Genomic DNA, 48,903 nt, shown 5'->3' with positions numbered 1-48,903 from the left:
GCCGCTTAACCGAAATGTCCAACTTTATGGGGTCACTTCAATCACGTCGGCTTTTTCGTTTTATTGGCTACAGTAACTATTAATCATCAGCAATTTCATGGGTCCAGAATAAAACTCCTGTTGCAATTAAGCTTAAAATAATCGGGACAAGTAACGCATATCTGAAGGAGTAATCCATCACTTGCGTTCCTGCAATTGCGCCAAGAAAGATGGATAACCATAAGCTGAAATGACGTAAAAAGGTGCTGCGATCGCCTTCACCCATAAGGAGCATCGCAATAGAACGTCCAGTATTAACTAAGAAACCAGTCACGTAAGTCAGCGCAGTTGATTTTTCAATGGTTAATCGCAGTGCGATATTTTGAATACCCATAGCAAAGCTTAAGAAGAAATTGGTCACAATGGGCTTAGCGATAGGCTCAACAAACAATGTTGCTGATAGCACTAATGTGACTAGCGCCATGATCATGCTGCGATAAAAAGGTTTGTTAGCAATTGCAATGGCTTCACCAACGGCAGCACCTAAAACAAATAATACGATAACCCCTATGTAGTGCCACGCTTGTGGTGCATTGCCTGATGTTAGCAATATTCCGACGTGGGTTGTGTTACCACTCATAAAAGAGATAAATAGGCCATTTTTCAGATGGATAAAGCCAATTGCATCAACAATACCTGCAATAAAAAGGAGGTAGAAAGGCATGGTTGAATGAAGGTGTTTTTTCTTAATCATTTGTCATATTCATAAAGTTGGGTGGTAAATATCCATCTGCGAAACTCAATTATAAAACAGTTCCTTCTTGTTCGTCGTTTTGTGTCGACACTACTGTCGAAATAAGGTGTCGACAGTAGTGTCGATGAGCGATCATCCTATGCTTATTTACTTTTGTTAGTGATAAAAAGTGAAGAGTAGGAGAGCGCGCTAAGTATAAGTGAATGATCTTTAGCTAATAAAATACAATAATACCTTATTGGTATGATTATTGCTTTTTGTGATGCTTTTTGCAATTAACTGGAAAGATCATGAAAAGCTTTGTTGTTGCAGATCCCGACAAATGTATCGGTTGTGGTACCTGCATGGCAGCGTGCTCCGAAGAACATAAAAAAGTCGGACTGCAAAGTCATCCTCGTCTTACCGTGGTTAAGCATGACAATGCTACGGCACCTGTGATGTGTCGTCACTGTGAAGACGCGCCTTGTGCGGCTGTATGTCCGGTACAAGCTATTTCTAAACAAGCAGATCGTGTTGTTCTTAACGAGTCGCTTTGTGTTGGTTGTACATTATGTGCAGTCGCGTGTCCGTTTGGTGCTATCGCTTTTGATGGTAGTCGACCAATCGCGATGGCAAACAGTTACGATACCTATATCCCTTCTACTCCTCGTTCTAGTAACCCATCAACGTCAATCCCTAGCACTTTTGGTCAAGATATTTTGGCATGGGAACCGGGCGTTAAAAGTATCGCTGTGAAATGTGATTTATGTGGTTTCCGTGAACAAGGGCCTGCCTGTGCGCAAGTATGTCCAACTCAAGCAATTGTGCTGATTGATGAGAGTAAAGTGATGAAAGCACGCCACAGTAAACGTGAAAGCGCGGCTGACAGTGCCGTTTCTGTGAAGTCTGGAGCTATGAACAAATGAATCCGTTAGTTTTAGTTTTATTTGCTGTGATCAGCTACGGTGTAGCGGCCCTTATTTCTTGGCTTGGCCGTAAGGATGAACGCGATAGTTTACGTTTGGCAGGTGTAATTAGTGCATTTGGTGGTGTGTTTGGTGTTTTAGCTGGCGTGTCTACCATTGTGGGTCATTATGATTCAGCAGATTTTGCACAGGCGACGCGCTGCGTGGTGAATATGGATATGCTTTCAGCCTTAATGGTGGTGGTAATATCCATAGTGACCATGGCGGCGTCTATTTATTCGATTAATTATTTAAAAGAATATCTAGGTAAATCTGGCTGGAAAATCAATATTCTATTTAACATCTTTGCTGCGGCAATGACGGTATTAGTGATTTCAGCCAATGTGATCACTTTTATGGTGTTTATGGAAGTGGTCTCAATCGCATCATGGTTGATTGTGATCAGCGATGGTAGTTTGGCAAGTCGTAAGGCAGGTCTGAATTACTTTATTGTCGATCATATTGCTAGCTTTTTGATCATGGCTGCATTTTTGATTCTATCGATAAATGCCCATAGCTATGACTTTAGTGCGTTCACGACTACACCATTAAGTGCTGGCTTTGCATCATTAACCTTCCTATTAGCGTTAGTTGGTTTCGGTATTAAATCAGCGGGTGTTGGTTTACACGGTTGGTTAATTAAAGCTTACCCTATTTCGCCTTCGTACTGTTCTACCTTGATCTCATGTGTGATGGTGAAAATTGGTATCTACGGCATCCTAAAATTCAGCATTATTTTCCTTGGCGCAACCCAGTTATGGTGGGGCTTCCTTGTTCTTATCTTCGGTGCGGTATCGTCTGTTTTAGGCGTAATGTATGCGTTAGCAGAACATGATATTAAGCGTCTATTGGCTTACCACACGATTGAAAATATTGGCATCATCTTAATTGGTGTCGGTGTCAGTATGATTGGTATTGCAAGTCATCATCCAGTTCTTGCGCTATTGGGCTTACTGGGTGGTTTATACCACTTGTTAAACCATGCGATCTTCAAAGGCTTATTGTGCTTAGGCTCCGGCTCTATTGTGTATCGTATGCATACCAAAGACATGGATAAAATGGGCGGTTTGGGTAAGACCATGCCAAAAACAGCCATTGCGTTCTTAATTGGTACCTTAGCAATTTGTGCATTGCCACCATTTAATGGTTTTGTGTCTGAGTGGTTTATTTATCAATCACTATTTAGCATGGGTAAAGTAGGAACCGCTGCAAATATGTTGTTTGGCCCGTTCGGTATGGTAATGCTGGCACTAACAGGTGCATTAGCTTGTATGTGTTTTGTGAAGGTTTACGGTATCTGCTTTACTGGCGCACCAAAAACAGAGCAAGCGGCGAATACTCGTGAAGTGGGCGCTGGTATGACAACAGCAACAACGATGTTAGCGATATTATGTATCGTATTAGGTGTGGGCTCGCCTTGGATTGCACCTTATTTCTCTGATATTGCATCTTCAATTCTTCATCTTGGCCCTGTTTCTGTTGCAACAGGTAGTGCGGTTTATCCTGCTGTTGCTGATCAAGCGATCCTCTCTACGCCTGTTATTGCAATTATGCTAGCGCTATTAGCACTTGTTCCTGCGGTATTGCTTTATGTGTTCCGTCAACGTCGTTTGGTACGTCGTCAACAAGGTGATCCTTGGGCGTGTGGTTACCAATATGAGCAGCGTATGACAGTTTCTGCCGAAGGTATTACGCGTCCAATGCGTCATATGTTTAGCCTTATTTATGACAACCGTCCAAAGCAATCTTTGATTGATCGTCATGTTTTACCTCATTTATTTGCGGTAGCTGACGGTAGTCAACTTGATGGTCGAAAAGTCTGCATTATGTGCTGCGCGGCTGCTCTATTTGTGGTGTTGTTCTTTCCTTTCATTTCAGGAGTGAGTTGCTAATGTCCCCACTTGAAATGCCTTCTGCTAGTTGGATCACGCTAGCTGTTGTTCAGGCTTTATTGATGCTTCTGCTTGCCCCTTTAGCAACCGGATTTTCCCGTGTTATTCGCGCTAAAATTCATTCTCGTAAAGGGCCGGGAGTACTACAAGACTACCGCGATATTTATAAGTTATTGCAGCGCCAGTCAGTATCACCGTCAAATGCAGGCTTTATTTTCTGGATCACGCCTTGGGTAATGGTGATCACTATGTTGTTGATCGGTATGGCATTGCCAACCGTGACGCAAGTGTCACCTTTCCCTATTTCGGGCGATATTATTACCGATATTTACTTATTGGCTATTTTCCGTTTCTTCTTTGCGTTATCAGGTATTGATTCAAACAGTATGTTTGGTGGCTTAGGTAGTAGCCGAGAATTGACTCTTGGTATCTTGGTTGAGCCAATGTTGATCCTGTCAATTGTGGTTGTTGCATTAGCAATGGGTACCACCGATCTTGGTTATATTAGCCATGCGATGGCAAATGACAGCTGGCATTCACCACTAGCGATTATCTTGGCCGGCCTTGTGTGTGCATTTGCACTGTTTATTGAGATGGGTAAATTACCATTCGATAGTGCAGAAGCGGAGCAAGAGCTACAAGAGGGCCCTGTAACTGAATACTCAGGTGCTGGTTTAGCTATGGTGAAATTAGGTCTAGGTCTAAAACAGCTTGTTGTCGCTCAGTTCTTCCTTGCGATTTTCATTCCTTGGGGTAAAGCCCAATCATTAGGTTTCGGCAGCTTATTTTCAGCAACCGTGATCTTATTTATCAAGCTTTTTGTGGTTTTCTTAATTGCAGGGATTGCGGAAAACACCATGGCGCGTTTCCGTTTTATGAAAATCCACCGCGCTATTTTCCCTGTATTTTTAGTGGCCGTGTTGGCACTTATTTTTTTAATTTTTGGTTGGTAAGAAACAATAATGACAAACAATACATTTGAACAATATGCCACTAAACCGCAATCAAATCGGATTGGCAAACAGTATGTCGATGGTGTGAATCATTTCTTTCCATCAGCCATTATTGATGAAGAGTGGCAAACGGATAATCAAGTTACTATTACGGTAAAAATGACCTCTTTGGTCGAAGTGATGAAGTGGCTTTATTACGATCAAGGCGGTTGGCTGACAGTTACATTCGGTAATGACGAGCGTACCTTAAATGGTCACTTTGCGGTTTATCACGCGCTTTCTATGGAAGGGGAAGTTAAAAGTTGGGTAACGGTAAAAGTACTGGTTGATGCCAATAGCCAAGAGTTTATTTCTATTACGCCAACCATTCCTGCTGCTGTGTGGGGCGAGCGTGAAGTGCGTGATATGTACGGCTTACGTCCAGTAGGTTTACCTGATGAACGTCGTTTAGTCCTTCCTGATGATTGGCCTGAAGATCTCCACCCACTACGTAAAGATGCGATGGATTACCGTCAGCGTCCACAGCCAACAACCGAAACAGAAACCTATAACTTTGATAACCAGTTAGGTGACGACAGCAACCGTATTGTACCTGTTGGTCCATTACACATTACTTCTGATGAACCGGGTCACTTCCGTTTATTCGTTGATGGTGAAGACATTGTTGATGCGGACTACCGTATGTTCTACGTGCACCGTGGCATGGAAAAACTGGCAGAAACACGTATGGGTTACCACGAGGTAGCGCAGTTAACTGACCGTGTTTGTGGTATTTGTGGCTTTACTCATAGTGTGGGTTACAGCAATACGATTGAAAACGCATTATCGGTTGATGTGCCATTCCGCGCCAAGATGATCCGTACTGTTTTACTTGAAGTTGAACGTCTACACAGTCACTTATTAAACATTGGCTTATCTAGCCACTTTGTTGGTTTTGACTCAGGTTTCATGCAGTTCTTCCGTGTCCGTGAAAAGACCATGGAATTGGCTGAATTACTAACAGGTGCCCGTAAAACTTACGGTATGAACTTAATTGGTGGTGTACGCCGAGATTTCCTTAAAGATCAACGCTTAAAAGGTATTGCGATGGTCAAAGAAGTACGCAAAACCTTTTCTGAGCTGGTGGAAGTGCTTCTAGCAACACCTAATATCGAAAGCCGCATTGCAGGTGTTGGTATTTTGTCTAAGCAAGTTGCTCGTGATTACAGCCCTGTTGGTCCACTTATTCGTGCCAGCGGCTTTAAGCGTGATGTGCGTATTATTCATGGACAATCTTTAGAGTCTTACGGTGATGTTCCGATGGAATTACAAACCATGGACGGCGGTGATGTGCAATCACGTGTGATGGTTCGTATTCGTGAAGTATTTGATTCACTAAATATTGTTGAATACGGCCTTGATCACCTACCACCGGGTGCAATTCTCACGGAAGGTTTTAACTACGTACCGAATAAGTTTGCCTTGGGGTTTACTGAAGCGCCGCGTGGTGAAAACGTGCACTGGAGTATGACAGGGGATAACCAAAAACTATTCCGCTGGCGTTGTCGTGCAGCAACGTATGCGAATTGGCCTACGTTACGCTACATGTTACGAGGTAACACCGTTGCTGATGCGCCGTTAATTATCGGTAGTTTGGATCCATGTTACTCATGTACTGACCGTGTCACCATTGTTGATACCAAGAAGAAGCGTAGCAAAACTATTCCATATAAAGCGATTGAGCAGTACAGCATCGACCGTAAAAACTCACCGTTTAAGCTGTAGGAGGCGTTGTGTTTAAGTTATTAAAGACCGTCTTAAAAACCGGTGAAGTAACAACCAAATACCCATTCGCACCATTGGAAGTGAATGAAGACTTCCGTGGTAAGCCAGAGTTAGACGCAGATCAGTGTCTGTCTTGTGCTGCGTGTATGCGTGCTTGTCCTGCCAATGCGTTGGTGATGGAAACTGACGAAAAAGCAGGGACTCGCCGTTGGGAATTGTCGATGGCACGTTGTATTTACTGTGGTCGCTGTGAAGAAGTCTGCCCAACGAAAGCGATTAAGCTGTCTCAGAACTTTGAGCTAGCGGTAACCCGCAAAGAAGATCTGTATGAACATGCAGTGTTCCAACTGGCGAATTGTCGCCAATGTGAACGTCCGTTTGTAGCGAAAAAGCTATTGGATTATGTGCTAGATACCTTGGCACAAACTGGCGTTTCAGCGGATCAATTAGAGTTACGTCGCCAACAATTAGAAACCTGTCCTGAGTGTCGTCGCAGTAACAATATGCTTGATAGCGAAAACGTCAGCCATCTACGTTACCTTGAGGAGGAAATGTGAAAGGTATTAAACAGCTAAATGGTACAGCTCATACCCAAACTGTTCCTGTTCCATTACCGCCTAATAGCCAGAAATTAAAAGACGCGCTCATTAAGCAGATTCGTCGCTCTGCGTATGTTTACCGTGTTGACTGTGGTGGTTGTAACGCCTGTGAAATCGAAATTTTCGCAGCCACAACCCCTGTATTTGATACTGAGCGTTTTGGTATTAAGGTTGTCGCATCGCCTCGCCATGCGGATATTCTTCTCTTTACGGGGGCTGTGACTCGCGCTATGCGTGCACCCGCGCTTCGTGCTTATGAAGCGGCACCTGATCCTAAAATTGTGATTTCTTATGGTGCATGTGGTTGTGATGGCGGTATCTTCCATGACTTATATTGTGTCTGGGGCGGTACTGACAAGATTGTACCTGTTGATGTCTACATTCCGGGCTGTCCTCCAACACCTGCGGCAACGATTTATGGTTTTGCGGTAGCTTTAGGTCTGCTTGATCAGAAACTGAAAGCGAAAACACACAACCCTGATGAGCAAAAAGCGAGCCTTAAACATACTGAAATTCCATTGGATATTAAGGTGATGATTGAGCGTCAAGCCCGCTTACTTGCAGGTTATGTTCAAGGCCAACGTATTGCAGATGAAGTGATGGATGTATTGGCAACCTGTAGTGCAGATAACGTTGATAGCAAAATTGCAGATTACTTAGCGGAAAAAGACGATCCACGTTTAACCGAAATCGTGAATATTCTGCTGAGCAAAACCATGGCTGCATTAACCGGACAACCTGCGTGTGCGGCAGAGCAAAAAGCATGCTGTGGAGGCGATCATGCCTAATAGCAAGACTGCCGATTTATCTGAAGAATTAACGCAATCTCGCCACCTTGAGCAGAATGTGTATTTCTACAGTTTGGGTCGCAAGTTTGTTGATGAAAGCTACGATGTGCCAGAAGAAGCCAAGCAAATTATGTACTACAGCTTGGCGATTGGTCACCATCTTGGTGTGGTTGATTGCTTAGATGCGGTATTGAAATGCTCTGGTTATGAGTACCTTGAATGGATTAGTGGATTAGACCAAAGCGGTGAAGCTTTTCGTAAAATGAAAGGCTTTCTGGTGTTTGGTGAAATCACGATTTATCCAGAGCATTTAAACATGTTGGCACTGGCGTTTGATGGTATTGATAGCGCGACTCAAAGCGAAAAGTCAAAGCAGTTAACCCATGGATTTATTGAAGCCTTAGGGGATATTCATCGCGAACCAACCATGTACATGATGATCCGAGGAGGACAGTAATTGTGCTAGAGGAAATTAACCTCTCTTCTGTCATGGGCGTAACGGTGTCGAATGACGATGTCGATTTGTCGGTCAGCAATATTGTATTGACGGTTGGTAACAGCATGATGGCAGATGACGGTGCAGGTCCTTTGCTTGCTAAGATGATGAAGGATAATCCGATTGCCGATTGGAGCGTGCTTGAAGGCGGCTCGATGCCTGAGGATTGCTTACACCTTATTCGTAAAGCGATGCCGAAACGGGTGCTGGTGGTTGATGCTGCAGATATTGGTGAAGAAGCAGGGGAAGTACGAATTATTGATCCTGAGACTATCGTTGATATGTATGTGGTGTCGACCCACAGTTTGCCGTTGAATTTCTTAATTGATGAATTGAAGACCTTTATACCAGAAGTGATCTTCATTGGGATACAGCCTGCGATTGTTGCTTTTTCATTCCCGTTAACGGAAATGGTGCAGCAAGGTGTTGAGCAAATTTATCAACAATTACCAATATGGCAAGGCTCTAGCTGTTTTGAACATTGTTAGCATTATATGGCATGGGTGACGATGCCCAATCGTTTGCCTGTCGATAAAGTGTCGATGAGATGTGACGAAGCGTGTCGATGATGGTTATCGATACGTATCGCACATGTTCGTTGCTGTAAATAAAGCCTGATCTCGATCAGGCTTTATTTTTTTGTCTTAAATATTAAGAGGTTGAGTTTTTACTGTTCAAGGTGTAAAAACTGGCATAACTCATGCTTATAAGGTATCGCAATGCGAAAGTGTATTGCGATGTATCGACATCAACAAGGGATACACCATGAACCGATTTGTATTTGCAGATCCCAACTTGTGTATTGGATGCCGAACTTGTGAAATCGCTTGTGCGTTATCGCATCAAGCTGAAAATACGGCTGCTGGAATGGAACCATCGGATTTTTCACCACGTTTAACTGTCGTGAAAAATGCCCATGTAACTACGCCTGTAATGTGTCGTCAATGTGATGATGCGCCGTGTGCTCAGGTTTGTCCCAATAACGCCATCGTTTTAGAAGATGGTTTTGTCAAAGTGATTCAATCACGTTGTATTGGTTGTAAAACCTGCGTTATTGCATGTCCTTACGGTGCAATGAATGTAGTAACAACGATGGTTGAAGAGACAAAAGGTGCTGCGTTGTTTACGCGTAAAGTACCGCAAACCCAAGCATTAAAATGTGATTTATGTCATCACCAAGAGTCTGGTCCTTCTTGTGTTCAAGTTTGTCCGACTGGTGCGATTCGAATCATTGAGCCTGAAACGTTGACTGAAACTAGCCAACAAAAACGTGAAGCAGCGGCAATGAGCGCTGTGGTAGCAACAGGTTGCTAAGGTGATTGTTTAATCACAACGATATTGACGTTTATTATTACAACCCAAGGTTAGTATGAAGAAATCAATTGTTGTTTGTCCCTACTGTGGTACTGGGTGCAAACTAAAATTGGTTGTCGAAAATAACAAAGTAATTGCAGCAGAGCCTGCAGATGGCCGTACCAACGAAGGTCAACTGTGTTTAAAAGGTTACTATGGCTGGGATTTCCTTAACGACACCAATTTATTAACTCCACGCTTGAAGCAACCGATGATCCGCCGTACACGCGATGCCGCGTTAGAAGCGGTTTCATGGGAAGAAGCTATTGATTTTGCCGGCGAAAAGCTAATGGCAATCAAGAAGCAATATGGCCCTGACGCGATCATGACAACTGGCTCAGCGCGCGGTCCAGGTAACGAAGCTAACTATGTGATGCAGAAGCTCGCACGTGCGGTGATAGGGACGAATAACGTCGATCACTGCGCCAGGGTGTGACACGCTCCATCAGTCTCCGGTCTGGAGACAACAGTAGGTAATGGCGCAATGAGTAACGCCATTCCCGAAATTCAAAAAACAAAATGTTTACTCATATTCGGTTACAACGCGGCTGATTCTCACCCAGTTGTAGCAAGGCACATTCTTAAGGCTCGCGCTAATGGTGCGAAGATCATTGTTTGCGATCCACGTAAGATTGAATCTGCACGTATCGCTGATCAATGGTTAGCGTTGAAGAACGGTTCAAACATGGCACTGGTTAATGCGTTAGCGAATGTCATTATTGAAGAAAACTTATACGACAAAGAGTACGTTGCAAATAACACTGAAGGCTTTGATGCGTTCCGTGAGCTTGTTTCTCGTTATACGCCTGAAAGTGTTGAACAAACCACAGGTCTTAAAGCGGAAGACATTCGTATAGCAGCACGTACTTATGCAGCAGCACCAGAAGCGATGATCCTTTGGGGTATGGGTGTTACCCAATACGGACAAGCTGTTGATGTTGTGCGTGGTTTAGCGGGACTTGCATTACTTACCGGTAACTTTGGTCGTGAAGGTGTAGGTTGTGGTCCTGTACGTGGACAAAACAACGTGCAAGGTACCTGTGATATGGGTATGTTGCCACACCAATTCCCAGGTTATCAGTCAGTAGAAGATGCTGATATTCGAGCGAAATTCGAAGCTGCTTGGGGTGTTCCATTATCTGATAAGCCGGGTTACCGTTTAACAGAAATTGGTCACAAAGTAGAAGAAGGGATCTGTAAAGCTTTCTATGTGTTTGGTGAAGATCCAGCACAAACTGAAGCCGATCTTGCTGCAATGCGTGAAACCATGCGCAAGATGGAATTAGTGATTGTGCAAGATATCTTCATGACACAAACAGCAGAATTTGCTGATGTGATCTTCCCTGCGACAAGTTGGGGTGAACATGAAGGTGTATACAGTAGCGCTGACCGTGGTTTCCAACGCTTCTATAAAGCGATTACGCCACCGGGAGACGTGAAACCTGACTGGGAAATTTTCAGTTTATTAGCAACCCGTATGGGTTACCCAATGTCTTATCAAAATACCCAAGAAATTTGGGATGAGATGCGTCACCTTGCACCACTATATACAGGTGCAACGTACGAGAAGATGGAAGGGTTAAAATCTGTACAGTGGCCATGTCCAACTGAGGATCACCCGGGTACACCTTTCTTGTTTGAAGGTAATAAATTCAGTACACCATCAGGTAAAGGTCAGTTTATTGCTGCGGAATGGCGTGCGCCATTAGAGCAACCTGATGCTGAATACCCGTTAGTATTATCTACTGTGCGTGAAGTAGGCCATTACTCTTGTCGTTCAATGACGGGTAACTGTTCTGCATTACAGACATTGGAAGATGAACCGGGTTATGTGCAGATGCACCCTGATGATGCGCGTCAGTTAGGTATTGACGATCAACAATTGGTTTGGGTTTCATCACGTCGCGGTAAAGTTATTTCACGTGCAAATTATAATGAGCGTGTAAATAAGGGCGTGGTGTACATGACTTACCAATGGTGGATTGGTGCCTGTAATGAATTGACCATTGAACATGTGGATCCAATTTCAAGTACGCCTGAATTTAAATATTGTGCCGTTAAGGTAGAAAATATTGATGATCAGGCATGGGCAGAAAATTACGTACAAACTGAGTACAGTAATTTAAAAGCACGTTTGAAAAGCCATGTTGTTAATGCTTAATAACAAAGAATGAGTTTATTTGTTTATTTTATTGTTCAAATAAACCATTAATGAAAATAAGGTTTCCAAGATAGAATGTTGTATATTTTAAATTTGGAAACCTTATATTTCATTGCTTTGCTGTATATTGCTACTAGTCATTCATATCGCTCAAATAATTAGCACTCGCTCTATTTTTCATCATTAGTTTGCATTTATATTTATTGTTTATTGATTGATATCAATACTTGGTTATTGAAATGGTTGAGAATTGTATAACAAATGCTTGAATTATTACTCTCTATTCGAGCGACATTATCAGCAAGAGTTAATGCCAACATGGAACGCTTTGAAAGTGATTTGATGACTTTTTCTAAAGCCTTATTATCAATCAATGATATTTCAGGCGTGATGGATTTTCTTAACAATGAAGATCTATTATTTATCAATGTTGAACGTGTGAATCTACTTTTAAAAAATGATCTTGATAGTCAACCTAGCCTTTACTATCTTGATCAAGATAAACAATGTCAGCAATTTGATTATACAGGCTCAAGTACTGGGTTAAATGGCGTTACCATGCGCGAATATTGCCATCAGATGGATGGTGAAACGCTATATCAAACTTTTCCTCAACTAGAAAATCATCCAGCGTATGACTCGGTTTTTAATTATTGCAAAATACCGCTATCTATTTGTAATCAACCTTTAGGTGCGATTGAATATATTAATTTAACTATGCCTGATGATAGTGAGAGCGAGAAGCAATTCAAATTATTTAATAATATGATTTCAGCAATGATTGAACATATTATAGAGCACCAAACTGCATCAACGTTTACTGAAAAACTAACAACTGAAAAAAACAATTTTCAGGTACTGGTTGATGTGACGAATACTGTTATAAGTCAAAGTACAAAAAAAGAATTGATAGGATCATTGTTGCGATTTTTATATCAGCATTTTGATATGACCGATCTATCGATAATTCAATTACAAGATGGGCATTATAATCAGCATTCTGCTTGTTTTATTAATAATGAAATTGATTATCAATGTCATTTCTTTACCAATGATAAACTAATTAAAAATGCAATTAAGAATAATCAGCCTGTATTTTTAAATGCGATAGATATTAAGAAAATGCAGGCTGATAATAATAGCCCGTACTTTCCAAGTCGTGTTAAAACCGCTTGTGTTATGCCACTTGTATTTAGAGGCATTGCGGTGGGTTATATCAGTTTTATGAAGCCTATTGAAGCTCCATATCAAAACACGGATCTTGAGCTATTTAAACAGATAGCTGCGCGTGTTGCGTTAGCTATGCATAGTATAAAAACACATCAAGCAAGCACTCCAAATCAACCTATTACTAAGTTTGTAAACATCGATGAAGGGATGGGTGAACACGTTATTTTTGACGATATTATTAGTCAAAGTGAAGTGATGAATAAAGTCCTTGAACAAGTCGCCCTTGTTGCTAGCTGTGACAGTACGGTGTTGATTTTAGGCGAGTCGGGGACGGGAAAAGAATTAATTGCTCGTGCTATCCATAAGTTAAGCCTACGCAGCAAAACGGATATGGTGAAGATGAATTGTGCCGCCATTCCTGCTGGTTTATTTGAAAGTGAATTGTTTGGTCATGAACGTGGCGCATTTACAGGCGCGATTAGCCAGCGTGTTGGTCGTTTTGAGCAAGCGCATAAAGGTACGTTATTTTTAGATGAAATTGGTGATATGCCGTTAGAGCTTCAGCCTAAATTATTACGTGCATTACAAGAAAATGAAATTGAACGTGTGGGTAAAAACGCATTAATCAGTGTTGATGTGCGAATTGTTGTCGCCACGAATGTTGATTTATTACGCCGAGTAGAAGAAAAGAAATTTCGTAATGATCTTTATTATCGTTTGAATGTTTTCCCTATCCAAATTCCGCCATTACGCGAACGTGCTGAAGATATCCCGTTATTGGTTAAACATTTTACCCGAGAACTTGCTAAGAAAATGGGGAAAACCATTACTGCAATTGCAGCTGAAGATTTAGCGGTTATGAGCGCATTTCCATGGCCGGGTAACGTTCGTGAATTGCGTAACTTTGTTGAACGCTCTGTGATTTTAACGCGTGGTAATGTGCTTAATGTCCCTGTTCATGAGTTAAAAACAGCGTCTCACTCTGCCCGTGTACCGACCGAAAAAGTGCCCCCTGTAGGACTGATTAACCCTGAAGCTACAGGTGTTATCAATACGCCAGAATCAGCAGTGAAAGGTGACGTAGTTAAACCCATTATTGATAAAGCAGACGTGATTAAAGCATTAAAGGCTTGTCATGGTGTAGTGGCAGGCCCGAATGGTGCCGCAAACCAGTTAGGACTGAAACGAACAACCTTATTATCCCGAATGCAGAAAATGGGGATTAATAGCCAAGATTTTCGAGGTGGTATCTGATGCTTTTTATACCAGCTTACATTTTTATTTAATTATAGGATCACTATTTTGACCACTCTTGATGTGCAATCAACCGATGCCGTTAGTGATGCTTGTCAGCGTCCGATCATTCGCTATCGCAAAGGAGAAAGCGATTTTAGAGAGATGGATTTCATTATTGAAGAAACGCCTGTTGCTCTTGCGTTTAATGGCGTTGCGTACACCGTGATGATGTGTACCCCTCATGATTTAGAGCAGTTTGCGATAGGTTTTTCATTGTCTGAGGGGATTATCGATCATCACCGTGATATTCACGATATGGTGATTACCCATCATGATAATGGGATCAATCTTGATATTACGGTTGCAAATCGTTGTGCTGAGCGTTTAAAGCAGAAACGTCGTTCATTAGCGGGTTTAACGGGCTGTGGTATTTGTGGTGAAGAAAAATTGGAAACCGTATGTCGGATGCTAATGCCATTGCCGATGATAGTTGAGTTTGATTTAAGTCATTTAGAACAAGCGTTACAGCAATTACTTGAACACCAAGCACTTAATCAACTCACTGGTGCTGCACATGCGGCGGCATATATCGACGCTAATGGTCAATTACTCGCAACATTTGAAGATGTTGGTCGCCACATCGCGTTAGATAAATTAATTGGTTATATCCATCAACAGCGTTTATCTGGCGGTGCTGTGTTAGTCACCAGTCGGGCTAGTTTTGAAATGGTACAAAAGGCGGCCTCAGCCGGTGTTGAAGTGTTACTTGCCGTATCTTCTGCAACAAAAATGGCTGTTGATTTAGCGGATCGTTTAAATATGACGCTATTAGGGCATTGTCGTCGTGGTCGAGCCGATGCTTATGCTCACCCAGAACGTGTTTTTGGCATGATTTGATCTCGTGCTTTCATCGTACTTTACGCTTACTCATCGCGTGAAGTGTTTTATAACCCTCCGGACCTCCGGTTACTTTTATTAAGAAGATATAATATGAAAATGAAACATCTAATGTTGGGCTTGCTAACTACTTCTTTTTCTCCTCTTGCTTTAGCACACCCTGGTCACATTGGTCCTCATGCTTCTGCGTTTATGAGTGGTTTTGTTCACCCATTTACGGGCATGGATCACCTAAGTGTTATGGTAGGTGTGGGTCTATTAGCGGCTATGATGGGTGGTAAAGCGATTTCACGTTTACCTCTTGCTTTTATCTCAATCATGATTGTAGGTGCTGCTTTAGGTGTATCAGGTGTTGTGATCCCAGGTGTTGAACTAGGTATTGCTGTATCTGTGATTGCAATGGGCGGCATGCTATTAGCGGGTGGTCGTATATCTGCGAAAGTAGCGACAGGTGCAGTAATGGCATTTGCATTATTCCACGGTATGGCTCACGGTATGGAAATGCCTTTAGGTGCTAAGGCTGTTGAATTCTTTATCGGTTTCGTACTAGCAACGGCAATTCTACATGCGTGTGGTGTGGTATTAGGTAAAGCTATCGCGGCTTCAGCTGCTAATCGCCGTGTTACTAATGTCCTAGGTGTCGTTATGGCGGCATTTGGTGGCATCTTAATGCTGTCTTAATTACAGGGCAGTTAGCGTGACAGACAACATTGCACGACAATATATTCATATTACCGGCATTGTACAGGGGGTCGGTTTCCGCCCCTTTGTCTACCAACTAGCGACACAACATGTGCTAGTTGGTTCGGTGATCAATGATTCAGAAGGGGTGAAAATAGATGTGCAAGGCTCTCTTGATACATTAACTATTTTCACTTCGCAGTTAATTGACCAAGCGCCTCCTTTAAGTCGCATTGATGATGTGGCAATTCGCACTTTATCGCTATGGTCTGAATTGGAAAAGCCGAATACCTTTGGTATAGAGCAAAGTCAGTGCCGTGACAGCACAACGGTATCTATTTCACCAGATCAAGGGCTTTGTGATGCTTGTAAGCGGGATATTTCCAATCCAGATTCTCGATACTTCCAATACCCATTTACCAACTGTACCCATTGCGGTCCACGTTACAGCATTATAAAAGCGCTACCTTATGATCGTGCAGTAACCAGTATGCGGGATTTTTCGTTGTGCCCTGATTGTGCCGAGGCATATCAAAATCCAGTCGATCGTCGTTATCATGCTCAGCCGATTAGTTGTGACTGCTGCGGCCCTTGGGTAACGCTTTATGATGCACAGCAGCGAGTGAAATCGAGTGGAGAATTACCACTTGTTGCAACAAAAAAAACAGCGATTGAGCAGCTTGCGCAAAAGATTAAAGACGGCGAAATTGTTGCAGTTAAAGGCATCGGTGGTTTTCATTTAGCGTGTGATGCCACTAACGCTCAAGCTGTGGCGAGATTACGTAAGCTTAAACATCGCCAGTCAAAACCGTTAGCCATCATGGCGGCAAGTGATGACATTGCTCAACAATTCGTTGAAGGTTGTGATGCTGAATGGAGAGCATTAGCAGCGCAAGCTAGACCTATTGTTCTCATGAATAAGCGTTTAGATATTGTTGCAGAAGAAGTAACGCGAGCAGAAGACGTATTAGCTGAAAATGTTGCTCCGAATGTACCGTATCTAGGAATCATGCTGCCGTATACGCCATTGCATTATTTGTTGTTTGATGAATTAAAAGCAATAGGTGCGACAAGTGCACTTGTTATGACCAGTGCGAACTTATCAGGTATGCCTATTGCCACTGAGTTAGCTCAAGTCTGTACTCAATTTTCAGGGAAAATCAGCGGTATTTTAGATCATAATCGTCCGATTGAGAGTGCGTGCGATGATAGCCTTGTACATTATGCTGGCGGCAAGATCCGTGTGCTACGTATGGCAAGAGGCTATGCGCCTGTGAGTCATTTCGTTACTGGTAGCAAACAAAGTACAGGCAATATCACCGTATCCTTAGGCGCTGAGCAAAAATCAACCATAGGGTTAGCATTACCTCAGCAATGGCTAATATCTCCCTATATTGGTGATTTAGACGATCTCGATACCGAGCTGCGTTATCAAGAAACGGTTAACCATTTAACGGCGCTTTATAATGTTAAGCCACAGCAATTGGTGTGTGATAAACACCCTAATTATCATTCCTCTCAATTTGCTGAAAAATACCAAGCCAAAGCCCATTTGGTCACACCACTTTTAAAGGTGCAGCACCATCATGCCCATGTATTAGCTGTGATGGCTGAGCATAATTTAACGGAGCCGGTTTTAGGTTTTACCTTTGATGGGACTGGTTGGGGTGATGATCACACCGTGTGGGGAGGTGAAGTCTTACTTTCTACGCCACAAAGTTATCAACGTGTCGGACATTTACGTCAATTTCGCTTAATTGGAGGCGAAAAAGCGATAAAAGAGCCAGCTCGTTTGTTATTTGCTCTTTTATTGGAATGTTACTCAGTCGATGCGATTAAAGCGATGCAGTTGTCAGCGTTTAAAGAGTGGAGTGATGTTTATTTCAATAACCTATACCGATTATGGCAGACAGGTAGTCAATCACCTTATACCTCATCGATGGGGCGTTTAATTGATGCGTGGACAAGCTTGTTAGGTTTGGTTGATCGCGTTGATTATGAAGGTGAGTGCGGGTTGAAACTCGAACAAGCGGCAATGAAAGATCGATGTCATCAACCTATTTCTTTCGCTGTTGACGCTAATGGTGTGATTGATTGGCAGCCACTTTTTGAATATGCGTTACCACTGTTAAGTTTAGTTGCCGATGATTATCGCCCAGCATGGCGAAATTGTTTGGCGCACAGTTTTATTAGTGCCATTGCTGACGTTATTGTCACTATAGGACAAACTTATAAGCCATTACCGATTGTTTTAGGCGGTGGAGTGTTCCAAAACCGTGTATTAGTTGATGAAGTGTTTGAAAAAGCCAGCGCGCACAGTTTATCCCTTTTTTGTGGTGAAGCACTCCCTGCTAATGATGCATCTATTTCAGCAGGTCAGTTGTGGTTTGCCATACATCAAAAATAAGAATGAAGAGATCTCGTCATGCATGAATTATCACTGAGTATGAATACGGTAGATACCGTGGTTGAACAGGCGAAAAAGCAAGGTTTTCATCGTGTAACTCGAGTGACATTATCGATTGGGACATTATCGTGTATAGAGCCCCATGCATTGGCAACAGGATTTGAATTTGCAACACGAGGAACGATAGCAGAAGGCGCGAAGTTAGCCATTGAGTCAGTACAAGCTCAAGTTTGGTGTATGGAGTGTCAGCGCTATATCGAAATGGATGAGCGTGGTGTCTGCTGCCCTCATTGCCAAGGTTATCAGCTTAAAGTTGAAACCGGTGACGAATTAATGATTAAAAATATTGAGGTAGAATAATGTGTAATGTATGCGGCTGCGGAGATAGCCATGTAGAAGGTGTCGACGATCACCATCATCATGGTTCTCACCACCACGATCATCATAGGCATAGTCATCACAATGACCATCACCATGATCACGGCAATGTTCATAAAGCGAGTAATGAACAGCCTGTAGTGATCCATCATCACTATTATCATCAAGGTGATGTTCACCATCATGTGCATTACACCTTACCCGCAACATCGCACCATGAACACAGCCACCCACACCCACATCATCAACATTCTCATCATGATCATGTATCGCACGAACATCACAACCACACTCATGATAGCCATGACCATCATCAGCCTGAAACCCTAGATAAAGGTGATTTGCACTACGGTAGAGGCGAAGCTGAAGTGCATGTGGCTGGGGTTTCTCAACGTCAACTTTTGACGTTAGAGATGGATATTTTAGGTAATAATAATAAACTGGCTGAACATAATCGCGAGCATTTTGAAGCCAATAAACAGCTTGTGCTTAATCTAGTATCAAGTCCTGGCTCTGGTAAAACTACCTTGCTTACTGAAACCCTGATGCAGCTAAAACAGCAGTATCCATGTGCAGTGATTGAAGGGGATCAGCAAACCTCTAATGATGCGGATCGTATTCGTGCGACACAAGTGCAAGCTATTCAAGTTAATACAGGAAAAGGCTGCCACTTAGATGCACAAATGGTGCACGATGCTTATCATCAATTAGCAATGAATGAGTCAGGTTTCTTGTTTATCGAAAATGTCGGTAACTTGGTGTGCCCAGCGAGTTTTGATTTGGGTGAGGCATGCAAAGTCGCGATTTTGTCAGTCACTGAAGGGGAAGATAAGCCGCTTAAATACCCTAATATGTTTGCTGCTGCGGACTTAATGCTGATCAACAAGGTCGACTTATTGCCGTATGTTGATATCAACATTGAAGATTGTATTGCTAATGCACGAAAAGTGAATCCCAATATTCAGGTCATAAAACTTTCAGCTAAAACGGGTAAAGGGATGGATGCGTGGTTAAATTGGCTGACTGAGCAACTTCAACAACATCAATAGTAATTACGGTTCAGTTGACATCTAAAACCACAGGTTCATGAAAAGTGCCTGTGGTTTTTCTGTTTTTACAGTTGATAGAAGGGAAATAGCTTATTGTGGTCATTTTTGAAAGGTATAGATTTTTAATAATATTTCATACTGTTATCGTTAACACTGATTTAATATCGTAACGAATGAGAAATATCCGCGAAAGGCTGGCGTAATAATGCTTCTGTTTTATACGATAAAATTCAGTTTTATTCTTTTTGAGAATTCACCTGGTGTATTATGAGAGTGATCAGCTTCAAAAGAATGAATTCTGGGAATAATTAACACTATCAATTTGTTTTTTTCTCTATAAAATGCCGCACAACTTCGCTAATGGCATATCGTTGATATTCATATTTCGCCTGCAATTAGTGACACATTTTGATGCTATGAATAGTCTACGATGAAAACTAAAATCTTACTTATTGCGCTACTACTTACTGGCTGTGATATGACAGCAACTCCTTTTACTCCACCTTCTACCAACGATATCGAGCAGTGCCAAATTTTGGTAACGAATAAAACTCAATATGCAGCAGAAACCATTATTGCTAATAATGTTGAAAATCAATCCGAAAGTAACCGAGGCTGGGTGTTTGTCGATCATATAAAACCGGCTCAACGTGGTGATATTAACTTTCGCTGTAACTTAGAGAAGAATAAAGTGGAAGTATGGGCGCCGGGTGCCGCAATGTGGAATGAGTTGTAATACCACTTTAGAAAAATTAGCCCTAATTGCTTAGGGCTATAGTTTTTATGATTTGTTATTTTTTATATAATTCCATTTCTTAAGAATATCTTTAGCTGTATATGACTCTTTAAATAAAGCATACCGAATAGAGATTTTTCCATTTACAATATTTGCAAGTATCATAGATTGTTTATCTTTTGTGATTGCAATAAATGTTTCATCTAAATTACTATCACTTGATTTATGAGTTAAACTACCATTAACAATGTCCCATTTTCGTGTTATTGGTGTTTGATCGTCGCCAATAGATGAGTAACTTCCATCTTTTTTATATTTAAACGTATTATAACTTGGAAGAATGGTATTACTAGAGTTACTGCTATCGAAGACAATGTTCCATTTCTGTTCAGAAAAGTCTTCAGCAGTTAATTCTATTTTTTTATAGTTTTGAAGATCGGTTGTGGTATTTAATATAAGATCATTTACATCAACATCAACTCTAAGATCGAATGAGTCGCTATTGTATATACTGATATCAGCATCATTGATATCTGTGTAACTTATTTTATTATCTTCTATTGTGTACGTTGTACTTTTGGCTTCTGAATCATCTTTATTGGTACCAGAAACGGTTCCATTTTTATAAATAAGCTTATCAAATCCACTTTCATTATACTTACTTTTATTAAAGCTTGCAGAGTACCAGTATTGATCATTTTCAATATGTTTCTTTAAGTCATCATTGATTAGAGTCTCACCATATTTCCACTGGTTGAAAATAGATGTTGCTGTGTTTTTATTATGAAAACTAAAGCCTTGCAAATGTAGTTCTGATCTTTCATCAAATTCATGGCTTTCACTAGTTGTGTAAGAACCAAAAACCATGGCGTCATCATTTTTTTCTAATAAAATCCATTTTTCAGTTTTATCTTCTTCGTCTGGGAATTTTAGTTCTAGAGCTTTGGTTATGACTGCTGTATCTGGTAATGTATAGTCCACAATCGACCATGAACCGCTTTCAGTATTTCCATCTTCAGTGCTTGTAAATGAATTATCTGAAGAGAATTTTAATTGTGCAAAACTTTCATCTACACCATAATCATCATCATTGAAAATAAAGTAATGATTATTATTGATTAAATCACTAATGTTGATTTCAATAGGAGATATAGATTCTAGATTATTTTTTGTCAGTAATAATATATTATCATTACTATTGATATGTGTTAATGAGAAATTGTCACTTAAGTACAAAAACCCCTCAATATAAGAAGATGATTGAGTGTTATTTACATATAATTTGTTTTTTGATATTGAATAAGACTCGATATATTGTTCAGAAAAACCAACTTGATAGTATTTTTTTTGATTTTTTTCAAATGTTATTTTATATAAAGCATCGTAACCTTCTCTTAAGTAATACCATTCTCCCCCATTTTCTAGATATGGCTTTAATTCATTAATTATCTTAACTTGACTTACATCACCATCATTTATATTGAAGTCAGTATTATCAACTACATCAAGTTTGTCATTGTTAATTAAATTATCAATTTCTGACGAAACTTTTTCAATATTTTTATTTATAGTATCAATATCATCTTTTGTTGCAGAAATAGTTTCATCTAATTGATTTGCAATACTACGTGCCAATGCGTGAGCTTTTACTGCTGATTCTTTTGTGTCTTCAGCTTTCTTTGCTTCGATATAGTCACCAGAAATAACAGAGCTATCTAAATTGTATTTAGCTGCTAATTCATCAATAGTTAAATTTTGAATGCTAGCAAGCGTTGTAAAAGGGGTGATAACTGTTTTCCCAGCAGTTGCAGTCATCGAATAACTTTTGACACTTTTACCGACACGGTCTGTATCTGAACTTTTACCAGCAATAACATTCGCGATTAATGGGTATTGTCGGTTTTCTTCTGTTATTTCTAGTTGACCATTTTCATCAGTAAGCGTGTCTAGTTTTTCATCTGCTTCACAAATACTATTGTTGTTTTTATCAACACAGATTTCAGCCTTAGTAAGGTAACCATCGATGACTTTGACAGCTATAGCTCCAGTTATTGTAATACTCTCATCTGCAACGGTTTCTGTAATTGCATCCTTAATTTTATCTTCAATTGAAGAATCGCCACCGCCACAGCCTGAAAGTAATAGCGCTGTAGATAGTGATGTTGCAAGTAACGATAATTTAAAGTTCATTCTTAGTTCCATTAATTTTTCTGATTGATTGAATCTCCTAGCGAGCTAAAAATATAAACATCCATTGCTTAATTAAAGTTAAATATATTTTTTTGCGAGTCATTAAATATAACATAATGTTATATATTATTATTTTTATCGTAATTCTAAATAAAGTCGAAGTTTATTGTACTGGGTTGCATTGTAGACTTGGTTTTTTAATTTGAAATGTGTAAATTTATAAGCACATGTAGGTTTTGGGAATATTGGAGTTCAGGATGATACAGAGGAGGTAAGCTTTTTAGAAATAATGAACTAAAGCACTTATATTTATTGTTGATTTTAGCGAAGTATGAACTTTTTAAGAGAATGGCATCATAGTAAAAATAAGCCTGAATGATAATATAGGGTAACATTTTAAAGGTGTCTGCAGTTTTATTGATCACAACAGATAAAGAAAATTTACCCTAAATTAAAGCTACTTGAAGAAATTGTCGATTTAACATAAGAAGTTCGTTATGTATTTATGAACTCAGAAATAAGTATTAAAAAAGCTTATGTTATTTAAGCCGTCATTCTCATCGTAAGCTTAGTTTATCATATCGATAAAAAAGTAAAAAAACGGCGATACCCCAATATCGCCGTTTTTTATTAATCGTTATTTGCCGTTTTTAATCGGTAGTCAACACGTCTAAACTTTTTCTCTGCGCTTGCTGTACGCCCAATCATCGCTGTCGTAATTAACATGAATAAAGACGGTAATAACCAACCTGCATGTGCGTTGTAAAGCGGTAATGTATCGCTGAAAAAGTCACCAAGTTCTTTTGGCATTTTTCCTAATATATTAATAGCATCAATAGTACCGAAAAGTGTTGCTGTGATCAGAACCGCACTGTGTGTAAGGCGTGAAACGGTAAATGTTGATGCCGCTAATGATGCTAATACTAATGCGATGGCAACCGGACAAAGTACAAGGATGGCAGGTAAGCTTACTTTCAGAATATCGTTTAATCCGAAATTCGCGATAATACCCGTTAGCACAACGATGATTGTTGCAGTGAAACCGAATGATGCTTTGAAGGTATCTTGGTAATATTCAGCGCACGCATTGGTTAAGCCCACTGTTGTGGTTAAACATGCCATTAAGATAATAGCAGCTAATAACCATTGTCCGTAATGACCAAATTCACCTGCAACGTAACGAGTTAAGATCACGCTACCATTTACACCATGCTCGGCAATCGTTGATGATGTTGCACCTACATAGCCCATAATGATGTAACAAGCTGCCATTAGCGTGGCATAAATAAGCGCAACTTTAATTGATGCGGACGCAATACCTTGCTGTGTTGTGACTCCTTTCGCCTTAATTGCATGAATGATTACCCAACCAAAGCCAACCGCCGCAATCGCATCCATGGTCATATAACCTTGTATTAAGCCACTTGTTACTGCACCTGTTTGATAATCACCAAACGGAGTTGCTGGTGCGCTAAGTGGATTAAGAAAAGCCGCTAATCCTAAACCGCATAAAAGAATAATTAAGGCTGGTGTCATGATCTTACCAATGTAAGTCACAAGGTTACCGGGTTTAAACGCGAGAAATAGAGTTAACGCAGAAAAGATGATAGAGAAAGTCACTAAGTGATCACTGTTAAAAAATGGTTGGATACCCATTTCATACGCGACGGTAACGGCGCGAGGCATACCAAAAGCAGGACCAATAGCGGTAAAGAGCAATACCCAAAATGTCGTTCCTAGCCACTTAGGTAGCGCTTTGGTTAGATTATTGGTATTACCAATTCGACCTAGCACAATGATGGTAAATGCAGGTAAACCTACAGCTGTGATTAAAAAACCGCCCATAGCAGAAGTCAAAGATGTACCAGCATCCAATCCCATAGCGGGTGGAAAAATCAAGTTACCTGCACCAAGAAAGAGGGCAAATGTCGTGAGACCGAGTACGAAGATGTCTTGTGTTTTCAAATGGTATACCTGCATTTTTGAAGTTATAGACAACCATCGCGATTATTGCGCAATGAGTTAAACGTCCATGATTAAAATTGTATTCCGCAGGTTTGCTGTAAGAAGATATTTGACTTGATAGTATCCTCCGCCAGCTCGGCTGACGGAAGCTTGCCCGCCAGCCTAGCGAATAATCACTAGGATAATAGCGGTAATAATTCGTGTTGTATGTTTTATGCCAACAACAGAAACCTCGCGCCAATGAATACATTGGTTCGATGCTAAGTTTTTTTGTGCTTTATGTTCGCGTAGTGCTGAATACATAACTTAACAACTTCTGTTTTGTGACTGAATTAACGCTTACAACATATAAAGAAAACGTAGAGTTGTAAACGAATTTTTTATGGTATGCGATTTATTACTCTTAAATGCAATCAATTAGCTAAATAAAATCATAATGATAGGTAAATATATGAGCATTTACGCTAAATTTTGTATTTTTATGCTTCTATATAAATAATCGAAGGCTGTGGTAGCGCTGATATTGAAGCTATACCAATGGCATAGCTTCAACTTTTCGTGTTAACAGGTAGCAACCGCATTTCGATTACGTTGAATAATATGAATCACTTTACTGCTAAAAATGGTTACCAGTACAGGGAGTAGCCATGAAGCATGAGCATTAAATAAAGGTAGCCATGCTGTTAGATCGTGATGAATAGATGAAGGGATCTTACTTAAAATGTTTAGTGCATCAATACTGCCAAATAACGTAGCAATAATGACGATCAGTGTTTGACTCATCGAGAATTTACGCTTTTCGTTACTCACTGTGTTCGGCATGAAAATAATGGCGATGATCAGTGATACAGCGATAGGACATAAAATCAAAATGGCAGGTAAACTAACTTCGATAATCGTTTCTAAACCGACATTAGAGATAATGGCTGTTAAGCTCATGATCACAACCGCACTGATTTTAAAAGGGACGTTATAGGTGTTTTTGTAGTATTCACCATTTGCATTAGTCAAGCCAATGGTGGTAGTCAAACACGCCATTAAAGTAATAGTGGCTAATAGAATTTGACCAAATGTACCAAATTCACCGGCAGCATAGCGCGTTAAGATCTCACCGCCATTGGTTGAATTGGGCGCAATAGAAGAAGATGTTGCACCTAAGTAACCCATTGCTAAATAACACAATGACATCAGTAATGCATAAATACCGGCAATGCGTAATGTGTAGTAAGAAATAGCTTTATTGCAGCTGATCCCCGTACTACGAATCGTTTGAATGATCACCCAACCGAATGCGACCGCTGCGATAGCATCTAATGTCATGTAACCTTGGATCATTCCGTTAACTGTAGGCGCGGTTTTATAAACAGCATTGGCTGCTGTCGGAGAGCCTAATGGATTAATCAAAGCTGCTATTACTAATACTGCTAGCATGACAATTAAAGCTGGTGTCATTACTTTACCAATATAGCTAACTAACTTACCGGGCTTTAATGCTAAAATTAAAGTGAGTAAGCAAAATAGCACTGAAAATAACATAAGCCCATCACCATGGTAGAAAGGTTTAATACCCATTTCATACGCAACAGTTACAGCTCGAGGTAAAACAAAGGCTGGACCCAGAGTTGTTAATACTAAAAACCAGAAAGTACGATCCATCCAATGAGGTAATGAAGCTGTAAGTTTATCAGCAGATGAAAGTCGGCCTAAAACGATAAGTGTTAAGGCGGGTAAACCGACGGCAGTGAGCAGGAAGCCCGCTATGGCGATTAACCAATTTTCACCGGCTTGTTGTGCCATCATAGGTGGAAAAATAAGGTTTCCTGCCCCTAAAAATAAGGCAAAAGTCATAAATCCAATGGCGGCAAGTTCTCTTCTCTTCAAACGGCATACCTTCTACATGAATGGTCAGTTTGGCTGGAAGATAAAAGGTGATTTAACATATCCGCCAGCAATAGTAACTGACGAATAAGCTTAAACGTCAGCGTTATTTGACGACGACGACAGAGACAAGCGCAAAAGTATTCATAACAAATACAGTAGAAGATACTGCTACATTGTTGTGATTGATTGAATACATAAGTTATGCGCTCGAATGAAATAATTGACCCAAAACTAAAGCTATTTTAGATAATTGTAAAGTGATATTCAGTAATTATTTGTATTTAATACGGAATGAACAATGTATTTATCGCGAATGTAAAATAAACTTTCGCGATAAATATCGGTTGTTAGATTTAACTTATTGTTTCTAAGCTAATATTTTTTCAAGTTCAGCCAATGCTGATACTTGATAGGTTGGCTTTATATTTTCAGGTAACAATTGGTTTTGATGGTTAAACCAACATGTGTCTAAACCTGCATTAATACCACCTAAAATATCTGACTGCGGGTTGTCGCCTACCATCAGTACAGCGTTTGGTTCGGGATTCCCCATTTTTTCAAGACTATAATTAAATATGCGGCGATCGGGTTTTGCGACGCCGACCTGTTCTGAAATAACAAGTAGATCAAAATAATCGGCCAGCCCTGTTTTTTCTAAGCGGATTTTTTGCAGCGCAGTAAAGCCATTAGTAATAATGCCTAACTTAACGCGACCATTAAGAGAATGGATAAGTGATATGGTACCTGGCAATACTTCACAAATGTCTGCCATTGCTTGCATGTAATCATCATTGAGCTGTTGTTCTGTTGTATTAAGCTTTTTAGCCCATCCCCGAAAACGCGTTTGTTGAAGTTCACTGGCTGAAATATCACCATTTTGATATTGCACCCATAATGGACGATTAATTAATTCATATTGCTTAAAGTCATTTTCATTAAAGGCGATATCATAACGAGAAAACATAAGCTGTAGACCTTTAAAGGCATCAAAATAGAACAGGGTTTCATCCGCATCAAAAAGAATCCAATCGTATTTCATATGTATTATTGCCTTATAATATCTATCTAAAAATCATCGAATAGCACGCATATTACACTATAGTGAGTAAATCAGAAGTGTGATTTTAAGAGGATAAAAGTAAAAATACCTTATGCTATAAAAAGTTAGAATAGTCATATTGGGTATAGTCAGTTTATTGTGATTTATAAATATCCTGACAAAGAATTGAACTTTATTAGTCGATAACTGTCTACACTTACCAATTATAAGTATTTACGATTTAAAAAAGTATAGGAGCTCTTAATGGGTATTTTATCTTGGATTATTCTTGGTTTGATCGCTGGTGCATTGGCAAAGTTTTTAATGCCGGGTAAAGATGGTGGTGGTTGGATTGTAACAATGGCATTGGGTATTGGCGGTGCATTTGTTGGTGGTTATGTGGGCAAATTTATCGGTTTAGGCCATGCTACAGGCGTAAACATCGGCAGCATTATTACTGCTACCTTGGGCGCATTTATTATTCTGTTTATTTATAACCGTTTTATTCGTTAATTTAACGCAATATCACGTGATAAAAGCGAGAAATTACCACACTTATATAGTTGGTGACTTCTCGCTTTTTTATATTAACTAGTTAATGCTAAATGTTGCTCTGCACCCCGTAACATCGCATGAATTAATTCATTCGCCTCAAATTTTGTCAGTGCTTCTTGAGCGCCAACTTGGTGTGCTTGAGACACACTGATTTCACTCGAAAGCGATGTATGTAAAATAATATAAGTTGAGACGAGGGCATCACTGTTTTTGACATTAAATGCAAGTTCATATCCATCTAACCCTGGCATTTCGATATCGCTAACCAAAATATGGAACGGGTCTTTTGCTTGCGCTGCCGTTTGCATCATATTAAAGGCATCTTGTCCATTTTTAGCAACAAAGTAGGGTACACTAATGCTATCAAGTGCTTGAGTTAATTGCTTTCTTGCTACGGCTGAATCATCAACTAAGAGTATTTTTAATGGACGTAAAGTCTCACGTTCAAGATCTGTTAACTTAGGTAATAATGTTGAAGGATCATCTGGAAATATTTTAGATAGAAGCAATTCAACATCTAATAGTTGAATTAATTTATCGTTATCGCGCATAACACCAGTAACAAAAATATCACTACCTAAATGTTGGGGAGGTGCTTCAATATTTTGCCAGTTGCATTCCGTGATCCGTTCAATTCCTCTGACCAAAAAACCGACTAACTTACGACGGCAATCTGTAATGATAATAAAACAACGTTGACGTTCTTCTTGGCTGATTGCGGGATAACCAATCGCTTTTGCCATATCAATAACAGGAACAGTGTCACCTCGTAATGTGGTTGTGCCAAGTACGGTTGGGTGGGATTTTGGGATAACACTTAAATTTGTATAAGGTACGATTTCACGAACTTTAAGTGTACCAATCGCAAAGCTTTGTAGTGTGGACAGCTTAAAGAGTAACATCCCTTGTGATGCATTCGTTGCATTCTTTATCATACCGAATCCATTGCATAGCTAATTTATATTAATTGAGCTTTATGATAGCACCGTAGAAATATATACAAAATGATTATCAATAAAAATTAACAATTAATATATTAGTAAATTAATATTTCTTACAACAACTTTAATATTATTTTTTGATCTTAGTAGAAATAATGAATAAATGTAATTTTGTTTTATTTATTAGATGCGAATATCAGTATTTACAATAAAAGTCATGGTTTGATGTTGCTATGTATGCTTCTTTCTATCTCGACTAGGTTAGGGTTGTTAAATCATGACCCAGTTTTACCTTGTTATTCAGTATAAATTGATTATTTATTGGTGAATATAATAAGAGATAAGTTTTATAGTGGCGGTATAAGGCTACCGCTTGGGATGTTATAGGAACAGTATTGAGAATATTATCATTTTCTTAGTTAGCTAATAACACTATCTGTACGAGATAAGTGGAGTGGAATATGTTTATAAAAATAAAAAAATCATGGATTGAAAATATCTCAATTAGTCTTATTTTATTGAGTTTCTCAATTAATACATATGCACTATCAATGCATAATAAGAATGTTATTGGTTATCTTCCGCAATGGGAAGCAGCTAAAGGTGTTGAAGCTGGATACTCTATTAAGGGAGAAGCAACACAGCTTAATATTAATTTAGAGATATATACAATTATTAATTTCTCTTTTTTTGGTGTCGCAAAAGATGGCTCTTTGCATAGCGGTGATTTCCGTAATAGTGAATTGTATCTAGAGAGCACGGTTCAAGAACCGGCCCCATTATTTAATACATCAAATAGTTGGGACCTTCCAATCTTATGGGGGGAGTTAGAATATCTTAACTATTTCCCCTTTAACGAAGTGTCAGATGCGGATAATTTTGCCAACGTCAAAGCGCAAGGGTTTGTTCCGCAAGGGCATGGCTGGTTACATTTACCATCAGGAATTACGGGTAATATGCCGATCCCTCTAAAAAAACAAGGAGGGGCACTTGGACTGCTTGATCTTGCTCACCACAAGGGAGTTAAAGTAATGGCATCAATCGGTGGTTGGAGTATGTCTAAACACTTTCCTGAAATGGCGGCTAACCCTGATAAAAAAGCCCGTTTTCTTGCGGATATTGATAAATTAATCGCCTTTGGTTTTGATGGTATTGATATAAATTGGGAATATCCTGGTTTTGGTGGCATGAATTTTAATGGTAGTACTGATGATTTTGCCAACTTTGAACAATTGATGGAAGATATTCGTGTTCATATCGGTCCAGACAAATTACTGTCTGCTGCATTTTCAGCGTCGACATCAAAACTCACAGGATATAATTGGAACCGTTTAACAAAGTCGATAGATTATTTTAATATGATGACGTATGACCTTGATGGAGGTTGGTCGACTGTTGCTGGTCATAACGCGCCACTTTACTCTTATCCGGAGCAAACCAATGAGTCACTTAACCTTGATACTCTTCGAGGTTGGCTATTTGAACGTGGTGTCGCACCGGAGAAAATAAATCTAGGTGTTGCATTTTATGGTCGTGGAGTAAAAACCACTGCAGCCAAAGCCTATGTCGGTGCACCAACAGCTAAAACTAGAATGGAATTCGATATAGATGGCCCTGCTATGTCTGCTGCTGATACTTACCATTGGGCTGCACATGATGGTCAACCTAATTACAATGCGATTGTTAAAGCGATTGGTTGGGAACATAAATGGGATGCGAACGCACAAGTTCCGTACGCAATAAAAGATCAGTATTTTTTAAGTTACGATAATCCTAAATCGATAACGGAAAAAGCCGAGTATGTGGTTAATCACGATTTAGGTGGAGTAGCCGTTTGGCAGGCTAGTGGTGATATTCAATGTCATGGTCAGTTTATATCTTACGGCGATAGGTTAAAGCAGTGTACTCAGTTGTCTTCACCATTAGCAGAGACGATAGACCATGTTTTTTCAAATACAGGAAAGAATACTGCGCCAGAGCTTATTGTACCATCCCAACAGTCTATTGAGTCACTGCAAACGTTACAATTTACGGTTACAGCAACAGATGCAGAAAATAATCCATTAACTTTCACAGCAATAAATGCACAGATTGTCACTGCAGAAAATGGAAGGGCTGTTGTTAGTTTTATTGCGCCTAAAACGACAACAGATATCACCACAAGCGTGACGATTATTGTGTCGGATGGACAAGTTGAAACGATAAAATCAGTTCCTATTGATGTAAAAGGTAAAAAAGAACCCCCTTTAAATGAAGAGCTCTGGGATAGAAATACTGTGTATTACGCTGGTGATGTCGTCTCTTTTAATAGTGTCTATTATATTGCGCAATGGTGGACAAAAGGGGAGCAACCTGATTTATCACCTGTATGGGTTGTTGATAATCGTTATGATACGAGTGAAATTCCTCAGTGGAAGCCCATAAGTGTTTATCATGGTGGCGATAAAGTGAATTATCAGGGGGATATTTATCAGGCTAAATGGTGGACTCAAGGTGATAAGCCAGATCATAAATACTCACCATGGAGCTTAATTCAGTAATTGAACGCCTATTTATCAACAGATTATTGTGTTAAATATTTATAATGACGTTATCACAGCAATATTTTTATTCAACGTTATACTCACAATGATATATCAACAAAGATCAGTTAAGGAGTAAACATGGACTTAGTGAATAAAAACGGTGAAATCGCTGTCTTGGCAGATAATTTAACGCTAAAAGAAATTGTTGATATGGGGTTTTCTGTCGACTTATGCGATAGCGGTTACGATAAAAATGAACATTGGACAGTAGTATCAAAACCAGAACCACAAGAGTAATCGTTAAAATAAGAAAAGCTTCTTTATAAAAAGAAGCTTTTTTGTTCATATTGAAATATTGATTATTATATATGTAAGGTAAGAATTAAATAAATATTTAAGCTATATTCTAAATGTAGTTAAGATGTAATTTTAATCAGATAGGAGTAAGTTATCATTTCTTACTTAATTGATATAAAGAGCATTTACGATGAATACTTCAAATAGAGAATTATTAGATAAAATTATTGAACTGGATGGTAAAGATTTAACTACATTAAATCATGAAGAGAATAAAATATTAGAGGCATTTAAAAAGCGTGAACATGAGTTTGGTTTACGTGTTGAGGTTGTTACTGAAGCACCGGTTGAAGATTTAAAGCAAGGAACGTCAAGTTATCAAATAGAGCGTGAAGAGCACAGTTACCCAAGCCGAATTTTGATCGTTAAAGAATAAGCGATGATGCGTTAGGTGGAAATACTCAATTTTTAAAGAGCTGTTTCATTTAGTGCAACTTGATTCTTAATGGGTGTTTGATGTATATTTATAAAATATTGAATTCATGAATTATAGTAATGATTGATGCTGTAAAATTGTACCTGGCACCATTTTTAGCTGGTTTCCCTGGTTTTCTATGCGTTCGAAATAAAGAACATCGAATTGTTTTTATCAATGAAAACTTGAAGCAATGGCTGAATCTTTATACTAACGTTGATTTGGTTGGTATGACTTATGAAGAAGTGGTGTCGAGTAATATTCTCTTATCCTGTTTTATAACTTATGTTTATCATCATAATTTAGCCTCTGATGTGAGTGCTCATTCATCGGCAAATGTTATTGAATGTAAAATAGAGGATAGGATTCTCTATTTTGATGTAATAGAGTTTGACACAATAATAAACACAGAGACGTTTTATTATACTGTCGCGAAAGATATCACTGATCTTTATTGTGAGAAAGAGCAGTATCTGCACATATCATTAATTGATGATTTGAGTGGACTATATAATAAACGTTATTTTAAGAACTATTATTTCACAAATAAAAGTACGATTATTCTTATTGACTTAGATAATTTTAAACATGTGAATGATGAGTTTGGCCATATCAAAGGCGATGAGTTAATTCAAAAATTCTCCTCATTGTTACGTTCTACTTTTCGCTCAGATGATTCAGTTATTCGATATGGTGGTGATGAATTTGTGATCATTACTGAAAATAATAATATCTCTGCAATTAAAAATAGAATGAAGTTGATTAATGAAAAAATAATCAATGAATTTGGTGATTTATCCTTTATATCATTCAGTTATGGTGCTGAATGTTATCAAGGAGATATTGTTAAGACAATGAATAGTATTGATAAAAAAATGTATGAGAATAAGAAAACAAAATTGTAAAATAATTTTTCGTTGAATTGATTTTAATTATTTTAGACTCTGTTCATCTTCAATTAATTTAAGAGACATAATATATCTGTTACAGGTAATGCATAGTCAAACAGTATTTTAGACCTTTTAAATTAAGTCACTGTGCATAGAGGATATTTTATGAAACGTTCTATTCTAGCATTTGCAGGTATTGCCGCAGTTGCGTGTATGAGTACTGCGGTATGGGCTGCTAATAATTCGACTGAAACTATCAAGTTATATCAAGAGCCTAATGCATCAGCTAAGGTAGTTGAGACTATAAAAACAGATATACCTCTGATCACTATTTATAAAAATGAAGGGTGGTCAAAAGTAGGCGATCCAAGCAACGGTCAGACAGGTTGGGTTCAAACCGTAGATTTAAAAAATGTTGATAGTGCTGCAGCTAATGTAAAACCAAATCAAACGACGAAAACAGTAAAAACAGATAATGGTGAGAAAACCGTAACGAAAGGGACGGTACAGACTCCTCAGGGGCCAATGAATTATGAGATTGTGCAATTTCAATCAAAAGGTGATAACGGTAAGGTAGATAAAGCATTCTTTAAACAATTGCAGCAACAACAAATTGAGATGAATAATGTATTTGCAAACTCATGGAATGATATTGATGGGATGCAAATGAATATGTCTAACTTAATGGTAAAACAGCAGCAGCAAATGATGGAAATGCAAAAGCAATTTCAACAATTTGCGCAGCAAACAATGGCGCCAGCCAATCATAAGATTGAATTAAAAGATGCGACACCTGCTCAACCTGTAACGAAATGATGCAGTAATTAATTAACAAAGAAAGCCTCCAATAGCTTTAACTCATAGAGTAAAAAGACTATTGGAGGCTTTTTTTTACTGAAATTAACAAGCTGTTTATGAAAAGCTCAGGTTTCAGGTTGATTGAGGTGCTTGATTTGCTGAAATAGTTCATCAGCTTCTGCTGTTAACCGAGAATAGGTTCTGATGTCGCCATTCCTTTGCGCATGCATAGCTTCTTCAAGTAGCATTGAGTGACGTTTCTTTAATTTTTTGGCGGGATTATTTTTAAACCAAGAAAGCATGTACATAACTCCATTAATTATATTTATATCGTGTACGTAGTATGCGATATAAAAGATTAATTAAGCTAAGTTTAAGAACGATTAATTATATTAACGCATTGAATAATAAACGTTATTATGTTCTATTGCTTTGTCTTATCTCGATTGGAAATATTACTGTGCTAATTGATATTCACTGCCATCTAGAAGGTGTGCTAGCGTTTGATAGAGAACGGTTTTTTAAGCAAAACGGCAAAATAGCTGCCGTATCTATGACGAAGGAAAGCGCGTTAGAATTGATACGCTTAAAACAACAATATTCAGATCAGGTTTATCTATTTCTTGGTATTCACCCAGAGAAAGATGTCAGTGAACAAGAGATCCAAGCTGTTATTGATCTTATATACCAACATCATCATTTATTGTCTGGAATTGGCGAAATCGGCATTCCTTTTTTTTACTTAGACGAGAAAACAGAGCAAGAAAAACACCTTATTAAACAGCAGGGAAGTGAGCGGTTAGCTCGTTTTGTTAAGATTGCAGCAGACTTAGAACTACCTGTAAATTTGCATGTAGTAGAAGATGATATTCATTATGCGTTGCCTATTTTAAAGGATTATCAAATTAAAGGGGCGTTGTTCCATTGGTATGAAGGCAGTGATGAAAATCTCGCCTTACTTCATCAACAAGCACATTTCATCTCGGTAAGTCCTTGGATCTTTGTCGATCCTCATTACTTGGAGTTTGCTAAGAAAATTCCGCTTGATATGCTGTTGGTGGAGTCAGATTCGCCGTGTAAATACAATGGCGTGCAAGGTGAGCCAAATATGATCAATCCAGTGATTGATGTATTAGCAAAACATCATCAATTATCATGGGATGTAATGGCGACACTAATCAATAAAAATACGAAACGCTTTCTGAAAATTTGAATATGATGGTTTGTAGGTTGTTTTTGAGTGCGGCTATCAGGTGACATATGAAAAGCAAAGCCGCCTTTAATATTAAATCATGGAATATATTAAAGGCGGCTTTTATTGTGGTGTGTTTAGCAAAGTAGAGGATTACGCTTAGTGGCTTTAAGTACCCCAAGCTTGCACAGCAACTGTTTTTCAATACGGTTCGGAGAGCGTCTGAAATAGAACAAGTACTCGGTCATCACTGTGAGCTCTGCTTTTTCATCAACTGTTAACGCATCAACGCTTGCTAGTAGCAAATCAACAGACTCAAGCTCTGTTATTAGACATTGTTTCTTCTTATGTAGTTGATCATAGAAGAACTCCAAATTGACGTCACACTCTTGCTTGTAGCTTTGTCTTACCGCAATTAAGCGAAGTAGTGCGATAATGTAAGCTTGGCTCATCTCTTTAGCTTCAAGTTCTGCCAACTGGTTAAGTACATACACGCGTGCTGAAATACGTAATCGCACTTCGCTAAGGGCCTTTTGTTGTACCCATGCGTCCCAAAAACCGGTGATTAAGGTAGAAACCAGTGGAATGTATACGCGAACACTACTGCGTGATATCGATTTTTGAAGTAATGCCTTGATAATAAAGTTGCTAAGTATGTCTTTACCAGTATATAAGGCAACTTTAATATAGCGAAATTTACTAAACTGTTTATACGGTTTTATACCGTGAATATTCTCAACAGGCTCAGAAAGCTCCATAACCGCACGCACTAATGACGCTTTCATTTTACCACAAAACTGGTATTTAGCTGACGCACGGTTGATAAGAATAGCTGTCGTAATAAATCCAACTTCAAACAGTAAAAATAACTCCAAGCCAATAAAGACAATATTAATGACTGCGAGTCTTAACAGGTTATCTAAGGCTAACCAGTTTTCACCTAGTAACTCTAAATAGATTTCGAAAGAAACGATAAAAAAGGTAGTGATGAATCCAATAAAAAAAGAAAGCGCAACGCATAATTGGCATAGTTTTTTATCATTTACCGTATGGAACAGACCCTGAGTTATCGGTAGATAACGTTCAACGCGTTTGAGTCCCCAGTTTTCAATTTTTGCTTCAATCATGTTTTATATATCAAGCTCGAATAGAACATAATAACGATGTTAATCATTGGGCGAGTATTTTAAGTGGTGGGGCTTAAAACACATAATGAATTTCTATAAGCGAACTAAAAATAAGCAGTTAGAAAATTAATCTAACTGCATTTTAAAATAATGAGTTGCTTTTAACGCATTATAACAGAAATTAAGGTACTTAATAAAACAGTGATTCATTGAGGTTAGTGAGGGGAGTTATTGCTATTTAGCAAGAAACCCAACATGAGATAATTGCTTTTTGGCTGACTGCTCTGATGGAGCGTTAGGTGAAATTGTCTGTGTTTTTTCTTCACGTGGAAGTAGACGGAAAACGGGTTGTCCGTCTTCTTTTCTAACAAAAGCAACATCACGATAAAGTAGTTCGTCATCACTTTTAATGGCATCTAACTCTTGGTCTTTAATCAGTGATAATGGGCCAATCATTGCTGTACAGTGATAAATTTTATGCTCGTAGTTATTAAATAACTTACAAGGTTGATCGAGTGAGAAACTTTCACCAGGTTCTAAATGACGGCTGTTTTCTACTGCGCGGTTGATGTCAGAGATGCTAGCAAATACCATAGTTGATAAGCTAAGTAATATAATACTCGTTAGTATTGCTAAGGGTTGTTTCGATTTAAAAGTAGACATAATGATTATCCAAACAAAAAGCCAATACCTTGTTCATTTCGACTAAAATATTGGCTTTATTAGTATGATGGCTATTACGACTGGAGTGTACTATTCGTCAGGGGCAAATAAAAAGACAATTTTCACAACGTCATTTTTATTTACCCTTCAAAGAGCAGTCTAATTTTCTGAGCCTACAGACCGTGAGACGCTAGTAAGTTATGACAATACATTGAGATACTTGCCCAGATGCGAGTGAGCCAGCCGCCTTGCTGCACACTGTTGAGCGCGACAAGTGGCTCGGTTTTAATAACTTTGTCTTTATAAGTTACAGTCATTTCGCCTAATTTTTCACCCTTATCAACTGGAGCTTTGATATCACTGTCAAATTGGAGTTTAGTTAGTAGATCTTTCTCATCAATACTTGAAGGAAGCACCAAGGTTAGTGGCTTCTCTAGACCTAAAGCGACGTTATCTTGTTGTCCTCCCCAAACGTGTTGTTCAGAAAGTTTGCTGTCTGCTGCATATAAAGTGTCTTGTTTGAAGAAACGAAAGCCGTAATTGAACAGTGCCTTACTTTGAGCTGCTACATCATTCAGTGATTGTGTGCCTAGCACAACCGCAACTAACTTCATTGGGTTATCTGGCATCTTAGCGGAGCTTACCAGTGAGTACCCTGCAGCTTCTGTACTGCCTGTTTTCATGCCTGTCGCATATTGATAAGTGAACAATAAGCGGTTGAAATTTGGTTGGCGGATATGATTGTATTCAAAATATTTTTGACTGAAAAAATGAAAGTATTGAGGGTAGTCGTTCATGATGTGCTGTCCGAGCAGCCCGAGATCATAAGCGGTTGAGAAATGTGCTGGTGCTGGCAAGCCCATGACAGTCGTGAAATGGGTATTGTGCATGCCGAGTTTAACGGCAGTCGCGTTCATCATCGAAACGAATGAAGATTGCGAGCCTGCTACGTAATTTGCCAAGGTGACAGCGGCATCATTCCCCGATTCAACAATCACACCCTGAATAAGATCTTTCACTGAAACATAAGAGCCGGGCTTCAAGAACATTCTTGAACCACCTGTGCGCCATGCAACTTCCGGCACTTGTACCTTTGAGTCTAGTGAAATCACACCGTCGGCCAGTTTTTGCTCAACAATGTACATTAGCATTAACTTGGTGGTGCTGGCTGGTGCCATACGCATGTTGGCATCGTGGGAAGCAATAATTTGTCCAGTGTTGGCATCGATTAAAATGAAAGCCCGTGCTTCAAGATTAGGTGGGAAGACTCCGGCCTGAGCCCACTTCTGCACCATAGTTTCAGGGATACCATTCGCACCGCCGGCTTCTACTGGGGCAGGAGGCACTTGCACATTTTCTGGGATACTAACTTTTACGTCGATAGCACCAAAGTTATTGAGTGGGGCTTTAGCTTCTTTGTATTGTGTTGCCGCATAGTAATCACTATTGGGCATGGTGTTCGCCGCATCATTGCTAGGCGTGGCAAATACTGTACTGGAGGAAAATAATGCAGCGATTGCGACTGCTAAGGAAAGCTGTTTGATAGTTGTCATAAGGGTTTTAAATTTACAGTTATTCACTAAAAGCGCGATATAAAAAAGCGATTAGATAAGATACTGACTTCAGCAGGTCATTATTGCCCGCTGAGTCAATCTATCACTACCACGGCAATGGTGAGTGCTTTTCCGTTCTTAATCAGCTTTACGATGACTTTGGTCACGGACCGCATTATCCATAATGATGTCCTGAGCATTCACGCTCTAGTGACCTGAATACTGTTGATAGCTATAACCAAATCATGGTGCTCAAGTCCTGATTTCTCAGCAGGTCATTTGAGACCCGTATTGGTTATAGCCCTCGTATCTGTCTACTTCTATCCTACCAGCAGAACCATTATGGAAACCTGAACAGCAATGATATTTATGCAGCAGCAAATTCTGCAAGTAGCTCTTTTTGACGCTCGTTTAGGTTCAGTGGTGTTTCAATTGTTAATTGGACAATTAAATCGCCAGTGTTGCCTTTACGATCGGTTACGCCTTTACCTTTTAGACGGAACTTACGGCCGTTTTGTGTCCCTTCAGGGATCTTAAGACTAATCGCACCGTTTAAGGTATTCACCTCAATCTTGCCACCTAATGCTGCAGTCACAAAGTCGGTAGTAGCTTTACAATGTAAATTATTGCCTTCGCGAGTATAGCGTGGATGAGGGCGAATATTCATTTGAATATATACATCGCCTTGTGGGCCACCATTGATACCTGGATGACCTTTGCCAGTTAAGCGAATTCGACCACCATCTTCAATACCAGCAGGGATCTTGATATTCAGCTTTTTATTGACTTGGCTCGTGCCTTCAAATACGGGTAAATCAATAACACGAGATGCACCATTAATCGCATCTTCTAAATCAATTTCCATGGTGTATTGAAGATCTTCGCCTTTTTGTGGACGAGTGGAATGACGGCTACCAAAGCCTCCACGACCACCGCGAGCATTTGAGAACATATCACCAAATGCACCACCGAAAATATCTTCAAAATCACCGTAACCGCCACCTTGGAAACCACCGTGATGACCGCCACCATGATGTCCACCGCCCATACCTGGGTTATCAAACGCAGCATGACCAAATTGATCGTAAGCTGCACGTTTTTCTTTGTCGGTTAAAATTTCGTAAGCTGCTTTTACTTCTTTAAATTTGTCAGCAGCAGTTGGATCATCCGGATTTTTATCTGGGTGAAACTTCATTGCGAGCTTTTTGTATGCTTTTTTAATTTCTTTTTCTGATGCAGTTTTGGCGACACCAAGAACTTCATAAAAATCACGTTTTGACATTGGTAACACCTCTTATCTCAACTGAGATAACTATCTGGAACATTCTCCGCTAATCATACCCAAAAACGATAATTGATTTAAGCGTAATGAACGATTAAAGGCACAGATAGTTAGCCAAATTAGATTTACATTTTGCATGTTGTTATTGTAGAAAAGGGCGAGAGATGTTGATCTCTTCGCCCGTCTCTATTCATTGCGATTGAATGCTACCACTGATAGCAAACTATCGAGAGTAATTACTTCACTTCTTCAAACTCTGCGTCCACAACATCGTCGCTTTTCGCTTCATTTTGCGTTTCTGCTTGATGCTGGTTGTTCGCTTGAGCCTGCTCCATCAGCTTTTGTGCTGCAGTCATCAATGCTTGAGTGTGTTTTTCAATGGCGTCTTTATCATCGCCAGATTTCACACTCTCAAGTGCCGAGATTGCTGATTCAACGCTTTCTTTATCTGCTGCTGGTAAATTATCGCCAGCTTCAGTTAACTGTTTGCGTGTGCTATGGATCAATTGATCTGCTTGGTTACGCGCTGTGACCAGTTGTTCAAATTGCATGTCAGCTTCTTTATTTGCTTCAGCTTCTTGAACCATTTTTTCAATCTCAGCCTCAGTTAAACCACCTGATGCTTGAATCGTGATCTTTTGCGCTTTACCTGTTGCCTTATCGGTTGCTGATACATTCAATATACCGTCAGCATCTAAATCAAAAGTAACCTCAATTTGTGGCATGCCACGAGGCGCAGCTTGAATACCTTCAAGATTAAACTGACCAAGTGATTTGTTATGCATCGCTTGTTTACGTTCACCTTGGAGAACATGGATCGTTACTGCACTTTGGTTATCTTCAGCGGTTGAGAACACTTGCTCAGCTTTAGTTGGGATTGTGGTGTTCTTGTTAATTAAACTTGTCATCACACCCCCCATGGTTTCAATACCAAAAGAGAGAGGAGTAACATCAAGTAAAAGAACATCTTTTACATCACCCGCTAATACGCCACCTTGAATCGCAGCACCCATAGCAACTGCTTCATCAGGGTTAACATCTTTACGTGGTTCTTTACCAAAGAAGTCTGCAACTGTTTTTTGTACCAGTGGCATACGTGTTTGACCACCCACTAAAATAACGTCAGTGATATCACTTACATTCAAGTTAGCGTCTTTAAGTGCTGATTTTACAGGGGTCAATGTACCTTGTACTAGCTCATCAACTAGTGATTCCAATTTTGCACGTGTGATCTTAACATTCATGTGCTTAGGACCTGTTGCATCCGCTGTCACATAAGGGAGATTCACATCAGTTTGCTGTGCAGAAGAAAGCTCAATTTTCGCTTTTTCAGCCGCTTCTTTTACACGCTGCATTGCAAGTGGATCATTGCGTAAATCAATACCTTGATCTTTCTTAAACTCATCAACAAGGTAGTTGATCATACGCGTATCGAAATCTTCACCACCAAGGTGTGTATCACCATTGGTTGCTAATACTTCAAAGGTTTGTTCGCCATCAACGTTATCAATTTCGATAATAGAAATATCAAAGGTACCACCACCTAAGTCGTACACTGCGATTGTGCGATCGCCACCTTTTTTATCTAAACCATAAGCTAGAGCAGCTGCTGTTGGCTCATTGATAATACGTTTAACTTCAAGCCCTGCAATACGACCAGCATCTTTGGTTGCTTGACGCTGTGCATCATTAAAGTAAGCAGGTACTGTAATTACAGCAGCTGTCACTTTTTCACCTAAATATTCTTCTGCTGTTTTCTTCATTTTTTTCAGAACTTCAGCAGAAACCTGAGGTGCCGCCATTTTTTGACCTTTTGCTTCTACCCATGCATCGCCGTTGTCAGCTTTGACAATTTTGTATGGCATGACAGAAAGATCACGTTGAATTTCTTCGTCTTCAAAACGACGACCAATTAAACGCTTAATTGCAAATAACGTATTTTCAGGGTTGGTTACCGCCTGACGTTTTGCGGGTTGACCGACTAAGGTTTCACCATCTGTATATGCGATCACAGAAGCTGTTGTACGTTCGCCTTCCGCATTTTCAATAACACGTGGCATGTCACCGTCTAATACAGAAACACAAGAGTTAGTTGTACCTAAGTCAATACCGATAATTTTACTCATAAATCTTTTCCTCAATGTATCGCATTGATTAGTTATTCTTATCTGAATCATGTTCGATATTTTATTAATGGTAAGAATAATGTTGGTTGAAGCGCTTACCTCCAGCCAAATATCAATGCAATTTAAATATGATTTCCCGATAGGGGATGAATATAGTGAGCTATCAACCCGTCGAATTTAGGTCGAAAAAAGGTGATAGCTCTAAATATGTTATCTACTCAAGGCTAATTAATAGCGTTGAAATTACTCTTCAGTTGGCAGTGTTGCTGCTTTACCAATAGCAATTTTGCGTGGTTGCATTGCTTCAGGTACTTCACGCTCTAAATCGATATGAAGTAAACCATTCTCTAAATTTGCACCAACAACTTTTACGTAATCTGCAAGTTGGAATTTACGTTCAAAGTTACGCTCAGCAATACCTTGATAGATAAAGTTCTTGTTTTCTTCAGGAGCCTTAGTTCCTGTTACAACAAGCATATTTTCATTTTGAGTAAGATCTAAGCGATCTTCAGAGAAACCAGCTACCGCCATTGTAATACGGTAATTATTCTCGTCAGTTTGCTCGATATTGTACGGAGGGTATCCGGTTGCCTGTGCTTTGTTGCTGCTTGCTTCAACAAGGTTGAATAAACGATCAAAACCAATAGCGTGGCGGTATAGGGGAGTGAAATCTACATTACGCATAGTAACTATCCTCAATAATAAGCAATAGTCTTAGTGTTGACAGAGGTTATATAAAGCTGTCGTTTTACACTAAGCGGATCGATTAAGTGATCCGATAAAACAGAACTAATAAGGCATTCCCTGATCAGGCGAATCTTATTAGCACTTTGAACTCCATTTGGCAGTTCGTGTAATTAATATATGCTTCCGTAATTGTTCGGTCAATACATTTTAATAAGTTTTTCTAATCTTTTTTTTTGCTTTTATTTAACTAATTGATTTTACATGTTAACCATGACTAAAAAAGTTGAACTTCCATCTAAATATGTACGATTTACATGTTTAATAAACGTAAATCGATGTAACTAAATAGTCTTTCTAAATAAGAAATAAGGGCGTGAAAGTGATTTTCAAGGGGGAGTAACGAGCAAAGTGCGACCTTTTATTACTTTGGTTAACACTTACCATCGGTTGGTGTGTAAGAGACAAAGTAAAGCTAATAGGTCACACGATTAAACGATGGTATGTATAAATAATCAAAAATAAGAATGACATAGTGAACAAATTCACACTTTATTACGTATAAATCAGCAAGCAGTTTCTACTTTTGACCATTCATCTATGCTCTACAATAGAAACAAGATCTGATTATTGAAATGCGCTGATTAGGGATTAAAAGCATGCATGTAATGGTAAGACGATTACTACCTTTGGTTATTATCGCAATGTTTATTGTGGCGTCAGTATTGTTGATAAATACCAAAAAACGCCCAGAGCAGCAAAAAGTTACAGTTCAGCCTCCTGTTTTACAAGTCATTAAAATACAAAAACAAGATGTGCAACTCACCGTAGGTTCATATGGAATTGTTGAACCCAAGCAAAAAGCAGAAGTTGTCTCTGAAGTAGTGGGTTCGGTCAAATACATTTCTCCTGATTTTGCTGTAGGAGAATTCGTTACAAAAGGAGAGTTATTAGCACGTTTAGATGATAGTGACTATCATGCCGATCTTGCCCAAGCTGAAGCGACATTGGCGCAAGCACAAGCGAAATTAAAAGAAGAAATTGCGCGAGGAAAAGTTGCTAAAAAGATCTTACGTGATGTTTCTCCGAATAAAAAAACGTCTCTTGGTTTACGTGAGCCTCAACGCAAACAAGAAGAAGCCAATGTAAAGTTTGCACAAGCTGCTGTAGAGCGTGCTAAACGCAATCTGACTAAAACAGAAATACGTGCCCCTTTCGATAGTTTAGTAACAGCTAAAGAAATCAATATCGGTAGTTATGTTACGAAAGGTAAGTTAATTGGCGAGTTGTATGGTACGCAAACGGCTGAAATTCGTTTACCTATCACGCCGCAATCTATGGCTTATCTTGATTTACCCGGTCTTGAAACAACAAAGATCACCTTAGAATCTCAATATAATGAAGTGAAAGTTATTCATTGGGCGGCACAGTTAGTGCGTAATGAAGGTGTAATTGATAAAGATAATCGAATGATTTATCTCGTCGCAGAAGTTAATGATCCTTATAACCGTTATTCATCCCTCGTCAATAATTCAGCTTCTTTCTCACTACCAATTTTGCAATTTGGTACATTCGTAACAACAAAGATCCAAGGAAGAAAAGTCAGTGATGTGATTAAGTTACCTCGACACGTTGTACGATCTGAGCAGGTCATTGTGGTTGATGCTGATAATAAAACTACAACTCGAAAGGTGCATGTAGTCCGTTCAGATACAGAAAATGCTTATATTATCGGTGGGCTAACAGATGGAGAGTTAGTTTCCTTAATAAGCCCTGATAGTTTAATAGATGGCACTGAAGTCACAACGGTGATGAGTAATAGTTATTCTCCTGATATTTCACCACTAATGGCTGCCGATAAAAAAGTGGTAAATCCTAAAGTCGTGAATAAGGGAGAATAGCGATGAAAGCAAAAGGATTAATTGCTTGGTTTACCCATAATCATGTTGCTGCTAATTTACTCATGCTGCTTGTTATTTTAGGTGGATTATTTTCTATTAGTTTAATTAATAAAGAAATTTTCCCCGCTTTTGCTTTGAATCGAATTATGATCACGGCAAGTTATCCAGGCGCATCTCCTGAAGATATAGAGCAAAGTATTAACATTAAAATTGAGCAATCGCTCGATAATGTAAAAAACATTAAGCGCATTGAATCTGTCGCTTCTCAAGGCTTGGCTTCATTGACTTTAGAGCTTGAAACAGGGGCCGATCTTGAGAAAGTGCTAGATGATGTCAAACAACAAATTGATGCCATCACGACGTTTCCAGTCAATATGGAAACGCCGTTGATCAAGCGGGCTGAATTTACCAGTAATGTCATGTTCATTTCGCTTTATGGCAATCTCAATGAAAGACAATTAAAAGAATATGCTAAACAAGTTCGAGACGATATTTTACTCGAAACCAGTGCTTCTGATGTTGTCGTTTCAGGCGTAAAAGATTATGAAATAGCGATAGATGTATCTGAAAATGCACTAAGAAAGTATAGCTTAACCTTTGAGCAAGTCGCGAATGTTGTTCAACAGCGATCTATAGATTTACCCGGTGGCATTATTAAAGCCAAAGATGGTGATTTATTGGTTCGAACTAATGGTCAACTGTATAGCGGTGATGCGTTTTCATCGATTGTTTTACGCACACGCTCAGACGGTAGCCGATTATTATTATCAGATGTAGCCACTGTTTCAGACGGTTTTGTTGAAAATAGGATTTTAAATCGTTTTAATCGCCAACGAGCCGCAGTTATTCAAGTACGAAACTTAACGGATGAAGATGCGACTAAAATCTCACATCAAGTCAGTGACTATATAGCCAAAAAGCAAGCTCAGTTACCTTCGGGTGTCTATCTCGATACATGGGGAGATATGTCACATTATTTGGAAGGGCGTTTGAATATGATGCTTTCCAATATGCTATATGGTGGCGTATTAGTCTTTGTTATTCTGGCTCTTTTTCTTGATATACGCGTTGCGTTTTGGGTCATATTAGGGATCCCATTTTGTTTTCTTGGTACGCTTTTGTTTATGCCAACACCGTTTATTGCGGTATCAATTAATCTTATCTCGCTGTTTGGTTTTATTTTAGTGCTAGGGATAGTTGTTGATGATGCAATAGTGGTGGGGGAAAGTGTTTATACCGAAGTAAAAGACAAAGGCCAGAGAATCGAAAACGTTATTAAAGGCGTGCAAAACGTTGCGATTCCAGCAACATTTGGCGTTTTAACGACGATGGCGGCGTTTATCCCGATGCTTATTTCGGATGCGCCCAGAACTGAATTTTTTAAAGCCATTGCTTGGGTTGTATTGCTTTGTTTAAGCTTTTCTTTGATTGAATCAAAACTTATCCTTCCTGCTCATTTAGCGCGTATGCGTTTAACACCGCCGAGTAAGACACCTCATTTACTTTCACGCTTAAAATTGCGTTTTAACAGCGCAGTCGATAGGTTTATTAACCATAACTATCGTCGATTTATTACCCTGTGTACGAGGCATCGCTATAGTGTCTTAGCGACTTTTTCTGGCATCTTAATGCTTGCTATCGCACTTGTTGTGAGTGGCCAATTGCGATGGGTCTTTTTCCCTAACCTTCCATCTGATTATATTCAAGTGAATGTAGATATGGACGTGTCTTCTTCTGATGAAAATAACGCACGTGTTGCGGCTCAAATAGAAGATGCATTGTATCAAGCTGATGCCAAAATATATCAAGAGCTGGGTGTGAATGTGGTGAAACACGCTTATATGAATATGGCGAATCGCCAAGATTTATTTATCTTAGCCGAGCTTCATAAAACAGAAACGTTACCGATCAGTAGCTTTGAAATATTAAAACAATGGAAAGCACAAATGCCACCTTTGGTCGGAGTGAAAAATATCACCTATGATGCCTCGATTGATCGTAAGCAAAGTGATTTACAGTTTAGTTTAAAAGGCGAAAATTTAACGGAACTTGCTGCCGCATCGAAAGCAATGCAACAACTGTTATCTGAGTATGATGGGACGTTGAATATTAAAGATGATCTCTCATCACCAATACCTGAAGTGAAATTACAATTAACCGCAGCAGGAGAAGCATTAGGCTTGTCATTATCAGCGTTAGCTAACCAAGTTCGTTATGCTTTTTTTGGTTACGAAGCACAGCGTGTTTTGCGCAACAATGAAGAAGTTAAAGTCATGGTGCGTTATCCACAACAAGAACGCAGCACGATTGGATATTTGGAGAACATGAAGGTGAGGTTACCAAATGGCAAGTTTGTTCCTTTTACAGAGGTTGCTACGGCTAATATTGAATCTTCTTACACCAACATCAATCGTGTTGATCGAAAACGATCTGTGATTGTATCTGCCAATGTTGATAAAGCACAAACAGCACCTTCTGATATCTACAATGATATTTTGACAAATAAACTCGATAAATTTCAACAGCAATACCCTGATATTAAGATAGCGTTAGATGGTCGAGCAAAAGATGAAAAAAATACTAAAGGTAGTTTAATTCGTGATTCTTTACTGGCACTGCTTACTATTTTCGCTCTAATGGCGATTCCACTACGATCTTATAGCCAGCCACTGATTATTATGTCAGTGATCCCATTTGGTATTATCGGCGCAATAGCTGGGCATTATTTAGCTGGGCTTACCCTTAATTTACTCAGTGTGTTTGGTATTTTGGCATTAGCTGGGGTTGTGGTGAATGATTCGTTAGTTTTAGTTACCTTTATTAATCGAGCATTAAAGCAAGGCGTTGGCTTACAGCAAGCGGTCATTGATGCAGGATGTGCTCGATTTAGAGCGATTGTATTAACGTCATTAACGACCTTTTTTGGTCTAGCGCCTATTTTATTAGAAGATAGCTTACAAGCACAGATCGTGATTCCGATGGCAACATCATTAGCCTTTGGGATTTTATTTGCCACCGTTGTGACCTTATTATTAGTTCCATCACTGTATTTAATATTACAAGATGTTCAATCTGTAATAAGACGATTTTATCGCTGGTGGTGGCAACCACGTACATCCGAATAATGTTTACGGATGGACGTGGTTATTAGTCAGAGAGTATTATTAGCTGAGTAAAACATCGATGACAATTAGAATCCGATACCAACACCAGCAGAAATCCCCGTATCATGCTCTGAGTCGTCAGAAGCGGCGATAGTAATGATTCCTCGTTTCCCAACATCAAATTTTCCACCTAATGCGATTGCTGATTGGTTATCGTAATTTGCAGCGCCTAAGCCCACGGTATAGTGATAACCTTGACGGAAAGGCACTGCACTCATTGCCATCGCGCTGGCAATACCAGCATTGGCTTCGTTATGTACTTTATCTATATCTTGGCTAAGTTCACCAAAACGTTGATCAGTATAATTATTGGCTTTATTGAGTGTTGATGCTGCACTTTGATCCGCATAATGGTCAGCTTTATTTACGGCATTACTAGCATCAATATCTGAATAATGGTTAGCCTGTTTAACGGCTGCAGCTGTTTTATCATCGGTATATCCATTAGCTTGGTGCAAAGTGTTAGCCGCTGAAGTATTGGTATAACTCTTTGCTTGGTTTAATGTTGATGATACTTGAGTATCAGTATATTTATTTGCTTGTGAAATACCTTGATGTAGCTGACTTACGTTAACCGCATCTGTTTGTGCTATACCGGCTTGAATATGCTCTAAACGACGCTGGATCTTATCGCTACCAAATGATACTTGGCCATCAGTAGAAACAGATTGATTACCAATCGCAATAGAACCAGGTTTACCTGATGCAGTCGCATAGTTACCAATTGTTATATCTTTTTCACCAGCGGCCGCTTTAGTCCCTAATGCCATTGAATAGTTACCGTCAGCATGGCTACTTGTACCCACAGCCATTGCATATGCACCTTTCGCGACACTACTGGTACCCATAGACGTCGTTGAATACCCAGTGGCTTTAGCACTAGAACCAAAGGCAATAGAAGCATTGCCATCAGCATTGGCTGTAGATCCAAATGCTTCAGTTTGAACGCCTGTTGCTGTAGCACCAGAGCCAAATGAAGATGAACTATTACCGTTGGTTTGTGCATTAGAGCCAAAAGAGGCAGATTGATTACCTTGGCTTTTTGCCGCAATCCCCATAGCTATTGCAGCATTACCATTAGCACTGGATGAATAACCTTCAGCAACACTCGATTGCCCTTTTGCTGATGAAGCATAACCAATTGCAACGGAATTGTTACTGTTTGTTATAGAGGCATTTTGACCTAAGAGAACATTACTCGTATTCATTGTTGTATTAGACGGATTATCACTCAAATTATTACTTAAATTAAGGGGTTGAGCGAAAGTAGGTAATGAAAATAGTGATATTAATAAATAGGTTTTTTTATTCCTGATTACCACTATTTAACAGCCACTGTTAAATTATCTCCTATACTTCAAGGTATTGAAGTATAGGAGTGACGTTATGCCTAAGAATTCAATCCAATTTCAGAAAGG

At 39.3% G+C, this 48,903-nt stretch carries 40 protein-coding genes; 26 read left to right on the top strand and 14 right to left on the bottom strand.

Translation table 11 applies throughout. From position 1 onward, the window contains the following. Positions 1 to 79: 79 nt before the first annotated feature. The gene (locus I3259_RS14145) at positions 80 to 733 is read right to left on the bottom strand and encodes a YoaK family protein (protein WP_238030197.1); all 654 of its coding nucleotides are present in this window, start codon (positions 731 to 733) and stop codon (positions 80 to 82) included. 290 nt (positions 734 to 1,023) lie between these two features. On the opposite strand from I3259_RS14145, the gene I3259_RS14140 reads away from it, so the two are divergent. From I3259_RS14140 to I3259_RS14060, 17 genes are all read left to right on the top strand, one after another. Beyond that, positions 1,024 to 1,638, top strand: coding sequence for a 4Fe-4S dicluster domain-containing protein (locus tag I3259_RS14140; protein ID WP_045083233.1), 615 nt, complete (start codon positions 1,024 to 1,026; stop codon positions 1,636 to 1,638). Then, on the top strand, positions 1,635 to 3,569 hold the full coding sequence (locus I3259_RS14135) for a proton-conducting transporter membrane subunit (RefSeq protein ID WP_238030196.1): 1,935 nt from the start codon (positions 1,635 to 1,637) through the stop codon (positions 3,567 to 3,569). The genes I3259_RS14140 and I3259_RS14135 overlap by 4 nt, the downstream gene beginning before the upstream one ends. Continuing rightward, entirely contained in the window at positions 3,569 to 4,522 is a 954-nt protein-coding gene (locus I3259_RS14130) for a respiratory chain complex I subunit 1 family protein (protein WP_238030195.1), read from the top strand. The genes I3259_RS14135 and I3259_RS14130 overlap by 1 nt, the downstream gene beginning before the upstream one ends. 9 nt (positions 4,523 to 4,531) lie before the next feature. Continuing rightward, entirely contained in the window at positions 4,532 to 6,286 is a 1,755-nt protein-coding gene (locus I3259_RS14125; RefSeq protein ID WP_005366168.1) for a hydrogenase large subunit, read from the top strand. 8 nt (positions 6,287 to 6,294) lie between these two features. Further along, positions 6,295 to 6,843 carry a formate hydrogenlyase complex iron-sulfur subunit gene (locus tag I3259_RS14120; RefSeq protein ID WP_045132255.1) on the top strand — a complete coding sequence of 183 codons (549 nt, stop codon included), beginning with the start codon at positions 6,295 to 6,297 and terminating at the stop codon, positions 6,841 to 6,843. Then, positions 6,840 to 7,673: an NADH-quinone oxidoreductase subunit B family protein gene (locus I3259_RS14115; protein WP_045083237.1), complete on the top strand. Its 834-nt coding sequence runs from the start codon at positions 6,840 to 6,842 to the stop codon at positions 7,671 to 7,673. The genes I3259_RS14120 and I3259_RS14115 overlap by 4 nt, the downstream gene beginning before the upstream one ends. Then, on the top strand, positions 7,666 to 8,130 hold the full coding sequence (locus tag I3259_RS14110; protein WP_238030194.1) for a formate hydrogenlyase maturation HycH family protein: 465 nt from the start codon (positions 7,666 to 7,668) through the stop codon (positions 8,128 to 8,130). The genes I3259_RS14115 and I3259_RS14110 overlap by 8 nt, the downstream gene beginning before the upstream one ends. A 32-nt stretch (positions 8,131 to 8,162) precedes the next feature. Beyond that, positions 8,163 to 8,657: a hydrogenase maturation peptidase HycI gene (hycI, locus tag I3259_RS14105; protein ID WP_238030198.1), complete on the top strand. Its 495-nt coding sequence runs from the start codon at positions 8,163 to 8,165 to the stop codon at positions 8,655 to 8,657. 277 nt (positions 8,658 to 8,934) lie between these two features. Then, positions 8,935 to 9,483 (top strand): 4Fe-4S binding protein, encoded by a 549-nt coding sequence (locus tag I3259_RS14100; protein WP_238030193.1) that lies wholly within the window; start codon positions 8,935 to 8,937, stop codon positions 9,481 to 9,483. A gap of 55 nt (positions 9,484 to 9,538) precedes the next feature. Then, entirely contained in the window at positions 9,539 to 11,683 is a 2,145-nt protein-coding gene (gene fdhF / locus I3259_RS14095) for a formate dehydrogenase subunit alpha (protein WP_238030192.1), read from the top strand. A gap of 261 nt (positions 11,684 to 11,944) precedes the next feature. After that, positions 11,945 to 14,107 carry a sigma 54-interacting transcriptional regulator gene (locus tag I3259_RS14090; protein WP_238030191.1) on the top strand — a complete coding sequence of 721 codons (2,163 nt, stop codon included), beginning with the start codon at positions 11,945 to 11,947 and terminating at the stop codon, positions 14,105 to 14,107. Between the two features lie 48 nt (positions 14,108 to 14,155). Further along, positions 14,156 to 14,986, top strand: coding sequence for a formate dehydrogenase accessory sulfurtransferase FdhD (gene fdhD / locus I3259_RS14085; protein ID WP_238030190.1), 831 nt, complete (start codon positions 14,156 to 14,158; stop codon positions 14,984 to 14,986). Between the two features lie 93 nt (positions 14,987 to 15,079). After that, a complete protein-coding gene (locus I3259_RS14080) occupies positions 15,080 to 15,667 on the top strand; it encodes a HupE/UreJ family protein (RefSeq protein ID WP_238030189.1) in 588 nt (195 codons plus the stop codon). A 16-nt stretch (positions 15,668 to 15,683) separates the two neighbouring features. Continuing rightward, positions 15,684 to 18,074: a carbamoyltransferase HypF gene (gene hypF / locus I3259_RS14075; RefSeq protein WP_238030188.1), complete on the top strand. Its 2,391-nt coding sequence runs from the start codon at positions 15,684 to 15,686 to the stop codon at positions 18,072 to 18,074. A gap of 18 nt (positions 18,075 to 18,092) precedes the next feature. Continuing rightward, complete coding sequence (hypA, locus tag I3259_RS14070; protein ID WP_045128683.1) at positions 18,093 to 18,434, top strand: hydrogenase maturation nickel metallochaperone HypA; 342 nt, start codon at positions 18,093 to 18,095, stop codon at positions 18,432 to 18,434. Next, positions 18,434 to 19,501: a hydrogenase nickel incorporation protein HypB gene (gene hypB / locus I3259_RS14065; protein WP_238030187.1), complete on the top strand. Its 1,068-nt coding sequence runs from the start codon at positions 18,434 to 18,436 to the stop codon at positions 19,499 to 19,501. The genes hypA and hypB overlap by 1 nt, the downstream gene beginning before the upstream one ends. Before the next feature lie 430 nt (positions 19,502 to 19,931). Then, entirely contained in the window at positions 19,932 to 20,237 is a 306-nt protein-coding gene (locus I3259_RS14060; RefSeq protein ID WP_238030186.1) for a hypothetical protein, read from the top strand. A 45-nt stretch (positions 20,238 to 20,282) separates the two neighbouring features. Here I3259_RS14060 and I3259_RS14055 read toward each other — a convergent pair whose 3' ends face one another. The 4 genes from I3259_RS14055 to yjjG form a co-directional block, all read right to left on the bottom strand. Then, on the bottom strand, positions 20,283 to 22,427 hold the full coding sequence (locus tag I3259_RS14055; protein ID WP_238030185.1) for a hypothetical protein: 2,145 nt from the start codon (positions 22,425 to 22,427) through the stop codon (positions 20,283 to 20,285). A 630-nt stretch (positions 22,428 to 23,057) separates the two neighbouring features. Then, positions 23,058 to 24,392 carry a branched-chain amino acid transport system II carrier protein gene (gene brnQ, locus I3259_RS14050; RefSeq protein WP_238030184.1) on the bottom strand — a complete coding sequence of 445 codons (1,335 nt, stop codon included), beginning with the start codon at positions 24,390 to 24,392 and terminating at the stop codon, positions 23,058 to 23,060. Between the two features lie 561 nt (positions 24,393 to 24,953). Beyond that, positions 24,954 to 26,273, bottom strand: a complete 1,320-nt coding sequence (gene brnQ / locus I3259_RS14045) for a branched-chain amino acid transport system II carrier protein (RefSeq protein ID WP_238030183.1) — start codon at positions 26,271 to 26,273, stop codon at positions 24,954 to 24,956. A gap of 367 nt (positions 26,274 to 26,640) precedes the next feature. Next, the gene (yjjG, locus tag I3259_RS14040; RefSeq protein ID WP_238030182.1) at positions 26,641 to 27,312 is read right to left on the bottom strand and encodes a pyrimidine 5'-nucleotidase; all 672 of its coding nucleotides are present in this window, start codon (positions 27,310 to 27,312) and stop codon (positions 26,641 to 26,643) included. Between the two features lie 264 nt (positions 27,313 to 27,576). Here yjjG and I3259_RS14035 point away from each other — a divergent pair, with 264 nt between their 5' ends. Then, complete coding sequence (locus tag I3259_RS14035) at positions 27,577 to 27,825, top strand: GlsB/YeaQ/YmgE family stress response membrane protein (protein WP_238030181.1); 249 nt, start codon at positions 27,577 to 27,579, stop codon at positions 27,823 to 27,825. Between the two features lie 74 nt (positions 27,826 to 27,899). Here the strand turns inward: I3259_RS14035 and I3259_RS14030 are convergent, their stop codons facing one another. Continuing rightward, on the bottom strand, positions 27,900 to 28,802 hold the full coding sequence (locus I3259_RS14030; RefSeq protein WP_238030180.1) for a chemotaxis protein: 903 nt from the start codon (positions 28,800 to 28,802) through the stop codon (positions 27,900 to 27,902). A 467-nt stretch (positions 28,803 to 29,269) separates the two neighbouring features. Between I3259_RS14030 and I3259_RS14025 the strand changes: the two genes are divergently transcribed. The 5 genes from I3259_RS14025 (at position 29,270) to I3259_RS14005 (ending at position 33,811) form a co-directional block, all read left to right on the top strand. Next, complete coding sequence (locus tag I3259_RS14025) at positions 29,270 to 31,348, top strand: glycosyl hydrolase family 18 protein (protein ID WP_238030179.1); 2,079 nt, start codon at positions 29,270 to 29,272, stop codon at positions 31,346 to 31,348. 123 nt (positions 31,349 to 31,471) lie between these two features. Continuing rightward, positions 31,472 to 31,630 (top strand): hypothetical protein, encoded by a 159-nt coding sequence (locus I3259_RS14020; protein ID WP_238030178.1) that lies wholly within the window; start codon positions 31,472 to 31,474, stop codon positions 31,628 to 31,630. A gap of 190 nt (positions 31,631 to 31,820) precedes the next feature. Next, positions 31,821 to 32,066, top strand: a complete 246-nt coding sequence (locus I3259_RS14015) for a hypothetical protein (RefSeq protein WP_238030177.1) — start codon at positions 31,821 to 31,823, stop codon at positions 32,064 to 32,066. Between the two features lie 119 nt (positions 32,067 to 32,185). After that, positions 32,186 to 33,010: a GGDEF domain-containing protein gene (locus tag I3259_RS14010; RefSeq protein WP_238030176.1), complete on the top strand. Its 825-nt coding sequence runs from the start codon at positions 32,186 to 32,188 to the stop codon at positions 33,008 to 33,010. Between the two features lie 150 nt (positions 33,011 to 33,160). Continuing rightward, on the top strand, positions 33,161 to 33,811 hold the full coding sequence (locus tag I3259_RS14005; RefSeq protein WP_238030175.1) for an SH3 domain-containing protein: 651 nt from the start codon (positions 33,161 to 33,163) through the stop codon (positions 33,809 to 33,811). Positions 33,812 to 33,918: 107 nt separating this feature from the next. Here I3259_RS14005 and I3259_RS14000 read toward each other — a convergent pair whose 3' ends face one another. Further along, entirely contained in the window at positions 33,919 to 34,095 is a 177-nt protein-coding gene (locus I3259_RS14000) for a DUF6435 family protein (protein ID WP_238030174.1), read from the bottom strand. Between the two features lie 158 nt (positions 34,096 to 34,253). Between I3259_RS14000 and I3259_RS13995 the strand changes: the two genes are divergently transcribed. Next, positions 34,254 to 35,006 (top strand): TatD family hydrolase, encoded by a 753-nt coding sequence (locus I3259_RS13995; protein WP_238030173.1) that lies wholly within the window; start codon positions 34,254 to 34,256, stop codon positions 35,004 to 35,006. A 116-nt stretch (positions 35,007 to 35,122) separates the two neighbouring features. Here I3259_RS13995 and I3259_RS13990 read toward each other — a convergent pair whose 3' ends face one another. The 6 genes from I3259_RS13990 to I3259_RS13965 all read right to left on the bottom strand — a co-directional run bounded on the left by I3259_RS13990 (position 35,123) and on the right by I3259_RS13965 (position 42,420). Next, the gene (locus I3259_RS13990) at positions 35,123 to 36,112 is read right to left on the bottom strand and encodes a hypothetical protein (RefSeq protein ID WP_238030172.1); all 990 of its coding nucleotides are present in this window, start codon (positions 36,110 to 36,112) and stop codon (positions 35,123 to 35,125) included. Between the two features lie 234 nt (positions 36,113 to 36,346). Continuing rightward, positions 36,347 to 36,775 (bottom strand): hypothetical protein, encoded by a 429-nt coding sequence (locus tag I3259_RS13985; RefSeq protein ID WP_238030171.1) that lies wholly within the window; start codon positions 36,773 to 36,775, stop codon positions 36,347 to 36,349. A gap of 173 nt (positions 36,776 to 36,948) precedes the next feature. Then, a complete protein-coding gene (locus I3259_RS13980; RefSeq protein ID WP_238030170.1) occupies positions 36,949 to 38,328 on the bottom strand; it encodes a D-alanyl-D-alanine carboxypeptidase family protein in 1,380 nt (459 codons plus the stop codon). Positions 38,329 to 38,695: 367 nt separating this feature from the next. After that, on the bottom strand, positions 38,696 to 39,610 hold the full coding sequence (locus I3259_RS13975) for a DnaJ C-terminal domain-containing protein (protein WP_238030169.1): 915 nt from the start codon (positions 39,608 to 39,610) through the stop codon (positions 38,696 to 38,698). A 236-nt stretch (positions 39,611 to 39,846) separates the two neighbouring features. Then, positions 39,847 to 41,736 (bottom strand): molecular chaperone DnaK, encoded by a 1,890-nt coding sequence (gene dnaK / locus I3259_RS13970; RefSeq protein WP_238030168.1) that lies wholly within the window; start codon positions 41,734 to 41,736, stop codon positions 39,847 to 39,849. 243 nt (positions 41,737 to 41,979) lie between these two features. Continuing rightward, positions 41,980 to 42,420, bottom strand: coding sequence for an Hsp20 family protein (locus tag I3259_RS13965; protein WP_006644850.1), 441 nt, complete (start codon positions 42,418 to 42,420; stop codon positions 41,980 to 41,982). A 659-nt stretch (positions 42,421 to 43,079) separates the two neighbouring features. Between I3259_RS13965 and I3259_RS13960 the strand changes: the two genes are divergently transcribed. Further along, a complete protein-coding gene (locus tag I3259_RS13960; RefSeq protein WP_238030167.1) occupies positions 43,080 to 44,321 on the top strand; it encodes an efflux RND transporter periplasmic adaptor subunit in 1,242 nt (413 codons plus the stop codon). Between the two features lie 2 nt (positions 44,322 to 44,323). After that, entirely contained in the window at positions 44,324 to 47,446 is a 3,123-nt protein-coding gene (locus I3259_RS13955; protein WP_238030166.1) for an efflux RND transporter permease subunit, read from the top strand. A 65-nt stretch (positions 47,447 to 47,511) separates the two neighbouring features. On the opposite strand, the gene I3259_RS13950 is transcribed toward I3259_RS13955, so the two are convergent. After that, positions 47,512 to 48,720, bottom strand: a complete 1,209-nt coding sequence (locus I3259_RS13950; RefSeq protein WP_238030165.1) for a YadA-like family protein — start codon at positions 48,718 to 48,720, stop codon at positions 47,512 to 47,514. Positions 48,721 to 48,903: the final 183 nt, after the last annotated feature.

It is taken from the genome of Photobacterium sp. Ph5, from assembly GCF_022129445.1.
GTDB lineage: Bacteria > Pseudomonadota > Gammaproteobacteria > Enterobacterales > Vibrionaceae > Photobacterium.
This window is presented reverse-complemented; position numbering and strand designations above follow the sequence as displayed.

Bases quoted from the DNA above. Each gene is read 5' to 3' on its own strand.
- hypA (WP_045128683.1), top strand. From the start codon at position 18,093: ATGCATGAATTATCACTGAGTATGAATACGGTAGATACCGTGGTTGAA.
- I3259_RS14090 (WP_238030191.1), top strand. From the start codon at position 11,945: ATGCTTGAATTATTACTCTCTATTCGAGCGACATTATCAGCAAGAGTT.
- I3259_RS14025 (WP_238030179.1), top strand. From the start codon at position 29,270: ATGTTTATAAAAATAAAAAAATCATGGATTGAAAATATCTCAATTAGT.
- I3259_RS13965 (WP_006644850.1), bottom strand. From the start codon at position 42,420: ATGCGTAATGTAGATTTCACTCCCCTATACCGCCACGCTATTGGTTTT.
- I3259_RS14110 (WP_238030194.1), top strand. From the start codon at position 7,666: ATGCCTAATAGCAAGACTGCCGATTTATCTGAAGAATTAACGCAATCT.
- I3259_RS14060 (WP_238030186.1), top strand. From the start codon at position 19,932: ATGAAAACTAAAATCTTACTTATTGCGCTACTACTTACTGGCTGTGAT.
- I3259_RS14140 (WP_045083233.1), top strand. From the start codon at position 1,024: ATGAAAAGCTTTGTTGTTGCAGATCCCGACAAATGTATCGGTTGTGGT.
- I3259_RS13990 (WP_238030172.1), bottom strand. From the start codon at position 36,112: ATGATTGAAGCAAAAATTGAAAACTGGGGACTCAAACGCGTTGAACGT.
- dnaK (WP_238030168.1), bottom strand. From the start codon at position 41,736: ATGAGTAAAATTATCGGTATTGACTTAGGTACAACTAACTCTTGTGTT.
- I3259_RS14035 (WP_238030181.1), top strand. From the start codon at position 27,577: ATGGGTATTTTATCTTGGATTATTCTTGGTTTGATCGCTGGTGCATTG.
- I3259_RS14005 (WP_238030175.1), top strand. From the start codon at position 33,161: ATGAAACGTTCTATTCTAGCATTTGCAGGTATTGCCGCAGTTGCGTGT.
- hypB (WP_238030187.1), top strand. From the start codon at position 18,434: ATGTGTAATGTATGCGGCTGCGGAGATAGCCATGTAGAAGGTGTCGAC.
- I3259_RS14125 (WP_005366168.1), top strand. From the start codon at position 4,532: ATGACAAACAATACATTTGAACAATATGCCACTAAACCGCAATCAAAT.
- I3259_RS13985 (WP_238030171.1), bottom strand. From the start codon at position 36,775: ATGTCTACTTTTAAATCGAAACAACCCTTAGCAATACTAACGAGTATT.
- I3259_RS14100 (WP_238030193.1), top strand. From the start codon at position 8,935: ATGAACCGATTTGTATTTGCAGATCCCAACTTGTGTATTGGATGCCGA.
- I3259_RS14015 (WP_238030177.1), top strand. From the start codon at position 31,821: ATGAATACTTCAAATAGAGAATTATTAGATAAAATTATTGAACTGGAT.
- I3259_RS13960 (WP_238030167.1), top strand. From the start codon at position 43,080: ATGCATGTAATGGTAAGACGATTACTACCTTTGGTTATTATCGCAATG.
- I3259_RS14000 (WP_238030174.1), bottom strand. From the start codon at position 34,095: ATGCTTTCTTGGTTTAAAAATAATCCCGCCAAAAAATTAAAGAAACGT.
- I3259_RS14020 (WP_238030178.1), top strand. From the start codon at position 31,472: ATGGACTTAGTGAATAAAAACGGTGAAATCGCTGTCTTGGCAGATAAT.
- hycI (WP_238030198.1), top strand. From the start codon at position 8,163: ATGGGCGTAACGGTGTCGAATGACGATGTCGATTTGTCGGTCAGCAAT.
- I3259_RS14055 (WP_238030185.1), bottom strand. From the start codon at position 22,427: ATGAACTTTAAATTATCGTTACTTGCAACATCACTATCTACAGCGCTA.
- I3259_RS14010 (WP_238030176.1), top strand. From the start codon at position 32,186: ATGATTGATGCTGTAAAATTGTACCTGGCACCATTTTTAGCTGGTTTC.
- I3259_RS13980 (WP_238030170.1), bottom strand. From the start codon at position 38,328: ATGACAACTATCAAACAGCTTTCCTTAGCAGTCGCAATCGCTGCATTA.
- I3259_RS14145 (WP_238030197.1), bottom strand. From the start codon at position 733: ATGATTAAGAAAAAACACCTTCATTCAACCATGCCTTTCTACCTCCTT.
- I3259_RS14080 (WP_238030189.1), top strand. From the start codon at position 15,080: ATGAAAATGAAACATCTAATGTTGGGCTTGCTAACTACTTCTTTTTCT.
- I3259_RS14030 (WP_238030180.1), bottom strand. From the start codon at position 28,802: ATGATAAAGAATGCAACGAATGCATCACAAGGGATGTTACTCTTTAAG.
- I3259_RS13955 (WP_238030166.1), top strand. From the start codon at position 44,324: ATGAAAGCAAAAGGATTAATTGCTTGGTTTACCCATAATCATGTTGCT.
- I3259_RS14135 (WP_238030196.1), top strand. From the start codon at position 1,635: ATGAATCCGTTAGTTTTAGTTTTATTTGCTGTGATCAGCTACGGTGTA.
- I3259_RS14130 (WP_238030195.1), top strand. From the start codon at position 3,569: ATGTCCCCACTTGAAATGCCTTCTGCTAGTTGGATCACGCTAGCTGTT.
- yjjG (WP_238030182.1), bottom strand. From the start codon at position 27,312: ATGAAATACGATTGGATTCTTTTTGATGCGGATGAAACCCTGTTCTAT.
- I3259_RS13975 (WP_238030169.1), bottom strand. From the start codon at position 39,610: ATGTCAAAACGTGATTTTTATGAAGTTCTTGGTGTCGCCAAAACTGCA.